At 65.9% G+C, this 54,576-nt stretch carries 59 protein-coding genes (2 of these 59 cut by a window edge); 24 read left to right on the top strand and 35 right to left on the bottom strand.

The genetic code is table 11. The annotated features are described in order from the left end of the window. The 3 genes in view from VGN62_RS03140 to VGN62_RS03130 are tightly spaced (at most 57 nt apart) and all read right to left on the bottom strand, a layout consistent with a single transcriptional unit that may run on beyond the window. Positions 1-332, bottom strand: the 5' portion of a protein-coding gene (locus tag VGN62_RS03140) for a F0F1 ATP synthase subunit gamma (protein ID WP_327451080.1). 544 nt of this gene lie to the left of the window's left edge; only the first 332 of its 876 coding nucleotides appear in the window; its start codon is at positions 330-332; its stop codon lies beyond the left edge, outside the window. Positions 333-389: 57 nt separating this feature from the next. Continuing rightward, positions 390-1,919 (bottom strand): F0F1 ATP synthase subunit alpha, encoded by a 1,530-nt coding sequence (gene atpA, locus VGN62_RS03135; protein WP_327451078.1) that lies wholly within the window; start codon positions 1,917-1,919, stop codon positions 390-392. Between the two features lie 3 nt (positions 1,920-1,922). Continuing rightward, on the bottom strand, positions 1,923-2,489 hold the full coding sequence (locus VGN62_RS03130) for a F0F1 ATP synthase subunit delta (protein WP_327451076.1): 567 nt from the start codon (positions 2,487-2,489) through the stop codon (positions 1,923-1,925). A gap of 283 nt (positions 2,490-2,772) precedes the next feature. On the opposite strand from VGN62_RS03130, the gene VGN62_RS03125 reads away from it, so the two are divergent. Continuing rightward, on the top strand, positions 2,773-3,450 hold the full coding sequence (locus tag VGN62_RS03125; protein WP_327451074.1) for a dienelactone hydrolase family protein: 678 nt from the start codon (positions 2,773-2,775) through the stop codon (positions 3,448-3,450). Continuing rightward, positions 3,447-4,250 (top strand): alpha/beta hydrolase, encoded by an 804-nt coding sequence (locus VGN62_RS03120; RefSeq protein ID WP_327451072.1) that lies wholly within the window; start codon positions 3,447-3,449, stop codon positions 4,248-4,250. Before VGN62_RS03125 ends, VGN62_RS03120 begins: the two co-directional genes overlap by 4 nt. A 30-nt stretch (positions 4,251-4,280) precedes the next feature. Here the strand turns inward: VGN62_RS03120 and VGN62_RS03115 are convergent, their stop codons facing one another. Beyond that, positions 4,281-5,834, bottom strand: coding sequence for a serine protease (locus tag VGN62_RS03115; protein WP_327451070.1), 1,554 nt, complete (start codon positions 5,832-5,834; stop codon positions 4,281-4,283). Positions 5,835-5,874: 40 nt separating this feature from the next. Next, positions 5,875-6,696, bottom strand: coding sequence for a DUF2306 domain-containing protein (locus VGN62_RS03110; RefSeq protein ID WP_327451068.1), 822 nt, complete (start codon positions 6,694-6,696; stop codon positions 5,875-5,877). A gap of 163 nt (positions 6,697-6,859) precedes the next feature. On the opposite strand from VGN62_RS03110, the gene VGN62_RS03105 reads away from it, so the two are divergent. Genes VGN62_RS03105 through VGN62_RS03095 form a run of 3 tightly spaced genes read left to right on the top strand, consistent with a single transcriptional unit; the run spans position 6,860 to position 9,119 of the window. After that, a complete protein-coding gene (locus VGN62_RS03105; RefSeq protein WP_327451066.1) occupies positions 6,860-7,330 on the top strand; it encodes a DUF1203 domain-containing protein in 471 nt (156 codons plus the stop codon). Continuing rightward, positions 7,327-8,361: a bifunctional DNA-binding transcriptional regulator/O6-methylguanine-DNA methyltransferase Ada gene (ada, locus tag VGN62_RS03100; protein ID WP_327451064.1), complete on the top strand. Its 1,035-nt coding sequence runs from the start codon at positions 7,327-7,329 to the stop codon at positions 8,359-8,361. Before VGN62_RS03105 ends, ada begins: the two co-directional genes overlap by 4 nt. After that, on the top strand, positions 8,361-9,119 hold the full coding sequence (locus VGN62_RS03095) for an isocitrate lyase/phosphoenolpyruvate mutase family protein (protein ID WP_327451062.1): 759 nt from the start codon (positions 8,361-8,363) through the stop codon (positions 9,117-9,119). Before ada ends, VGN62_RS03095 begins: the two co-directional genes overlap by 1 nt. Positions 9,120-9,125: 6 nt before the next feature. Here the strand turns inward: VGN62_RS03095 and VGN62_RS03090 are convergent, their stop codons facing one another. The 7 genes from VGN62_RS03090 to VGN62_RS03060 all read right to left on the bottom strand — a co-directional run bounded on the left by VGN62_RS03090 (position 9,126) and on the right by VGN62_RS03060 (position 17,780). Beyond that, positions 9,126-10,658 carry a hypothetical protein gene (locus VGN62_RS03090; protein ID WP_327451060.1) on the bottom strand — a complete coding sequence of 511 codons (1,533 nt, stop codon included), beginning with the start codon at positions 10,656-10,658 and terminating at the stop codon, positions 9,126-9,128. Positions 10,659-10,731: 73 nt separating this feature from the next. Then, positions 10,732-12,900: a primosomal protein N' gene (locus tag VGN62_RS03085; protein WP_327451058.1), complete on the bottom strand. Its 2,169-nt coding sequence runs from the start codon at positions 12,898-12,900 to the stop codon at positions 10,732-10,734. A gap of 63 nt (positions 12,901-12,963) precedes the next feature. Continuing rightward, positions 12,964-13,572 (bottom strand): DUF998 domain-containing protein, encoded by a 609-nt coding sequence (locus VGN62_RS03080; RefSeq protein ID WP_327451056.1) that lies wholly within the window; start codon positions 13,570-13,572, stop codon positions 12,964-12,966. A gap of 4 nt (positions 13,573-13,576) precedes the next feature. Beyond that, a complete protein-coding gene (locus VGN62_RS03075) occupies positions 13,577-14,056 on the bottom strand; it encodes an SRPBCC family protein (protein WP_327451054.1) in 480 nt (159 codons plus the stop codon). After that, complete coding sequence (locus VGN62_RS03070; RefSeq protein WP_327451052.1) at positions 14,053-14,421, bottom strand: metalloregulator ArsR/SmtB family transcription factor; 369 nt, start codon at positions 14,419-14,421, stop codon at positions 14,053-14,055. Before VGN62_RS03070 ends, VGN62_RS03075 begins: the two co-directional genes overlap by 4 nt. A gap of 111 nt (positions 14,422-14,532) precedes the next feature. Next, a complete protein-coding gene (locus VGN62_RS03065) occupies positions 14,533-15,615 on the bottom strand; it encodes a PepSY-associated TM helix domain-containing protein (RefSeq protein WP_327451352.1) in 1,083 nt (360 codons plus the stop codon). Positions 15,616-15,635: 20 nt separating this feature from the next. Next, positions 15,636-17,780: a TonB-dependent receptor gene (locus VGN62_RS03060; protein WP_327451050.1), complete on the bottom strand. Its 2,145-nt coding sequence runs from the start codon at positions 17,778-17,780 to the stop codon at positions 15,636-15,638. A 144-nt stretch (positions 17,781-17,924) separates the two neighbouring features. On the opposite strand from VGN62_RS03060, the gene VGN62_RS03055 reads away from it, so the two are divergent. Continuing rightward, positions 17,925-20,225 carry a patatin-like protein gene (locus VGN62_RS03055; RefSeq protein ID WP_327451048.1) on the top strand — a complete coding sequence of 767 codons (2,301 nt, stop codon included), beginning with the start codon at positions 17,925-17,927 and terminating at the stop codon, positions 20,223-20,225. Positions 20,226-20,334: 109 nt separating this feature from the next. On the opposite strand, the gene dnaJ is transcribed toward VGN62_RS03055, so the two are convergent. Continuing rightward, positions 20,335-21,465 carry a molecular chaperone DnaJ gene (dnaJ, locus tag VGN62_RS03050; protein ID WP_327451046.1) on the bottom strand — a complete coding sequence of 377 codons (1,131 nt, stop codon included), beginning with the start codon at positions 21,463-21,465 and terminating at the stop codon, positions 20,335-20,337. Between the two features lie 60 nt (positions 21,466-21,525). Then, on the bottom strand, positions 21,526-23,433 hold the full coding sequence (dnaK, locus tag VGN62_RS03045) for a molecular chaperone DnaK (protein ID WP_327451045.1): 1,908 nt from the start codon (positions 23,431-23,433) through the stop codon (positions 21,526-21,528). A gap of 154 nt (positions 23,434-23,587) precedes the next feature. Here dnaK and VGN62_RS03040 point away from each other — a divergent pair, with 154 nt between their 5' ends. The 4 genes from VGN62_RS03040 to VGN62_RS03025 are packed head-to-tail and all read left to right on the top strand — an operon-like array spanning position 23,588 to position 26,598. Beyond that, positions 23,588-24,130, top strand: coding sequence for a copper chaperone PCu(A)C (locus VGN62_RS03040; protein WP_327451043.1), 543 nt, complete (start codon positions 23,588-23,590; stop codon positions 24,128-24,130). A gap of 6 nt (positions 24,131-24,136) precedes the next feature. Further along, positions 24,137-24,613, top strand: coding sequence for a vgr related protein (locus VGN62_RS03035; protein WP_327451041.1), 477 nt, complete (start codon positions 24,137-24,139; stop codon positions 24,611-24,613). Then, the gene (locus tag VGN62_RS03030; RefSeq protein WP_327451039.1) at positions 24,614-25,186 is read left to right on the top strand and encodes a hypothetical protein; all 573 of its coding nucleotides are present in this window, start codon (positions 24,614-24,616) and stop codon (positions 25,184-25,186) included. A gap of 56 nt (positions 25,187-25,242) precedes the next feature. Next, positions 25,243-26,598, top strand: coding sequence for a DNA recombination protein RmuC (locus tag VGN62_RS03025; protein WP_327451037.1), 1,356 nt, complete (start codon positions 25,243-25,245; stop codon positions 26,596-26,598). Positions 26,599-26,607: 9 nt separating this feature from the next. Here the strand turns inward: VGN62_RS03025 and VGN62_RS03020 are convergent, their stop codons facing one another. The 8 genes from VGN62_RS03020 to VGN62_RS02985 are packed head-to-tail and all read right to left on the bottom strand — an operon-like array spanning position 26,608 to position 32,670. Beyond that, positions 26,608-27,324 carry an META domain-containing protein gene (locus VGN62_RS03020; RefSeq protein WP_327451035.1) on the bottom strand — a complete coding sequence of 239 codons (717 nt, stop codon included), beginning with the start codon at positions 27,322-27,324 and terminating at the stop codon, positions 26,608-26,610. A 52-nt stretch (positions 27,325-27,376) separates the two neighbouring features. Beyond that, positions 27,377-28,192: an RNA methyltransferase gene (locus VGN62_RS03015; protein ID WP_327451033.1), complete on the bottom strand. Its 816-nt coding sequence runs from the start codon at positions 28,190-28,192 to the stop codon at positions 27,377-27,379. Between the two features lie 4 nt (positions 28,193-28,196). Then, on the bottom strand, positions 28,197-28,475 hold the full coding sequence (locus tag VGN62_RS03010) for an HPr family phosphocarrier protein (RefSeq protein WP_327451031.1): 279 nt from the start codon (positions 28,473-28,475) through the stop codon (positions 28,197-28,199). Beyond that, on the bottom strand, positions 28,472-28,867 hold the full coding sequence (locus VGN62_RS03005) for a PTS sugar transporter subunit IIA (RefSeq protein ID WP_327451349.1): 396 nt from the start codon (positions 28,865-28,867) through the stop codon (positions 28,472-28,474). Before VGN62_RS03005 ends, VGN62_RS03010 begins: the two co-directional genes overlap by 4 nt. Positions 28,868-28,914: 47 nt before the next feature. Then, a complete protein-coding gene (gene rapZ / locus VGN62_RS03000; RefSeq protein WP_327451029.1) occupies positions 28,915-29,853 on the bottom strand; it encodes an RNase adapter RapZ in 939 nt (312 codons plus the stop codon). Further along, a complete protein-coding gene (locus VGN62_RS02995; protein WP_327451028.1) occupies positions 29,850-30,296 on the bottom strand; it encodes an HPr kinase/phosphatase C-terminal domain-containing protein in 447 nt (148 codons plus the stop codon). The genes rapZ and VGN62_RS02995 overlap by 4 nt, the downstream gene beginning before the upstream one ends. A 54-nt stretch (positions 30,297-30,350) precedes the next feature. After that, positions 30,351-31,970 (bottom strand): sensor histidine kinase, encoded by a 1,620-nt coding sequence (locus VGN62_RS02990; protein WP_327451027.1) that lies wholly within the window; start codon positions 31,968-31,970, stop codon positions 30,351-30,353. Continuing rightward, positions 31,960-32,670 (bottom strand): response regulator transcription factor, encoded by a 711-nt coding sequence (locus VGN62_RS02985; protein ID WP_327451025.1) that lies wholly within the window; start codon positions 32,668-32,670, stop codon positions 31,960-31,962. Before VGN62_RS02985 ends, VGN62_RS02990 begins: the two co-directional genes overlap by 11 nt. Before the next feature lie 276 nt (positions 32,671-32,946). Between VGN62_RS02985 and VGN62_RS02980 the strand changes: the two genes are divergently transcribed. Both VGN62_RS02980 and VGN62_RS02975 read left to right on the top strand, forming a co-directional pair. Then, positions 32,947-34,548 (top strand): phosphoenolpyruvate carboxykinase, encoded by a 1,602-nt coding sequence (locus VGN62_RS02980; protein WP_327451023.1) that lies wholly within the window; start codon positions 32,947-32,949, stop codon positions 34,546-34,548. A gap of 49 nt (positions 34,549-34,597) precedes the next feature. Continuing rightward, positions 34,598-35,062 carry a hypothetical protein gene (locus tag VGN62_RS02975; protein WP_327451021.1) on the top strand — a complete coding sequence of 155 codons (465 nt, stop codon included), beginning with the start codon at positions 34,598-34,600 and terminating at the stop codon, positions 35,060-35,062. On the opposite strand, the gene VGN62_RS02970 is transcribed toward VGN62_RS02975, so the two are convergent. The 3 genes from VGN62_RS02970 to VGN62_RS02960 all read right to left on the bottom strand — a co-directional run bounded on the left by VGN62_RS02970 (position 35,047) and on the right by VGN62_RS02960 (position 38,005). Then, entirely contained in the window at positions 35,047-35,547 is a 501-nt protein-coding gene (locus tag VGN62_RS02970) for a hypothetical protein (RefSeq protein WP_327451019.1), read from the bottom strand. The genes VGN62_RS02975 and VGN62_RS02970 overlap by 16 nt on opposite strands. A 91-nt stretch (positions 35,548-35,638) precedes the next feature. Next, positions 35,639-37,483 (bottom strand): DUF885 domain-containing protein, encoded by a 1,845-nt coding sequence (locus VGN62_RS02965; RefSeq protein WP_327451017.1) that lies wholly within the window; start codon positions 37,481-37,483, stop codon positions 35,639-35,641. 123 nt (positions 37,484-37,606) lie between these two features. Then, positions 37,607-38,005, bottom strand: coding sequence for a DUF3597 domain-containing protein (locus VGN62_RS02960; protein ID WP_327451015.1), 399 nt, complete (start codon positions 38,003-38,005; stop codon positions 37,607-37,609). A gap of 175 nt (positions 38,006-38,180) precedes the next feature. On the opposite strand from VGN62_RS02960, the gene VGN62_RS02955 reads away from it, so the two are divergent. Further along, a complete protein-coding gene (locus tag VGN62_RS02955) occupies positions 38,181-38,759 on the top strand; it encodes a DUF937 domain-containing protein (RefSeq protein ID WP_327451013.1) in 579 nt (192 codons plus the stop codon). Between the two features lie 33 nt (positions 38,760-38,792). Here VGN62_RS02955 and VGN62_RS02950 read toward each other — a convergent pair whose 3' ends face one another. The 3 genes from VGN62_RS02950 to rplU all read right to left on the bottom strand — a co-directional run bounded on the left by VGN62_RS02950 (position 38,793) and on the right by rplU (position 40,426). Next, entirely contained in the window at positions 38,793-39,389 is a 597-nt protein-coding gene (locus tag VGN62_RS02950) for a GNAT family N-acetyltransferase (RefSeq protein ID WP_327451012.1), read from the bottom strand. A 238-nt stretch (positions 39,390-39,627) separates the two neighbouring features. Further along, on the bottom strand, positions 39,628-39,897 hold the full coding sequence (gene rpmA / locus VGN62_RS02945; RefSeq protein WP_037513604.1) for a 50S ribosomal protein L27: 270 nt from the start codon (positions 39,895-39,897) through the stop codon (positions 39,628-39,630). Positions 39,898-39,949: 52 nt separating this feature from the next. Beyond that, positions 39,950-40,426 carry a 50S ribosomal protein L21 gene (rplU, locus tag VGN62_RS02940; protein WP_327451009.1) on the bottom strand — a complete coding sequence of 159 codons (477 nt, stop codon included), beginning with the start codon at positions 40,424-40,426 and terminating at the stop codon, positions 39,950-39,952. Between the two features lie 231 nt (positions 40,427-40,657). Here rplU and VGN62_RS02935 point away from each other — a divergent pair, with 231 nt between their 5' ends. Beyond that, complete coding sequence (locus tag VGN62_RS02935; RefSeq protein ID WP_327451007.1) at positions 40,658-41,164, top strand: hypothetical protein; 507 nt, start codon at positions 40,658-40,660, stop codon at positions 41,162-41,164. A gap of 103 nt (positions 41,165-41,267) precedes the next feature. On the opposite strand, the gene pspF is transcribed toward VGN62_RS02935, so the two are convergent. Further along, on the bottom strand, positions 41,268-42,293 hold the full coding sequence (gene pspF, locus VGN62_RS02930) for a phage shock protein operon transcriptional activator (protein ID WP_327451005.1): 1,026 nt from the start codon (positions 42,291-42,293) through the stop codon (positions 41,268-41,270). Positions 42,294-42,469: 176 nt separating this feature from the next. Between pspF and VGN62_RS02925 the strand changes: the two genes are divergently transcribed. The 10 genes from VGN62_RS02925 (at position 42,470) to VGN62_RS02880 (ending at position 46,123) form a co-directional block, all read left to right on the top strand. Then, positions 42,470-42,640: a hypothetical protein gene (locus VGN62_RS02925; protein ID WP_327451003.1), complete on the top strand. Its 171-nt coding sequence runs from the start codon at positions 42,470-42,472 to the stop codon at positions 42,638-42,640. 97 nt (positions 42,641-42,737) lie between these two features. Then, complete coding sequence (gene pspA / locus VGN62_RS02920; protein ID WP_327451001.1) at positions 42,738-43,400, top strand: phage shock protein PspA; 663 nt, start codon at positions 42,738-42,740, stop codon at positions 43,398-43,400. Between the two features lie 12 nt (positions 43,401-43,412). Continuing rightward, a complete protein-coding gene (gene pspB, locus VGN62_RS02915) occupies positions 43,413-43,691 on the top strand; it encodes an envelope stress response membrane protein PspB (RefSeq protein WP_327450999.1) in 279 nt (92 codons plus the stop codon). A 1-nt stretch (position 43,692) separates the two neighbouring features. Continuing rightward, positions 43,693-44,073 (top strand): envelope stress response membrane protein PspC, encoded by a 381-nt coding sequence (gene pspC / locus VGN62_RS02910; protein WP_294031779.1) that lies wholly within the window; start codon positions 43,693-43,695, stop codon positions 44,071-44,073. 38 nt (positions 44,074-44,111) lie between these two features. Continuing rightward, positions 44,112-44,411, top strand: a complete 300-nt coding sequence (locus tag VGN62_RS02905; RefSeq protein WP_327450994.1) for a hypothetical protein — start codon at positions 44,112-44,114, stop codon at positions 44,409-44,411. A gap of 14 nt (positions 44,412-44,425) precedes the next feature. Beyond that, complete coding sequence (locus tag VGN62_RS02900) at positions 44,426-44,743, top strand: hypothetical protein (protein WP_327450992.1); 318 nt, start codon at positions 44,426-44,428, stop codon at positions 44,741-44,743. Positions 44,744-44,753: 10 nt separating this feature from the next. Continuing rightward, a complete protein-coding gene (locus tag VGN62_RS02895) occupies positions 44,754-45,017 on the top strand; it encodes a hypothetical protein (protein ID WP_327450990.1) in 264 nt (87 codons plus the stop codon). 29 nt (positions 45,018-45,046) lie between these two features. Continuing rightward, positions 45,047-45,310 (top strand): hypothetical protein, encoded by a 264-nt coding sequence (locus VGN62_RS02890; protein WP_192647240.1) that lies wholly within the window; start codon positions 45,047-45,049, stop codon positions 45,308-45,310. A gap of 23 nt (positions 45,311-45,333) precedes the next feature. Continuing rightward, a complete protein-coding gene (locus tag VGN62_RS02885) occupies positions 45,334-45,579 on the top strand; it encodes a hypothetical protein (protein ID WP_327450987.1) in 246 nt (81 codons plus the stop codon). A gap of 133 nt (positions 45,580-45,712) precedes the next feature. Continuing rightward, positions 45,713-46,123, top strand: coding sequence for a SufE family protein (locus VGN62_RS02880; RefSeq protein ID WP_327450985.1), 411 nt, complete (start codon positions 45,713-45,715; stop codon positions 46,121-46,123). A 101-nt stretch (positions 46,124-46,224) separates the two neighbouring features. Here the strand turns inward: VGN62_RS02880 and VGN62_RS02875 are convergent, their stop codons facing one another. The 6 genes from VGN62_RS02875 to VGN62_RS02850 all read right to left on the bottom strand — a co-directional run. Continuing rightward, a complete protein-coding gene (locus VGN62_RS02875; RefSeq protein WP_327450983.1) occupies positions 46,225-48,891 on the bottom strand; it encodes a TonB-dependent receptor in 2,667 nt (888 codons plus the stop codon). Between the two features lie 269 nt (positions 48,892-49,160). Next, positions 49,161-50,432: an ATP-dependent Clp protease ATP-binding subunit ClpX gene (clpX, locus tag VGN62_RS02870; RefSeq protein WP_327450980.1), complete on the bottom strand. Its 1,272-nt coding sequence runs from the start codon at positions 50,430-50,432 to the stop codon at positions 49,161-49,163. Positions 50,433-50,615: 183 nt separating this feature from the next. Continuing rightward, positions 50,616-51,266 carry an ATP-dependent Clp endopeptidase proteolytic subunit ClpP gene (gene clpP / locus VGN62_RS02865; RefSeq protein ID WP_327450978.1) on the bottom strand — a complete coding sequence of 217 codons (651 nt, stop codon included), beginning with the start codon at positions 51,264-51,266 and terminating at the stop codon, positions 50,616-50,618. A gap of 153 nt (positions 51,267-51,419) precedes the next feature. Further along, positions 51,420-51,758, bottom strand: coding sequence for a ferredoxin FdxA (gene fdxA / locus VGN62_RS02860; protein WP_192647234.1), 339 nt, complete (start codon positions 51,756-51,758; stop codon positions 51,420-51,422). Between the two features lie 114 nt (positions 51,759-51,872). Further along, entirely contained in the window at positions 51,873-52,232 is a 360-nt protein-coding gene (locus tag VGN62_RS02855; protein ID WP_327450973.1) for an RNA-binding S4 domain-containing protein, read from the bottom strand. After that, positions 52,232-54,576, bottom strand: the 3' portion of a protein-coding gene (locus tag VGN62_RS02850; protein ID WP_327450971.1) for a helicase-related protein. The gene runs 430 nt beyond the window's last position; only the last 2,345 of its 2,775 coding nucleotides appear in the window; the start codon falls outside the window, past its right edge; the stop codon is at positions 52,232-52,234. The genes VGN62_RS02855 and VGN62_RS02850 overlap by 1 nt, the downstream gene beginning before the upstream one ends.

Genomic DNA, 54,576 nt, shown 5'->3' with positions numbered 1-54,576 from the left:
GCCTGCAGTTCGAGCGCCTTGTCGCGCGCCGCCTTGACGATGTTCGAGTTGAATGCGCCCGCAAGGCCGCGGTCGCTGTTGAGCACGACGAGCAGGTGCGTGTCGCTCTTGCCGGTTCCCGAAAGCAGCTTCGGTGCCGAATCCGATGCGCCGACCTTCGACGCGAGGCTCGCGACGACGCCTTCGAGACGTTCGGCATAGGGACGCGCGGCTTCGGCCGCGGCCTGCGCCTTGCGAAGCTTGGCGGCGGCGACCATTTTCTTGGCCTTGGTGATCTTCTGGGTCGATTTGACCGAGACGATGCGCCCTTTGAGTTCCTTAAGCGATGCCATTACGGCCCCTCTTGTTCGTCAGCCCGGCACAGGTGGCCGGGCTCACGGTAACTTGGCTTACGCGAAAATCTTGGCGAAGGCGTCGAGCGCCGCGACCAGACCCTTCTTGGCGTCGTCGCCAAGGTCCTTGGTGTCGCGGATCGTCTTCAGCACATCGCCATGGTCGCTGCGCAGATAGGCGAGCATCGCCTGTTCGTAGCGCGACACGTCGGTCGTGGCGACATTGTCGAGATAGCCGTTGGTACCGGCGAAGATCGACGCGGTCTGCTCTTCGAACGGCATCGGCTGGAACTGCGGCTGCTTCAGCAGCTGCGTCAGGCGCGCGCCGCGGTTCAGCAGCTTCTGCGTCGACGCGTCGAGGTCCGAACCGAACTGCGCGAAGGCTTCCATTTCGCGATACTGCGCGAGCTCGAGCTTGATCGAGCCCGACACCTTCTTCATCGCCTTGGTCTGCGCGGCCGAGCCGACGCGCGACACCGACAGACCCACGTTAATGGCAGGGCGGATACCGGCGTTGAACAGGTTGGTTTCGAGGAAGATCTGGCCGTCGGTGATCGAAATCACGTTGGTCGGGATGTACGCCGAAACGTCGCCCGCCTGCGTTTCGATGATCGGAAGCGCGGTGAGCGAGCCCGAACCATTGTCGCTGTTCATCTTCGCGGCGCGCTCGAGAAGGCGGCTGTGGAGATAGAAGACGTCGCCGGGGTAAGCTTCGCGGCCCGGCGGGCGGCGCAGCAGCAGCGACATCTGGCGGTAAGCGACGGCCTGCTTCGACAGATCGTCATAGACGATGACGGCGTGCATGCCGTTGTCGCGGAAATATTCGCCCATCGTCACGCCGGCATAGGGCGCGAGATACTGCAGCGGAGCGGGTTCCGACGCGGTCGCGGCGACGACGATCGAATATTCCATCGCGCCATTTTCTTCGAGCTGACGCACGATCTGCGCGACGGTCGAACGCTTCTGGCCGACGGCGACGTAGATGCAATAGAGCTTCTTCGATTCGTCGGTGCCGGCGTTCGCCTGCTTCTGGTTGATGAAGGTGTCGATCGCGACGGCGGTCTTGCCGGTCTGACGGTCACCGATGATCAGTTCGCGCTGGCCGCGGCCGACGGGGACGAGCGCGTCGAGCGCCTTGAGGCCGGTCTGGACGGGTTCATGCACCGAGGTGCGCGGGATGATGCCCGGCGCCTTCACTTCGACGCGCATGCGCTTGTCGGCCTTGATCGGGCCCTTGCCGTCGATCGGATTGCCGAGGCCATCGACGACGCGGCCGAGCAGGCCCTTGCCGACGGGGACGTCGACGATCGTGCCGGTGCGCTTGACGGTGTCGCCTTCCTTGATCTCGCTGTCCGAGCCGAAGATCACGATGCCGACGTTGTCGGCTTCGAGGTTGAGCGCCATGCCCTTCACGCCGTTGGCGAATTCGACCATTTCACCGGCCTGGACGTTGTCGAGGCCGTGGACGCGGGCGATGCCGTCGCCGACCGAGAGCACCGAACCGATTTCGCTGACCGTGGCGTCGGTCCCGAAATTGGCGATCTGGTCCTTGATGACCTTGCTGATTTCAGCGGCGCGGATTTCCATTGTTTAGCCTTTCATCGCCTGTGCGAAGCTATTGAGACGGGTACGGATGCTGCCATCGATCAGCTGGCTGCCCAGCTGGACGACGAGGCCGCCGAGGATGGCGGGATCGACGGTCGCCGCGACGGTGACGTCGCGCCCGACACGGGATTTGAGGTTCGCGGTCAGCTCCTTGAGCTGCGCGGCCGAAAGCGGGTGCGCGCTGGTGACCTTCGCGGTCACTTCGCCGCGGTGATCGGCGACGATCGCGTCGAAGGCGTCGATCATCTTGGGCAGATCGGCGAGGCGGCGGTTCTCGGCGAGCACGCCGAGGAACTTCGCGGTCAGCGAATCGAGCTTCAGCGCCTTGGCGACCGCAGCGATGGCGTTCGCGGCGTCGGTGCGGCCGACGACCGGGCTGGCGATCAGCGCCGACAGGTCGGCCGAATCGGCGAGACCCGTCCTGAGCGTCGCAAGGCTCTTGGCGACCGCGTCGATCGCGTTCGATTCGCGGGCCAGATCGAACAGCGCGACCGCATAACGGCCCGCGAGGCCCGCCGTGATGTTGCCCTGAATGCCGCCGGAATTCTCCACGCGTGAAAGTCCTTTTCTACGATCCCGTGGGGGATGGGTCGCGCTCTTTTCGGGGATATTCGACGAATGCCCCCCACGCGAAGTCGCGGCGCGCCTAGCAACGATTTTGCTGCAATGCAAGGCGGGGGTGGGAGTCTTCTGACCGCCTTCCCGAACCCGTTCGCCCCCCGCCTTCGCGGGGGCAGGCTCTGAGCTTGTCGAAGGGCCGTTCTTTCTTCAAAGGTCGCGGGAAAGAAGAACGGGACTTCGACAGGCTCAGTCCGAACGGAAGAGGGGTAAGTGCATGGGCGAGATGATCCGGATGACGATGGACGATGGCGCCGAAATCGCCGTCTATCACGCGCAGCCGGAAGGCGGCCGGCGCGGCGGCCTCGTCCTGATCCAGGAAATCTTCGGGGTCACCGACCATATCCGCGAGCTTTGCGACGAATATGCCGCCGACGGTTATGAGGTGCTGGCGCCCGCGCTGTTCGACCGCGAGCATCCGGGATTCGAAAGCGACTATTCGGGGCCGCAGTTCGAGCGCGCGGTCGAGCTGGCGCGCGAACTGCATCCTTTCGGGCAGAGCCTGAAGGATGCGCAGACGTGCATCGATGCGCTCAAGGCGAAGGGGCCCGTCTTCATCACCGGCTATTGCTATGGCGGTTCGGTCGCGTGGCGGATGGCGCAGATCAGCCCCGACCTTGCCGCATCCTCGGCCTATTACGGCAGCCTCGTTCCGACCCAGTTCGCCGATCAGGCGCCCGGGTGCGCCACGATCGCCCATTTCGGCCGCTATGACGCGGGCATCCCGATGGAGGGGGTCGAGGCGCTGATCGCCAAGGATCACCCAACCGCGCAGGTCTTCGTCTATGACGCGAACCACGGCTTCAACAGCGATCGGCGCAAGGACTATCACGAGGCGTCGAGCGAACTCGCGCGCGAACGCACGCTGATGCTGTTCAGGGCGTGCGGGGGGTGACGGTCGTTCGGGTGGTCCTGTTCGGACTGTTGGTCATTGCTGCCCTTGCCGCCGCCGCGGGCGCGGTGCTCTATTTCAACCAGCAGAATATCTTCTACCCGGCGCCGCGCGACTATCCTCGCGGATCGCTGCCCGGCTACCGGATCGTCCATACCGAAACCTCGGACGGGTTAAGGCTGAAGGCGCTTTACCGCGCCGCGCAGCCGGGCCGGCGCACGATCATCTTCTTTCATGGCAACGGCGATAGTCTGGCGGGCGCGGCCGAAGCGATGCGGGGCCTCGCCGCCGATGGCAACGGCGTGCTGCTCGTCGAATATCGCGGTTATGGCGGCAATCCGGGATCGCCCGGCGAGGCGGGTTTCTATCGCGATGGCGAGGCCGCGATACGCTGGCTGGCGAGCGAGGGAGTGGCGGCATCGCAGACGATCCTCGTCGGAAACTCGATCGGATCGGGCCCCGCGACCGAAATGGCGACGCGTCATCCTGTTGCGGCGCTGATCCTTGTATCGGGCTTTTCCAGCCTGCCCGATGTCGCCGGCGCCCATGTCCCCTGGCTGCCGGTTCGCTGGCTGGTGCGCGACCGGTTCGCGAATGCGAAAAAGATCGGAGCGGTCGACGGCGATGTGCTCATTCTGCACGGCGACCGCGACAATGTGGTTTCGCTCGCCAATGCGCGGCGGCTCCACGCCGCACGCCCCCGCTCGACGCTGACGATCGTACCCGGCGCCGGGCATGAACTGGCGTATAGCGATACGGCGCAGGGGCTGATCGCCGACTGGGCGGGTCGCCTGCCCGACTGACCGATCTTCAGGATCGTCCGGGCTACCCGCTCAGGGCGCGGCCGCCGGCTTGACCGCCGCGCCGCTCGCCGGCTGGCAGCGATAGACGAGGCGTTCGTTGGGGCTGGCGGGAAGCGCGCTGCGAATCGCGTCCTGCTGCGCCGCGAGGCCCGCGAGTTCGTCGGGGTTGGCGGTGCAGCTCTTGAGCGTGATCGCGGCGCGCGTCTCGCGCGCCTTGGTCATCGTTTCGGCATCGAGCAGATAGCGTTCGACGCGATAGTCGCGCCCGGTCGAATCGATCGAGGCGACAATGACAGTCGCTTCTTCATTGGGGACGAGGATGCGCTGCCAGCGGTCGTCGGCTGCGCGCGTATATTGCGTGCGGCCGTTGACGCAGCCGCCCTTGCCGATCGTGATCGGGACATCGGTCGTCGCCGACACGGTGATGCGGCTGCGGTCGGGGCGGATCGTGCAGAGGAAGCTGCCCTCGGCGAGTTTCGGCGCGTCGGTCGCGGGAACGGCAGCGGCCTCCTTGTCGACCTCGGCGTGCGCGTCGGGGCGGGTGACGAACAGCACCGCCGCTCCGAGCATCAGCACTGCGCCCGCGCCGCCCGCGATCTTCGCGTTGCGGAGGTTCTTCTGGTTGTAGAAAAGCAGCCCGGCCCCGGCCGCGAGCGCGCCGATCACGAAGAGCACCCCGGCGAGCGCGATGCGGTTTTCGCGTGAGGCGAGCGCCTCTTCCTCGGCGCGCGCCTGCTTCAACTCGCGGTCGAGCTTGGCGGCGGCTTCCTTCGCGGCATTGGCCTCGGCGCTCGCGCGCGCTTCGGCGTCGATCGCGGCGCGGTCGCGCGCATCGGCTTCGGCGAGCGACAGGCACGGGGTGCCGATGCTGCCATATTGCTGGTCGGCGTCGGCGAGGAAGCGCGTGAGCTCGCGCCCCGCGATCGCGAAGGCGAAAGGCGAATCGCCATCGTCGGCGCGGGTGATCGCGGTGTTGATGCCGACGATGCGCCCGCACTGGTCGACGAGCGGGCCGCCCGAATTGCCGCGCGAGATCTTGGCGGTGTGGATCAGCATCGCGACCCCGTCGACCGCCTGCATGTTCGACATATTGCCTTCGCTGCGTGTCGGCGTGCGCGGAGTGATATAGTCGTTGGCGCTGCGCGCGGTCGCAAGGTCGACGTTGCCGGGATAGCCCAGCGCGACGACGTCGGCGCCCGAATCGAGCGGGCCGGTGTAGACCGCCGCGGCGGGCAGCCGCCCCTCGGTGATCTCGATCAGCGCGAGGTCGCGCGCGGTGTCGATCGCGATCAGCTTGCCCGCGAAACTCTTTTTCCCTTCCGACGGGACGACGCCGAGCGCGACGTTGCCGGGGTACTGGACCGCCGATTCGACGACATGCGCGTTGGTGACGATCCGCGTCGGTGAAATCGCGATGCCGCTGCCATGGCCGAAGCCGACGACTTCGCCGTCGACCATCGCGACGGTGACGACGCGCACGACGCTGCGCGACGCGGCGCTGATGTCGTCGGCGGCGCGGGCGGGCGCCGTGGGCGTCAGGGTGAGGGTAAGGAGGGCGAGCAGCAGGGAGAGGAGGCGGGTCATGGCGCGCACACTAGCCAGCCGGGAAGCGAAGGCAAGCGGCCTAGATATAGGGGCCCCACATCACCATCCACGCGCCGGCGCTGCCCGCAAGGATGACGAGGCTGCTGGCGCCGAGCAGCGCCGCGGTGGCTTGCCGCGCGAGCGGGGTGCCGCGCGCGCCGGCGCGCAGATAGAGTTCGGCGACCGCGAGCGGGAGCAGCGAATTGGCGAAGGCGAGGAAGAGGTCGAACGGCCCGTCCATCGCCTTGCCGATCCCCGCGCCGCCGGTCGCGAGGCCCCACGCCATATAGCCGACGCGCATGAACCACACCGCGCTCGCCACCGCGAACAGGCGGATCGCCCAACGGCGGTGGTCGGCGAAGCGGTGGGAGCGCGCGGCGCGCCAGGCGAGGCCCGCGAAAAGGACGATCAGCAGGGCGTCGAGCGTGATACCGATCGCACCGACATAGTTCAGCCAGGTACCGCGACCCCACGTCATCCACAACCCGCCGAGCGCGAGGGTCAGCGCGCTGACCAGATAGAGCCGGCCGTTCCAGCGATGCGCCGCGGGCCAGCGGCTCCGGATCGCCGGGACGAGCTGGACGAGGCCGCCGAAGGTGATCACCGCCGCCATCAGCACATGCACCGCGAAGAAGAGATTGCCCGCGGTGTCGCCCGCGACGAAGCCGGTAATGATCGGCTTCCGGTTCCAGTCCGCGAAATTGCCGGTCAGCGTCGGGGGGTAATAATAGAGCAGGATGAAGGCGATGAAGAGCAATTGTCCCGCCGCGATCGCGAGATAGCAGAAGGTCGCGCTGCGCCCGAGCCAGTCGGTGCGGCGCGCGGGCCTCGCCGGTGCGATCGATGCGTCGATACTGGCCATGGCCCACCCTCCGTTTCCGGCCGGATCGTGCGCCTTTCGTGTTAGTGAGTCAATGATATAATACAGTAATACACCATGGGCCTGTGCTTTGAACGCAAGCATCGGGACGCGGTACGAATCGCGGCGTGGCAAAGAAGGTCGGACAGCCGAGAAAGGATGTTTTATGACCTATATGATTAGCGGGCTCAGCCCCGATCATTTCACCCCCTTGTTCGCGATGGGCGATGCCGAGCTGGCTACGGTCAACGCGCGGCGCGTGACTGCCACCGCCGATCGCGGCTTCCCATGCCGTATCAGCCTGGAAGATGCGAAGGCGGGCGAGGAGCTGATCCTGCTCCATCACACCAGCCACGATGTCGAAACGCCGTATCGCAGCGCCTATGCCATCTATGTGCGGCCCGGTGTCGCGGCGGCGCGCTATCGCGACGAATTGCCCCCGGTGTTCGAGGGCCGCGCACTTGCACTCCGCGCATTCGATGGCGACGCCATGCTGCGAACCGCGCGGCTCGCGGGGCCGGGCGAGGCCGATGGTGCCATCCGCGACCTGTTCGCTGACCCGGGCATTGCCTATATCGATGCCCACAACGCCGCCTATGGCTGTTTCGCCGCGCGGATCGAAAGGGATGAGCCATGAGCGCCGACCTGATGACCGACGACGATCGCTGGGCGGCGGTACTGCGCCGCGACCGCGCGCTCGACGGACGCTTCGTGACCGGGGTGCTCACCACCGGCATCTATTGCCGGCCGAGCTGCGCGGCGCGGCATCCGCATCGCGACAATGTGCGCTTCTTCGCCGACGGTGCCAGCGCGCGCGAAGCGGGCCTTCGTCCATGCAAGCGCTGCCTGCCCGACGATGTCGCGCGCGACGAGGGTGCGGTGCTTGCGGCGATCGCGGCGATCAAGGCGAGCGAGGAGCCGCTCGCGCTCGCCGACCTCGCCGCGCGCACCGGCTATTCGCCGACGCATTTCCAGCGCGTCTTCACCCGCCACACCGGCCTCTCGCCCGCCGCCTATGCCCGCGCCCTGCGCGAGGAGCGCGCGCGGCAGGCTTTGAGTGAAGGCGCAAGGGTGACCGACGCGATTTACGACGCGGGCTTTTCGGGGCCGTCGCGTTTCTATGAGAATATGGAGGGACGCATGGGTATGACGGCTTCGGCGTGGGTGAACGGCGGCAAGGGCGCGACGATCCATTGGGCGGTGGTGCCGACGAGCCTCGGCGACATGCTCGTCGCCGCGACGGCCAAGGGCGTGTGCCGTCTGTCGTTCGACGAGGGGCGCGAGGCGCTCGAAGAGCGGTTTCCGGCCGCCGATCTGGTCGAGGGCGGCGATGAATTTTCGGCGCTGCTCGAGCAGGTGGTCGCGGCGGTCGAGGCGCCGGTCGACGGCTTCGATCATATCCCGATCGATGTGAAGGGCACCGCCTTTCAGGAAGCTGTGTGGCGCGAGCTCCGGAAAATACCTGCAGGCGAAACGCGCAGCTATTCGGATATCGCCGCCGCGGTCGGACGGCCCAATGCGGTGCGTGCGGCAGGGAGCGCCAATGGCGCGAACAATGTCGCGGTACTCATTCCGTGCCATCGTGTGGTACGCAGCGACGGATCGCTCGGCGGCTATGCCTATGGCCTGCCGATCAAGGAAGAATTGCTCAAGCGGGAGAGTTTCTGATGTCCGACAAGGTTGCTGAATTTCGCGCGCTGCATGTCCCCGGCGACCCGCTGATCCTCGTCAATATCTGGGATGCGGGGAGCGCGAAGGCGGTCGCCGCGGCGGGCGCGAAGGCGATCGCGACGGGCAGCTTCGGCGTAGCCGGCGCGCAGGGGCGCGCCGATGGCGAGGATTTCCCGCTTGAGGATGTGTTCGAGAATCTGAGCCGCATCCTCTCGGTCACCGACCTGCCCGTGACGATCGACATGGAGTCGGGCTATGGCGCCGACCCGGCGGCGGTCGGGGTTTCGGTCGGCCGGGCCAGGGTAGCGGGTGCGGCGGGGATCAACATGGAGGACCGGCTGCCCGGTGAGGCCGACCTGCTGCCGGTTGCCGACGCCGTCGCGCGCTATCGCGCCGCAACCGATACGGGGATATTCGTCAACGTGCGCTGCGACACCTTCCGCGGCGCCGATGCGGCGAAGGACGGCGAAGCGCTCGTCGCCGCGACGCTCGAACGCGCGCGCGCCTATGCCGACGCGGGCGCGGGGTCGCTGTTCGTGCCCTTCCTGCTCGATCCCAAATGCATCGGCGCGATCTGCGACGCCTCGCCGCTGCCGGTCAACATCCTGCGCGGCAAGGGCGGTCCGACGCACAAGGAACTCGCCGCGCTCGGCGTTGCGCGGATCAGCCATGGCCACCAGCCGTGGGCGGCGGCGATGGCATGGCTCAGCGGGCAGGCAAGCCAGGTTCTGGGGGGCGAAGAGCCCGATTATTGAGCGCGATCAGTCGTCCGTCGCGGCTTCGGCGGCCGCCGCCCGTCCGTTGCTTCGCTCGCGCATCTTTTCGAGCTGCGCGAGCAATTGCTCGCCCTGTCCGCCGTCGTGCGGGTCGAAGGCGACCGCTTTCGCCAGTGTCAGCGCCTCGTCATATTTGCCGCCGTTGGCGAGCGCGAAGGCATAGCTGACACGGACGCCGATATTTTCGGGCGCCAGCAGGAAGGCGCGGCCGAGACCCTCGATCGCGATCGGCGGCGGAACCCGGCCCTGATCGAGGAAACTCTTGAAATAGGCGGCGAGCGGGACCGGGTCGTCGGGGTTGGTGCGGTTGGCGAGCGCGATCGGCTTGCGCACCGCGTTCCAGTCCTCTGCCTTCGGGTCGGCCTTCGCCTCGACCTCGGCGGTCATGATCCGGCCGAGCAGCACGTTCGCGCGGACATGTTTGGGGTCGATCGCCAGCGCCTTGTCGACCGCGGCGCGCGCCGCCGCGATATCGCGCTTGTCGTCGTCGAACCCCCATTCGGTGCTCGCCAGTTCGAACCACAGCCCGGCATCGCCGCCATGCACCGCGCTCAATGCCTTCAACTCGTCGCGAACCGCCGACAGCCGCGCATCGTCGCTTCCCGCGCTGATCCGCTCGAGGCGGAGTTGCAGAAGCGCATCATCGGCCGCCGACAGCGCGGTGACGCTGACCTTGCCCGGAACCGCGATCGGTTCGGCCGAGGTGCGGAAGGTCATCGGCTTGTTCATGTAGCGGTTGAGCTCCTTGTCGAGCTCGGCGAGGTCGCCGAACGCATCGGTCGCCGCCTTTTTCATATCCTCGCCGCGGTTGATCGCCTCGATATAGCGCGGAAGCTGCCCGGCGCGCGCCGGATCGTTGTAGAGCATGTGGGTGAGCAGCCACGAGCGGCCATAATAGACGTCGGTCTGGCCCGAATTGCGCATCTCGCCAGGCCGCTGGAGCAACAGCCTTTCGGCCGGAACCTTGGGCATGGTCAGGAGGCCGAAGGCGCGCGCATAGACCGGCTTGCCGATCTCCGCCCGGCCTTCCTTGGTGAAATCGACGGTCGAATAATATTCGGCGAACCCCTCGATGAACCAGGCGGGAAAGGCGGCGGCGGCGTACCGCTTCATGAAATGGTGGCTATATTCGTGGAACAGCGTTTGCTGCGACTGCGGTGTTCCCTTGATCACGACATTTTCGCGGTGCGAGATCGCGAAGCTGCCGTCGGGCGCGGGGCTGTACCAGCCGGCGATCGACGAACCGCTCTTGCCCGTCATCAGCCGCCCGGCATCCACCGCGCGCGGCACGAGGTAAATGACCAGTCGGTTCGGTTCCTGCGCTTCGGCGAGGCCGAACCGCACACGCAGTGTCGCGTCGAACCGCTGGAGATTTTCGGCGAAGGTGCGCAGCGATTTCTCGTTGCCCTCGCTGTAGATAATGAAACTTTCGGTGTCGGCGCGCAGCCATTTGGCCTCGGCCGGTGTCGCCAGCGCGGCGAGCGCCGCCGCGAATATCGTTACGCGAACCCCGTGCATCCCGCCGCTCCCCCCGGTTGGCATCTCCCGACTTGCTGCCAGCGCGCCGCGGGGCTGTAAAGCCCTCCATGTTCTAGACAAAGCTGTAGGGATCGATGTCGATCGCGAGGCGCGCCTTCGCGGGCCAGTCGATGCTGTTCACCCATTCGCGGATCGTCCCCTGCAGGTCGAAGCTGCGCGGCGCGTGGAGGAGGAGGCGGAAGCGGTGGCGTCCGCGGAGCATCGCGAGCGGCGCGGGGGCGGGGCCATAGACCGCGAGGCCTTCGGCGACCGGCGCCTTCTGCCCCAGCCGCTGTGCCTGTCCGCGCGCGACCTCGATATCCTCCGACGAGATGACGAGCGCGGCAAAGCGGCCATAGGGCGGGGCGCCCGCGAATTTGCGCGCCGCCGCTTCGGCCGAATAGAAGCCGTCGCGGTCGTTCGCGACGAGCGCGGCCATCACCGGCGCGTCGGGAACGCGCGTCTGGATCAGCACCTCGCCGGGCTTGACCCCGCGCCCCGCGCGCCCCGCGACCTGCGCGATCTGCTGGAAGGTGCGTTCGGATGCGCGCAGGTCGCCGCCGTCGAGCCCGAGGTCGGCATCGACGACCCCGACGAGCGTGAGGTTCGGGAAATGATAGCCCTTGGTGACGAGCTGCGTGCCGATGATGATATCGACCAGCCCGCCCTCGACATTGTCGACAAATTCGGCGGCCTTCGCGGGCGACCAGAGCGTGTCCGAGGTGACGATCGCGGTGCGGGCTTCGGGAAAGCGCAGCGCGACCTCGTCGGCGACGCGTTCGACCCCGGGGCCGCATGCGACGAGGCTGTCCTCATCCTCGCATTCGGGGCAGAGCCGCGGCGGCGGCATGACATGCCCGCAATGGTGGCAGGCGAGGCGGTGGACGAGGCGGTGCTCGACCATCCACGCGGTGCAGTTCGGGCACTGGATGCGGTGGCCGCAGGTGCGGCAGAGCGTCAGCGGTGCGAAACCGCGGCGGTTGAGGAAGAGCAGGCTCTGCTCGCCCTTCGCGAGGCGGTCGGCGAGTGCGTCGACGAGCGGCGGCGCGAGCCAGCGGCCGCGGTCGGGCGGGTCCTGCCGCATGTCGATCGCCGCAAGGTCGGGCAGCGTTGCGCCGCCGAATCGTGCGGGGAGCTGGATATGGCGGTAGCGCCCGGCTTCGACCATCGCGAGGCTTTCGAGCGCGGGGGTCGCGCTCGCGAGGATCACCGGCAGCCCCTCGAAATGGCCGCGCATCACCGCGACGTCGCGCGCATGATAATGGACGCCATCTTCCTGCTTGAAGCTCGTCTCGTGCGCCTCGTCGACGACGATCACGCCGAGATTGGCATAGGGGAGGAAGAGCGCCGAACGCGCGCCGATGACGATTTTCGCTTCGCCCGCGGCGATGCTGTGCCAGGCGCGGCGGCGTTCGGCCGAGCGCAATCCCGAGTGCCACGCCACGGGTTCGCAGCCGAAGCGCGCGGTAAAGCGCGTCAGCATCGGTTCGGTCAGCGCGATTTCGGGGAGCAGGACGAGCGCCTGCTTGCCCGCGTCGATCGCGGCGGCGATCGCCTCCATATAGACTTCGGTCTTGCCCGACCCGGTGACGCCGTCGAGCAGCAACGTATCGAATTTCGCGGCAAGCACCGCGTCTCTCAGCTGCGCGGCGGCGGCGGTCTGTTCGCCCGAGAGGTCGGGCGGGGCAAAGCCGCTGTCGGGCTCGGGATAGGGCTGATCAGCCGACACGGTGACGGCTTCGAGCGCGCCGGTATTCACGAGCCCGCGGATCACCGCCTCGCTGACTTCGGCGAGCGCGGCGAGTTCGCGCACCATGCCCTGCCGCTCGCCGATTGCCTCGAGCGCGACGATGCGCTGCGGCGTCATCCGCGCCGGGATTTCGCCGGTGGCGCGATATTCGACGATCGGGCGCCGTGCGTCGGCGAAGGCGACGCCCGGGAGCACCATGCGCAGCACCGCGCCGGGCGGCGCCAGATAATAGTCGCTGGTCCATTCGACGAGGCGGCGGAGCGGCGCGGAGATCGGAGGCACGGCGACGACTTCGTAGAGATTGCGCAGGCGATTGTCGCCCACCGCCTCGGGCGCACCGAAACTCGCATCCTCCCACACCACGCCGCCGAGCCGCCGCGGGCCGAGCGGCGCGACCACGACGCTTCCCAGCGGCGCGTCGCTTTCGCGCGGGACGCGATAGTCGAGCGGGCCGAGGGCGGCGGTGAGGAGGAGGACACGGGCGCGGGTCATGGGGGCGAGCAGGATATAGGGCTGCCCGCAAATTAGGAAAGTGCGATCCCGCCGCCTGCCGGGTCAGCGATGGCGCAATGCGATCCAGCCGAGCCAGATCCACGCGAGCATCGCTGCGATGTAGAAGGCGACCCCGGTCGCGATCGTTCCCGCCATGCCCATCTGGATGAGCACCGGCATCGCGATGCCCGCAAGCGCCGACAGCGTCGCGGCGCCGCGGTCCGCCCCGCGCCAGAGGCCGAAAGCGAAGACGAAGCAGGCGATGATGAGCGAACCGAACGCGAGCATGAAGGCGATGCTGTGGACGATCGCTTCGTTTGTCATCACCGGTTGCTGGTCGGCGGCGGTGCCGGGCGGGAAGCCGAGCCCCGGCGGGGCATCGAACAGTCCCGCGAGGACGAGCCCGGCCCCATAGAGCGCGACCAGCGCCGGTCCTGCAATCCGGCCGGCGCGGCGGCGCAGCCCGAGCGCGCAGGCGAGCACGAGCAGCCCCGAGACGATGAAAACCACCTTCATGACCCAGCCGCGCGGGCCGAGGCTGAGCATGCTGATCGCGTGGCGTTCGATATCGAAGCCCGGCCGTGCGAATATCTCGACGATGGTCACGGCGAAAAAGAATATCCCCGCCGCGACACCGGCCCGCAGCAGCTGCGCGTTGTCCGATCCGGCCATCGCGTCACATCGCCTTGATATAGTCGACCATCTGGCTGACGACTGTCCCCCAGCCGTCGTGGAAGCCCATTTCCTCATGCTTCTGGCGGGCGGCCGAATCGCCGTGGAGCGCGATCGCCTTGTAGCGCGTGCCGTTTCCATGCGGGGTCAGGAACAGCCCGGCAGTGAAGAAGGGCGCGGGCGCGGGACGAAAGCCGGGGAGCAGCGTATCGGTGAAGATCAGCCGTTCATGGGGTACGACCTCCAGATAGCAGCCGCTGTTCGGAAACTCCTCGCCTTCGGGCGAGCGCATCACCGTGTTGAACGCGCCGCCGGGGCGCAGGTCGATCGTGCAATCGGTGATCGTCCACGGCTTCGGGACGAACCAGTGCTGCAAATGCTCGGGGGTGGTCCACACCTTCCAGACGAGGTCGACGGGCACGTCGATCTCGCGGTCGAGCACCAGGTCGAGATCGGGATCGATTTGGGGGAGCGGGAACGTCATCGGTTTTCCTCCTTTTTGAGCCTGAGCAGATAGTCATCCATGCGGTCGAGCCGGCCTTCCCACAGGCGGCGCTGCGTCCCGAGCCAGTCTTCGGCGAGGCGCAACCGGTCGGGCGCGAGGCTGTAGGTGCGCACGCGGCCCACCTTGCGCGAACTGACGAGTCCGCAGCTTTCGAGAATTTTGAGGTGCTCGACGAACGACGGCAGCGCCATCGCATGTTTCGCCGCGAGTTCGCTGACCGAGGTCGGGCGTTCGCTCAGCCGTTCGAGCACGTCGCGCCGCGTCGGGTCGGCCAGCGCGCGGAAGATGCCGTCGATCATCGCGGGCTGCGCCGTGACGGGTGTGTCGGGCCGGACTTTCGACATGGCGGCAGCTCCTTTCGGCTTCGATCTAGAGTGCGGCAATACTTAGGTCAATACCTTAGTATTGCCGCATGGCAAATCGGTGCGTGAAGCGGCGATGCGAGGAAAAGGGGGTTAGCTGGTCGCGAGCGCGCGCGGTGCGGGGCGCTTCGCGGGCTTCGGGCGGCGGAACCAGAAGGTCCACACGGCAAAGCTGCCGAGCATCGTCATCGCGAGGCCCGAGAGCGTGAGCAATATACGCCAGGTCCAGCCGCCGACCTTCGACGCGTGGATCGGGAAGGCCATGTTGAACGCCTGCGCCCCGCTGGGCATTGCGAGCGCGTCGCGCGCGCCGAGAAGCTCGCCGGTCGCGGCGTCGAACCACAGGGTCGAGCGGCCGTTGGGAAGCCATTCGGCCTGTTGGCGCATCCTGAGGCTGATCGGGTCGCCGGGCTTGCGCGGCAGGCTGAGGATACGGAATTCGGCGTCGGGAAAGCGCCGCCGTCCTTCCGCCAGCATGGCGGTATAATCGGGCTTTCCGGTAAGCAGGCCGCCTTTATATTTCGGCGGTTCGATCGCCTTCGCCGCCTCGGCGGGCGAGCCGAAGGGCGCGATCATCACCATCGCGAAGGGGCGGAAAATCATCATCGTGCCGGTGACGATCGAGATCAGCAGCAGCGGTGCGGCGATGATGCCGAGGTCGCGGTGGTGCATGACGATCGACGGGCGGCTCATCCGTTTCGGCCAGAGGCGAAGCTGGAAGGTCTTGCGCGTCCGCCACCACAGGATCGCGCCCGAAATCACGAAGAACAGACCCGCGAGACCCGCGATCCCGATCACCCATTCGCCGCTGTCGCCCGCGAAGAGATGGTGATGGAAATCAAAGATCCACAGCTCGGGCCGCTCCCACTGGCTCGCCCAGCGCGTGACGAGGTCGCCCGACTGGCTGGCATAGGCGCCCGCCTCTTTGCCGAAGCGGAGCTGGTGCAGCCCGAAGCGTTCGTCGGCATAGGTGATGCCCTGCGCGCCCGGCATCGCCATCAGCTTTTCGGTGGTCGCGGCGACCGTGGCGAGATCGCCGCGCAGCGGATCGCCGGTCCCCGGCTGCCCGATCCACAGATAGTCGTAGAGCAGGATGGTGCCCGACAGCCCGAGCAGCGCGAGCACGAGGCCGAGAAGGCCGCCGGTCCAACGGTGGAGGGTGTCGAGCAATTTCATCATGCCGGAAGTACCAGATCCTAGAAGCGATAGTCCCAACCGAGCGTGACGGTCCGCCCGCGTCCGGTAAAGAAGCGGGCATTGTCGGTCAGCGGCACGGCCGAGCGGATCGTCTGGCTGTTATAGGTGACATAGTCGACATCGAACAGGTTCGACGCCGCGAGTGTGATCCCGCCGAGGCGCCGCAGGTCATAGCGCAGCACGGCATCCGTGAGCGTGTAGCCCGAAAAAGCGGTATTGGCGGGCGCGCCATCGAATTTACGGTCGAGATAGAGGCCCGCCTGTACGCGCGCCGACACCGGACCGCTGTTGTAGCTGGCCCAGAAGTTGACGCGATCGGGCGAAATATTCGCGCCGTCGAGGTCGATATCGACCTTGTCGTCCTTGTTGCTGTCGGTGCGGCCGGACAGATGGGCATAGCCGGTGCCAAGCTTCAACCCGTCGACCGGAAGCTCGACCGCAAGATTGATTTCGAAACCCTGGATTTCGATGCGCTGGCGCTGAACATCGTAGATGCCCGCGCTGTTCGCTACCAGCAGGCCGCCATTTTTCGACGTGGACCAGAAATAGGACGCGCTGGCGTCCAGTGGCCCGCGCTTGATTTCGATGCCAAGCTCGCGATTGTTGGAAATGACGGGGGTGACGTTGACATCCTCGATGCGGAAATTCGGCTGGAGGCTGCCGTTGACCGCCCGCAGGATGCGGCCGACGTCGGCAATCGAATAGCCTTCGGCATAGCTGGCATAGGCCCGGATGCCTTGCGCAGGCTCGACGATAACGCCGCCGTTGATCAGCAGATCGTCGAAATTGCGGGTGCCACCCGTGACCCGAGCCGAGTTGTACGAGGCCAGCGTCACATAATCGTCGACCTTGAGCTGACCATTTTCCCAGCGCGCGCCGCCGGCAAGGCGGACGGCGCCGTCGAACAGTTTCAGATTGGCCTGGCCGAAGGGGGCGAGCGTGCGGAAGGTGGTCGGCGGGACCCAATAGCGCGCCGTCGCGATCATCTCCTGCTGGGTCTTGTCCCACATCGAGTCGAAGCCGAGCGTGACGTTGAGCGCGTTGAAAAGCTGCCGTTCATAGCTGACGCGCGCGCCCAGTTTGCGCGAGCGGTTCGCCGACTGGTCGAACAAGGTGCCGATGGGCGCGATGCTGGCGTCCTGGAAGGTGGCGCTTACATCGCCGCCGAAAATATCGCGCGACCGGTTGAAAAAGGCCTGGAAGACCAGATTGCCGCCGCCGAGATCGGTATCGGTCAGCGTCAGGTTGACCGTTTCGACGCGGTTCGAGGCGGCTTCGCCCTGTATGTCACCGCGCCGCGAGCTGGTGGGAAGGCCGGTCGTCCGGTTGCCCGCAACCTGCACCCAGTCGCCATTGCCTTCTAGATTGAAACGTGTGGCGAACAGTTCGATGCGGGCGGTCGACGACAGGTCATAGCCCAGCCGCGCAAAGAAGCTGAGGCTCTTGCTGTCCTGCACATCGCCTTGCGTATTGTCGATGCCGACGCGGCGGCCCGCGCCGTCATAATAGAGGCCGCGCGTTTCATAGGCGACACCGCCGGTCACATCGAACGCGCCCTGACGATAGGAGAGCAGCCCGCCAAGCTTGCCGCCAAAGCTGTTGTTTTCGAAATTGCCCGTCGACCCCTGCACCAGCGCGCGGCCGGACAGGCCGTCTTCGCGCGGGGCCTGAACGACCACCTGATTGACCACGCCGCCGGTCGCGCCGATCCCCTGCAGCGCGTTCGATCCATAGATCAATTCGACGCGATCGAGGAAAAAGGGGTCGATCGTATAGCCATCGCGCGATCCGTCGCGGATCGGGGTCGATTGCGGGATGCCGTTGATCGCGTAGAGCGGCGAGCGGCCGCGCAGTGTCTCGCCCGATCCCGAGAGTTTCTGGCGTGTCGGCGAGAAGCTGGGGGTCAGGTTGGCGACCGCATCGATGACCGAGCCCGCGACCGCGACCTGTTGATCGAGGCTGTCCTTGGAAATGACGTCGATCGTCAGCGGCAGCGCGTTCGGCGGCAGGACCGTGCGGGCGGCGGTGACGACGATCGCCTCGCCGCTCGTGGTGCTTTCGTCGATAGGGGCGCTGTCCTGCGCGAAGGCAGGCGACGACAACATTGTGCCCAACAAGGCGGCGGCGGCAATTTTGCGAATCATTCTCAACTCCTGTTCGCAGGCGCCGCTAATGAGAGCAATTCGCATAAGCAAGGAAAAAGCCGCGTGGCAGCGCCCATTTGTTCATTTCGCCCGGGTCCGTGGAAAAATCGCCACAGTGCCGAAAAGCGCGCTATCAGCTTGCCCATGCGGGAAAAGGAACTGCGCTTCGCCCTGATTTGCTACGGCGGCATCAGCCTTGCCGTCTATATGCACGGGATCACGAAAGAGGTCTGGCGGCTCGCCGCGGCGTCGCGCGCGTTCCACGACGGCGCGCCGCTGACCGGTGCGGGTGCGGTCTATGGCGACCTGCTCGCGGAGATTGCGGCGCGCAGCAATGTGCGGCTGCGCGTGCTCGCCGACATCGTCGCGGGGGCGAGCGCGGGGGGCATCAACGGCATCTTCCTCGCGCGTGCGCTGGCGACCGGGCAGTCGCTCGACCCGCTCACCGACCTGTGGCTCGACAGCGCCGACGTCGATCGGCTGATCGATCCCGACGCGCGGCCGCTGTCGGCGGCGACCAAATTCTGGGCGGTGCCGATCGCCGGCTGGATGATGAAGAAGCGCGGTAACGCCATCGACCGCACCGTCGGCGAAGGCGCACAGGACGAGGTGCGTGCGAAGCTGTCGCGTTTCGTCCGCGCGCGCTGGTTCGAGCCGCCCTTCGGCGGCGAAACCTTCACCAACCTGTTGTTCGACGCCTTCGACGCGATGGATGCGGGGCCGCGCGGGCCGGTGCTGGTGCCGGAGGGGCAGCCCGTCGACCTGTTCGTGTCGGTTACCGATTTTGCGGGGCACAGCGTGCCGCTGGCGCTCAACAGCCCGGCGCGCGTGACCGAGGACGAGCACCGGCTGATGCTGCATTTTCGCGAGGACAGCCGGACGGGCGCGCGGCTCGACGACGTGCCGGGGCTGGTCGGTGCGGCGCGCGCGACGGCGAGCTTCCCCGGCGCTTTTCCTCCCTTCACGCTGCGCGAACTCGACCGCGTGCTGGACAAGCGGCGGATCGCATGGCCAGCGCGCGATACCTTTATCCGCACGCAGCTTCCCGCGGGCGGCGAAGGCGACCCCGCCGACCGCGTGCTGATCGACGGGTCGGTGCTCGCGAACGCACCCTTCCGCCCCGCGATCGCGGCGCTCAAGCAGCGCCCGGCGCGGCGCGAGATCGACCGCCGCTTTGTCTATATCGATCCCAAGCCCGATTACAGGTCGATCAGTTTCGGCAAGCCCGCGGCCGAAGAGGCGCAACTGCCGGGCTTCCTCCCGACCATTCTCGGCGCGCTGTCTGAAATCCCGCGCGAACAGCCGATCCGCGAGAATGTCGAGGCGATCGAGGGCATGTCGCGCCGTATCCGCCGGATGCAGCATATCGTCGACGCGATGAAGGTCGAGGTCGAGGAACAGGTCGCGGCGCTGTTCGGCACCACCTTCTTCCTCGACACCCCGACGGTCGCGCGGCTCGAAAAATGGCGCGCAAAGGCGCAGGACCAGGCGGCGGCGCGCGCGGGCTTCGCTTTTGCGCCCTATGGTCACCTCAAGCTGTCGGCGGTAATCGAGGAGATGGCGAGCCTGATCGACCGCCTGCTGCCGCCCGAGGGTGCGGTTCATCAGGCCAACCGGCGCCTCGCGCTGTGGGACGAAGCGCGCGCGCGCGGTCTCGACCGGATTTCGGGCAAGAGGGGTGCGGGCGCGAGCAGTGATGCGATCGTATTTTTCCGCACCCACGACCTTGGTTTTCGTATCCGCCGCCTGCGGTTCCTCGCACGCGAACTCGACACCGCGGTCGAGGCGACGCGCGATGGGCGCGATCCGGTGTGCGAGGATATGCGCGAGGCGATCTTCACCGCGCTTGGCCTCTATCTCGACCGGCAGGGCGACAGCTGGCTCGCCGACCTCGACCTGCCCGCCGATGCCGGGCCCGGCGACTGGATCGACGCGATCGCGGCGCGGCGCGACCTGCGCACGGTCGACAGCGAGGCCGATGCGCTGATCGCCGCGGGGCTGTCGGCGATGCCGAAGGACGACCGGCGGACGCTGCTGCTCGCCTATCTGGGCTATCCCTTTTACGACATTGCGACCTTGCCGCTGCTGCAGGGCGAGGGGTTCGACGAGTTCGACCCGATCAAGATCGACCGCATCTCGCCGTCGGACGCGACCGCGATCCGTTCCGGCGGCGCGGCGGCGATGCTGAAAGGCGTCGAGTTCAACAGCTTCGGCGCCTTCTTCAGCCGCGCGTACCGCGAGAACGACTATCTGTGGGGGCGGCTCCACGGCGCCGACCGGCTGATCGATATCGTCGCGAGCAGCGTGACGGGCGACGGTGCGCTGGCGGGCGCGGATCTGAAGGCGATCAAGCGCCGTGCGTTCCACGCAATCCTCGACGAGGAGGAAGCGCGGCTGCCCAAGGTGAAGGCGCTGATCGACGAGCTGAGGGGCGAGATCGGGTAGCCATCATTTGTCATCCCCGCGAAAGCGGCGATCCAGAGCGTCATCAGCTGACTCAGCATCTGGGTTCCCGCTTTCGCGGGAATGACAAAGAGAGGGTGGCGACGGGCCGCTAGTCGGTCAGATCGTCCCACATTTCCTTGATGCGGCCGAAAAAGCCCTGCGAAGCCGGGCATTCCTCGCCCGTCTCGGTCTCGCGGAATTCGCAGAGCAATTCCTTCTGGCGCGCGGTCAGCTTCGTCGGCGTCTCGACGTCGATCTGGACGACCAGGTCGCCGTGGCCGCGGCCGTTGAGCACCGGCATGCCCGCGCCGCGCTGGCGCAGCTGCTTGCCCGACTGGATTCCTGCGGGGATCGTGATGTCGTGCTTCTTGCCGTCGAGGCCGGGGATGGCGATTTCGCCGCCGAGCGCTGCGGTGGTGAAGCTGATCGGCGCGCGCGTGAACAGCGTCGTCCCCTCGCGCTCGAAGACCTTGTGCCGCGCCATGTGGAGGAAGATGTAGAGGTCGCCCGGCGCTGCGCCGCGCGCGCCGCTCTCGCCCTCGCCCGACAGGCGGATGCGCGTGCCCTCGTCGACCCCGGCGGGGATGTTGACGGTCAGCGTCTTGCGCCGGTCGACGCGGCCTTCGCCGTGGCAGGCGTTGCACGGGTCGGCGATGACCTCGCCCGCGCCCTGACAGGTCGGGCAGGTGCGCTCGACCATGAAGAAGCCCTGCTGCGCGCGCACCTTGCCGTGGCCGGCGCAGGTGGTGCAGCGGTTCGTCTGCGTGCCGGGCTTGGCGCCCGATCCGTCGCACGCATCGCAGCGCGCGGCGACGTCGACCTGGATTTCGCGCGTGACGCCGGCGAAGGCGTCCTCGAGCTTGATTTCCATGTCGTAGCGCAGATCGGCGCCGCGCGCAGGGCCGCGCTGCTGGCGCCCGCCGCCGAACGCCGAACCGAAGATCGATTCGAAAATATCGCCGATGTCGCCGAAATCGCCACCATTGCCGCCGCCGAAACCGCCCGCGCCGCCATTGACGCCCGCCTTGCCGAACCGGTCGTAGGCGGCACGCTTCTGCGGATCCTTCAGGCAGTCATAGGCTTCGCTGATCGCCTTGAAGCGCGCTTCGCTGTTATCGCACCCCGGATTCTTGTCGGGGTGATATTTCATCGCAAGCTTGCGGTAGCTCGCCTTCAGCGCGGCATCGTCGGCGGTGCGCTCGACTTCGAGCAGTTCGTAATAATCGATGTCGAGTGACATAGGTCAACGGCCCCCTCTGCCCCGCCGCACCCCGAGGGGGCGGCGGAGAGAGTTTCATTCTTACTTTTTGTCGTCTTCGACTTCGGAGAATTCGGCGTCGACGACGTCTTCGTCGGTCTTCGCCGCACCAGCCTCGTCGGCGCCGGGGGATGCGGCCGACTGCTGCTCCTTCTCGTAGATCGCCTGACCGAGCTTCATCGCGACCTGCGCGAGCGCTCCGGCCTTTTCGGTCATCGCGGCGGCATCGCCGCCTTCGACCGCGGTCTTGGCTTCGGCGACTGCTGCTTCGATTTCCGACTTGAGGCCCGCGTCGACCTTGTCGCCATGCTCGCGGAGCTGGCTTTCGGTCGAGTGGATCAGGCTTTCGGCGTTGTTCTTCGCCTCGGCCGCCTCACGGCGCGTCTTGTCCTCTTCGGCGAACTGCTCGGCGTCCTTGACCATCTGGTCGATGTCCGCGTCGCTGAGGCCGCCCGAGGCCTGGATCTTGATCTGCTGTTCCTTGCCGGTGCCCTTGTCCTTGGCATGGACCGACACGATGCCGTTGGCGTCGATGTCGAAGGTCACCTCGATCTGCGGCACGCCGCGCGGTGCGGGCGGGATGCCGACGAGGTCGAACTGGCCGAGGATCTTGTTGTCCTGCGCCATTTCGCGCTCGCCCTGGAACACGCGGATCGTCACCGCCGACTGATTGTCGTCGGCGGTCGAATAGACCTGCGACTTCTTCGTCGGGATCGTCGTGTTGCGGTCGATCATCTTGGTCATGATGCCGCCCAGCGTTTCGATGCCGAGCGAGAGCGGGGTCACGTCGAGCAGCAGCACGTCCTTGACGTCGCCTTGCAGCACGCCCGCCTGGATCGCGGCGCCGATCGCGACGACTTCATCGGGGTTCACGCCGGTGTGCGGTTCCTTGCCGAAGAAATCCTTCACGACTTCGCGGACGCGCGGCATGCGCGTCATGCCGCCGACGAGCACGACTTCGTCGATCTCGCTCGCCGAAATACCGGCGTCCTTGATCGCCTTCTTGCACGGTTCGAGCGTGCGCTTGACGAGATCTTCAACCAGCTTTTCGAGGTCCGAACGCGTGATCGTCTTCACAAGGTGCTTCGGCCCGTTGGCGTCGGCGGTGATGAAGGGCAGGTTGACCTCGGTCGTCGCGGCCGACGACAGCTCGATCTTTGCCTTTTCGGCGGCTTCCTTCAGGCGCTGGAGCGCGAGCTTGTCACCGCGGAGATCAATGCCTTCGTCCTTCTTGAAGCCGTCGGCCAGATATTCGACGATCTTGCTGTCGAAATCCTCGCCGCCGAGGAAGGTGTCGCCGTTGGTCGACTTCACTTCGAACACGCCATCGCCGACTTCGAGGATCGAGATGTCGAAGGTGCCGCCGCCAAGGTCATAGACCGCGATCGTCTTGTTCTCGGTCTTGTCGAGGCCATAGGCCAGCGCGGCCGCGGTCGGCTCGTTGATGATGCGCAGCACTTCGAGGCCCGCGATCTTGCCGGCATCCTTGGTCGCCTGACGCTGCGCGTCGTTGAAGTAAGCGGGGACGGTGATGACCGCCTGCTCGACCTTTTCGCCCAGATAGGCTTCGGCGGTTTCCTTCATCTTCTGAAGGATGAAAGCGCTGATCTGCGACGGCGAATAATCCTCACCGCCCGCCTTGACCCACGCGTCGCCGTTGGCGCCCTTGACGATCGTATAGGGGACGAGTTCCATGTCCTTCTTGGTCATGGGATCGTCGAAGCGGCGGCCGATCAGGCGCTTCACCGCAAAAACCGTATTTTCGGGGTTGGTGACGGCCTGGCGCTTCGCCGGCTGGCCGATCAGGCGCTCGCCATCCTTTGCAAAGGCGACGATTGACGGAGTCGTGCGCGTGCCTTCGACATTTTCGATAACCTTGGGTTTTCCGCCTTCCATCACCGCGACACAGCTGTTCGTGGTGCCGAGGTCGATCCCGATCACTTTAGCCATTTGTTACTCGTCCTTGTTGCTTCTCAGGCGCCCTGAAAAGGCACGCCATCCATGGGTTCTATGGGCGCGATATAGGTGCGCTAATCCTTGGCACAAGGGCTTTCAGGGCTTATCGAGGGCGGGAAATGACGCGCTTTTACGGAGTCCTCCCAAAATGAAACCTTTTGCGATCCTTGCACTTGCCGCCACCGCGCTGACCCTGACGGGCTGCGGCGAAAATCTGGCCGGTGCAAAGCCGCTCAATGTCGTCAGCGGGCATATCGTGATGGGCGCGACCCCCGACCGTCCCGCGGTGGGCTATTTCCGCGTCCAGGGCGGGCCGCAGCCGGTCGAGCTCGTCGCGGTGACCGCCGACCTCGCGCAGCGCGTCGAAATGCACGAAAGCGTCAAGGAAAATGGCGTCGTCACGATGAAGCCGCTGCTCCGCGCCGACGTCCCCGCCAAGGGCGAGCTGGTGTTCAAACAGGGCGGCAAGCATCTGATGATCTGGGGCATCAACGGCGCCGCGGTGCGCGCGGGCAAGCTGCCGATGGCGTTCGTCTTCACCAACAACAATAATGAACGCATCCTCTTCGACATGGTGATCAAGCCCGCCGAGGGCGCGGAAGCCGCCGGCGAAATGGACCATGGCGCGATGGACCATGGTTCGACGGAGAAGGGCGCCGAGGAGGCAGCCCCGGACGCGGCCAAGAAGTAGGCGCGGGTGCCGCGTCCGTCGCGACTCCTGACACATGGCGAAATCGCGCTCGCCCGAACGGTGTTCGGCGACGCGATCGCCTATGACCGCGTGCGCGTGAACCACCACAAGTGGATATTCTTCCAACCGCGGCATATCGTCATGGCGCCGATGGGCAGCCTGCATTTCAACCCGCACGGCGATCTTTATTGCGAGGATTTCAGCGTCGCGTCGCAGCGGCTGCAAGGCCTGTTCATCCACGAAATGACGCATGTCTGGCAGGCGCAGACGCGCGGGCGCTGGTATCTGGTGCTGATGCGCCATCCGTTCGCGACCTACAGCTACAGCCTCAAGCCCGGCTGGCTGCTCGAACGTTACGGGCTCGAACAGCAGGCGGAGATCGTCCGCCACTACTGGCTGCTCACGCAGGGCATGGTCGTCGGCGGCGCGCCGGGGGTCGATGCCTATCGCGCGATCCTGCCTTCCTCGTGGGATATCGGCTAGATGGATGATTTCGAATTCGTCTTCGCGCTCTACAGCCTGCTGCTCGGCCTCTCGATGGTCGAGCTGCTCGGCGGACTCGGCCGCGCGATCGAGACGCGTTTCGCGGCTCAGGACAGCCGCGAAGCCTTTGCGATCGGCTGGCTGACCCCCTTGCTCGCGATCTTCGTGATGCTCGACCTCCTCTCCTTCTGGAGCGCGGCGTGGGTCGCGCGCGGGGATATTGCGGTGTCGAGCACCGCGCTGCTCGCGGTCGCGGCGTTCGCGAGCATCTATTTCCTCGCTGCACGGCTCGTCTTCCCTTCGCATCCCGAAGGGTTTGCGAACCTCGACACGCATTATTTCCGCGTCCGGCGGATCATCCTCGGCCTGCTGCTCGTGCTGCTGGCGGCGCAGCTCGGCTATTATGCGTCGCAGCCCGACCTCGCCGCCGCGCTTGCGCGTCCGGTCGCGTGGGTCATGACGGTCGTGCTCGTCGCGCTGATGGTCGCGGCGATGTGGGTGAAGGATCGCCGCTGGAGCATCGCGATCCTCGCGGCGCTGATCCTGCGCTACGTCGTCATCTATCTGCTTTGAGCGCGGCGGCAATTTGCGGCTAGCCAGAGGGGCGTTGTTCGTCCTATGTTCCGTTCATGGATTCCACCTCGCTTATCGTCGCCCTTGTTGCCCTCGCTCTTGGCGGCTTGATCGGCTGGCTTTTCGCCGGGCGGCAGGCGGGCGTGCTCAAGGCCGAGCGTGACGGGCTTTCGGAGCGGTTCCGGACTGCGGTGACCGACCTTGCGGCCGAGGCCGAGGCGCGCAAGGCGGCCGACATCCAGCTTGCGGCCCTGCTCAGCGAGCAGCGTGCGCGCGACGAGGCGCATGACGCGCAGATTGCGCAATTGAAGGACGCGCAGGCGGCACTGACGGCGCAGTTCCGCGAGGTCGGGCAGGCGATGCTGGGCGAGGCGCAAAAGTCTTTCCTCGACCGTGCCGAGGCGCGCTTCAAGGAAAGCGAGGCGACTGCGGGGCAGAATCTGAAGGCGCTGCTCCATCCGGTCCACGACCGGCTCGAAAAATATGAGGCCGCGGTGGCGAAGGTCGAGGCCGAGCGCCGCGACGCCTTCGGGCTGTTGCATGGCCAGATCGCGGCGATGCGCGAGGGCACCGAACGCGTGTCGAGCGAGGCGGCGAAGCTCGTCAACGCGCTGCGCAATGCGCCGAAGGCGCGCGGGCGCTGGGGCGAACAGCAGCTCCGCAACGTGCTCGAAAGCTGCGGCCTTTCCGAGCATGCCGATTTCCAGACCGAGGTGAGCGTCAACGACGGCGACGGCGGGCGGTTGCGCCCCGATGTCGTCGTGCGCGTTCCGGGCGGGCAGAATCTCGTGATCGACGCCAAGGTGTCCTTGAACGCCTATCAGGACGCGTTCGGCGCGGTCGACGAACGCGAAAAGGCGGCGCATCTTGTCGCGCACGCCGCGGCGATGAAGGCGCATGTGAACACCCTCGGCGCCAAGGCCTATTGGAACCAGTTCGACGACACCCCCGATTTTGTCGTGATGTTCGTGCCGGGCGAACATTTCCTTGCCGCCGCGCTCGATCAGGATGCGGGCCTCTGGGACTATGCGTTCGAGCGCAAGGTGCTGCTGGCTACCCCAACCAACCTGATCGCGATCGCGCGCACCGTCGCGGCGGTGTGGCGGCAGGAGAAGCTTGCCAACCAAGCGCGCGAGATCGCGGCGCTGGGCAAGGAACTCTATGCGCGCATGTCCGTGATGGGCGCGCACATCGCCAAGGTCGGGCGCAATCTCGACCAAGCGACGGGCGCGTATAACGCCTTTGTGGGCAGCTTCGAATCGCAGGTGCTCACGCAGGCGAAGCGCTTCGAGGCGCTCGATATCGAAACCGGCGACAAGGAAATTCCGGTGCTGCCGGTCGCGGAGCAGGCGGCGCGGCCGCTCGCGAAACTCGCGTCGGCGCCCGCTGCGGTCAATGACGCGGGCGAATAGGGCGGCTGTTCAGATTATCTGCTTGAGCACGGCGGTCTGGCCGCCCGATCCGGTGAGGATCAGCGTGCCGTCGTCGGCAAAGGTCAGGGCGACCGGCGCGGCCATCAGTTTGAAGAAGGCGGCTTCCTGCGTCATGCTCGCCCCGGGGCACGCCATCTCGGTTGCCATCAGCGGCCCTGCCTTCAGCGTGGTGCCATCGACCGCATAGCGCCCCGAAAAGCGATTGCATCCCGCGCTGCCGGTCAACAGGTCGCCGTTGAACTGCAATACGGTCGGCCGGTCGGCGGCGACCGGAACTCCGCCGATCGACACGAAGGTCCAGTGCGTTCCCGCGACCCCCGCGGCGGGGGGCAATATCCTGCCGCCGCATCCCTTCACCGTCTTGCCGTCGGCGACGACCGTCACCGTGTCGGCGTAGCGCCGGTCGCTCATCCCGTCGCTGCATTCGCCGCGCGCGATATCGACGGTGAGCCGGTCGGTGGCATAGCGTTTGCCGCCCGCGCTCGGCTTCGCGCCGGGGTTCGGGGCCATGATCTTCGTCTCGCCATAGTCGCCGTCATAATTGAGGCGCGACGGCGTGATCTCGAGCGTCCAGTCGGGTTCGGTGCCGAGCGCCATATAGGCGGCAGCGGGCGTTTCGCCGGGAGTTTGCGGCGGCGTTTCGGCGGCGGGGACGCATGCGGCGAGCGCGAGGAGGGAGAGGGCGGGGAGGGTGAACCTGATCATGCGATATCTCCTAATCGACGCGGAGTGATCGGCTGATGAACGGTGCGGCCGTCTATCGGTTCCGCCGCTGGTTCAGCACCTCATACGCCATCACCGCGGTCGCGACCGCGGCGTTGAGGCTGTCGGCCTTGCCCATCATTGGCATCTTGACGCGCACATCGGCGGCGGCCGCATAATCGGCGGGCATGCCCTGCGATTCATTGCCGGTGAGGATGAAGGTCGGCGCGGCGTAGCGCACCGCCTGATAATCCTCGGTATCGTCGCCGAGCCAGGTCGCGACGAGCTGGCCGGGGCCCTGCCGCAGCCAGGGGAGGAAGTCTTCCCAGCGCGTCACGACCAGCTTTTGCGTGAAGATCGCCCCCATGCTCGCGCGCACCGCCTCGACCGCATAGGGATCGGTGCTCTCGTCCAGCAGGATCAGTCCGCCCGCGCCGACCGCGTCGCCGGTGCGCAGCATCGTGCCGAGATTGCCGGGATCGCGGAGCCGCTCGGCGACGAGCCAGATCGGCGCGGCATCGCGGTCGAGATCGGCGAGCGTGGTTTCGGGTTCGGCATAGATACCGACAACGGTCTGCGGATTGTCCTTGCCCGACAATTTCGACAGGATCGCGCCCGTGGTGTCGATCACTTCGCCGCCCGCCGCCATCGTATCGGCCGCGAGCGCCTTTGCCAGCGGATGCGCGTCGCCCTCGGGGCCAAGAAACAGCCATAGAGGGAGGATGCCCGCCTCGCGCGCCTCGGTCGCGATGCGCAGCCCTTCGGCGAGGAACAGGCGCTCCTCGCGGCGGTGGCGTTTCTCGCGCAGCAGGCGCATCCGCTTGATCAGCGGATTGGACAGGCTCTCGATTGTGGTGCGACCACCGGTCATCCAGTCAATCCTCGCCGAAGCTGTCCTTGACCAGCCCGACCAGCTTGAGGAGGGCCGCATCGGCGCCGTCGCCCCGCGTGTGGATCGTGATCGAATCGCCCTTCGCGGCGCCGAGCATCATCAATCCCATGATCGAGGTGCCGTTGACGCGCGATCCGCCCTTTTCGACCTCGACCGACACGCTTTCGGGCAGGCGGCTGACGAAGGTGACGAACTTAGCACTGGCGCGCGCATGAAGACCACGCTGGTTGGTGATTTCGACGGTTTCGGAAATTTCGGTCACGGTCCCACTCCCAGCATTTCCGATGCGACCGAAATATATTTCTGGCCGGCTTCCTTCGCCGCGATCACCGCGGCGCGAAGTTCCATCGTCTTGCGTGCACTTTCGAGGCGGATCAGCATCGGCAGGTTCACGCCGGCGATCACTTCGGTGCGTCCCGCTTCGAGCAGGCTGATCGCGAGGTTCGACGGCGTGCCGCCGAACAGGTCGGTCAGCATGACGACGCCGCGGCCTTCGTCGACGGCGCGAATCGCGTCGGCGATTTCCTTGCGGCGCATCTCCATATTGTCGTTGGGGCCGATGCACACGGTCGCGACCGCGCGCTGCGGTCCGACGACATGCTCCATCGCGCGCACCATTTCCTCGGCAAGGCGACCGTGGGTCACAAGGACCATTCCCAGAAGCGGCAAAGCCTTATCGTTCGGCATGCAGTCGTCGACCCTTATGTTTTGCCGCCGGGTGCGGGAGACGCGGGCGGGGGCCTGCCCTCAAGCCCATCTTGCGGGGCAGAGTCAAGGTTGCGGTGGGTCACCGTCGGCGCATGGCCCGCGCCGCGTAGCGTTTCGGCAACACGCGCGGCGACATGGACCGACCGGTGGCGGCCGCCCGTGCATCCGAAGGCGATGGTGACATAGCTTTTGCCCTCGGCGCGGTAACGCGGCAGCAGGGTCAGGATCAGCTTCTCGATCTGCGCGACGCTGTCCTCATAGGCGGGGTCGGCCTTGACATAGGCGGCGACGTCGGCGTCGAGTCCGGTGCCGGGCTTGAGCTTCGGGTCCCAGTGCGGGTTGCGCAAATAGCGCATGTCGAACACGAGGTCGGCGTTGCGCGGCAGGCCGCGCGCGAAACCGAAGCTCAATATGTTGAGCACCGGTTCGCCTTCGCCGGCATCGCCGAAGCGCTGGCGCACCTCCTGCTGCAGGTCGTTGCTGCTGTAATTGGTCGTGTCGACGACATGTTCGGCCCAGCGCCGCAGCGGCTCCATCACTTCGCGTTCGCGCGCGATACCGTCGGCGGCGGGGCGGTCCTCGGCCATCGGATGGCGCCGCCGCGTCTCGGAGAAGCGGCGTTCGAGTTCGGCGCCGGCGCAGTCGAGAAACAAGGTCTCGACATCGTGCGTGCCTTCCTCGCGCATTTCCTTGATCCGCTTGACCAGCAGCGCGGGCCGGAAGCCGCGGCTGCGGCTGTCGATCCCGACCGCGATCGGGCGACTCGCTTCGTTGCGCTTCACCGGAGCGTCGATCAGCGCGTCGAGCAGCGCGAGCGGCAGGTTGTCGACGACCTCCCATCCCAGATCCTCGAGCACCTTGAGCACGGTCGACTTGCCCGCCCCCGACAGGCCGGTGACGAGCAGCAGGCGCGGTTCGGCGGCGTCGGTCATGCGCCGGGCGCCAGCCGTTCGAGGGCGAGCATGATCTTGATCGGCGCCGACGCCTCGAACGCCGAAAGCAAAAGCGCGGGCAGCGGGTGGCCCGCGACCATTTCGACCTGGTTCACCGCGGGCATGCGGTCGTAGCGGTCGGTCAGCCGTACCGCGAGCGCGAGCGGCACACGCGCGGTCCACGGGCGCTCGATGATCCCGATCCCGCGCACTTCGAGCTTGCCCGCGAGCGTTTCGGGCGGGCTGCACCAGAGGCGGTCGCGTTCGAACCAGATATCGCAGCGGTCGTCGGCGACGAGCTTTGCGCCGCGATCGATCAGCCGCAGCGCCAGGTCCGACTTGCCCTGTCCCGAATTGCCGAGGATCAGCACGCCGCCGTTGCCCGCCGCGACGCAGCTGGCGTGGATATTGACGATTTCGGTTCTGGTCCGGCTGGGAAGCATGGCGCATGGCTTACCGGCGACGATGCGGTGCTGCAAGGCGATAGGATGAGTGCGTCAGCCCGTCTGGTGGCCACCTTCGCGCGCGGGGAGGGTGATCAGCAGGCTCGCGCCCGGCTTGCCGTCGTCGCGATCCTTGGCGCTGATCGTGCCGCTGTGCCCCTCGACGATCGTTCGCGCGATCGCGAGGCCGAGTCCGCTGTGCCGCCCGAAGGCGCCCGGGGGGCGTTCGCTGTGAAAGCGGCGGAAAATGGCGTCGCGCTGCGCGGGCTCGATGCCGGGGCCGTCGTCGTCGACCTTCACATGCACCTCGTCGCCGAGACGCGTCGCCGAAATGCAGACGAGACCGGTTTCGGGCGAAAAGCTGATCGCATTGTCGATGACATTGTCGATCGCGCGTTCCAGCCGGTGGCCGTCGCCCATCACGACCGTCGTTCCCTTGCGCGGGCGGGCGAAGGCGATGCGGGGGTGCGGCGCGTCGGCATCGATCCGTGCCGCGCGCGAGGCGAGCATCGATTCGATCATCATGCCGACGTCGATCGGTTCGAACAAAGTGCGCGACAACTGCGCATCGACGCGGCTCGCCTCGCTGATGTCGCTGACCAGCCGGTCGAGGCGGCGCACGTCCTCGTCGGCGATTGCGAGCAGTTGCGCGCGCTGCTCGTCGCTCTTGACGCGCCCCAGCCCCTCGATCGCCGAGCGAACCGAGGCGATCGGGTTCTTGAGCTCGTGCGTCACGTCGGCGGCGAAATGCTCGCCCGCATCGATGCGTTCGCGCAGCGCTTGCGTCATGTCGGACAGCGCGCGCGCCAGCGTGCCGATCTCGTCGCGGCGGCTCGGCAGGCGCGGGACGACGACCTCGCGCGCGCGGCCGAGGCGGACGCGCACCGCGGCGCGCGCCAGCCGCCGGAGCGGGCGGACGATCGTGCGCGCGAGAAAGAGCGAAAGGAGGACCGATGTCAGCAGCACCACAAAGAGAACGATCGCGATGCGAAAGCGTTCGGCGCGCACCGTGCGCGTGATATCGCGCGCGTTGAGCGTCATCAGCACCGTCTGCGGTGTTTCGAGGTCGACGACGCGTGCGGCGCTGAGCAGCGGGGTGCGTTCGGGGGCATAGCGGAAGCGGCTGGCCACGCGGTCGCTGGCCTGCGCCTCGACGACTTCGGGCCACGATTGCGCCCGATCGACGCGGGGTTCGTGGAAATCGGGATAGGAGGGCGCGCCGACGATCCAGTCGATGCCGCGATCCATCGCGCGCGCCGCATCGCGCTTCCACGGTTGCAGGTCGGGATCGCGCAGCGTGTAGGTCGCCGGGCCGGTCGCGAAGCTGTCGGAAAGGCGCCGCCCGTCGGCGGCATAGAAGCGCAGCCGCGATTCGGTTGTTTCGGCAAATTCGCTGATCAGCCGCTCGCGCTGGTCGGGGCGCGCGGCCTCGAGCGCGCTGTCGAGCATCGCGAGCTGGTCCTTCATCACCTCGATGCGCGTATCGACGAGGCGGCTGCGATAGGTGTCGAGATAATAAAAGCCACCCGCAAGCAGCGCGACGGCGAGGATGTTGACCGCAAGGATGCGCGTCGTCAGCGACCAGCGCGCCGACCAGACGAGCGGCGATTCCTCCTGCTCGGCGATGCTGGCGTCGGGTTTCAGCCGGTCGAGTTCTTGGGCATCAGCTGTCATCGGCAAAACGATACCCCGCGCCATAGAGGGTGGCGATCGCGTCGAATTCGGGATCGACTTCGCGGAACTTGCGGCGCAGGCGCTTGATATGGCTGTCGATCGTGCGGTCGTCGATATAGACATCGTCCTGATAGGCCGCGTCCATCAGCTGATTGCGGCTGCGCACGATGCCGGGCCGCGACGCCAGTGTTTCGAGGATCAGGAATTCGGTGACGGTCAGCGTGACGTCCTTGCCGTCCCAGCTGACCTTGTGGCGCGCCGGGTCCATCTGCAGCCGCCCGCGCGTGATCGGGTCGGCGACCGGTTCTTCGTCGCCTTCGGACGGGTTGCGGTTCAATTCGACGCGGCGCAGGATCGCGCGGATGCGCGCAATCACCAGGCGCTGGGAAAAGGGTTTGGCGATATAGTCGTCGGCGCCCATCGCGAGCCCGAGCGCCTCGTCGATCTCGTCGTCCTTGCTGGTCAGGAAGATGACGGGAAGCTGGCTCTTTTCGCGCAGCCGGCGCAGCAATTCGAGCCCGTCCATGCGCGGCATCTTGACGTCGAAGACCGCGAGATCGGGCGGATTGTCGATCAGCGGCTTCAGCGCGGCTTCGCCGTCCGAATAGACGCGCGTCACAAAGCCTTCGGCCTGCAGCGCAATCGACAGCGATTGCAATATGTTGCGGTCGTCGTCGACCAGCGCGATGGTTGCCGTCATGCTCTTTCCGTTGGCGGGCCTTGGGGAGCGATTAGCCTATCCGGCGCCCAGCGACAACAGCGCCGCAATGCTACCGGTTCCCGCGCCCCGCATTCGTCGCAGGCGCCGCCCGGCCGCGCCTTAATCTTTTGACCTCCCCTGCCAAGCGAGCTAACGCGGCCGGGATTTCGGAATCGGCGGTCACGTCGGCACCCATGTAAATGCGGGCCAGCCCATTAGCACGCTAAGCATTGCATAGGTATGCAACGACGCCGCCGGACAGGAGAGGCGAAGCAAATGACCAAGGTTGTGATCGGCACCAGCACCGTCGAGACGAAGGCGGATGTCGCCGAAAACTGGGGCACCGCGCAGCTTGTCGAGGATGCGGTGCGCCACAATGAGGGCGTGCTGGCGAAGGACGGCCCGCTCGTCGTCGCAACCGGCAAACACACGGGGCGCAGCGCCAAGGACAAGTTCATCGTCCAGGACGCCGAGACGGCGGACACGATCTGGTGGGGCAAGACCAATGTCCCGATGACGCCCGACCATTTCGCGGCGCTGAAGGCCGATTTCCTCGCGCATCTTGCGACACGTCCGCGCCTGTTCCGCCAGCAGCTGTTCGGCGGGTCGCAGCCCGAGCACCGCGTCGGGGTGCAGGTGCTCACCGAATTCGCGTGGCACAGCCAGTTCATCCGCACGCTTCTCTGCCGCCCGACGGCCGAGGAACTCGCGGGTTTCGACGCCGAATATACGATCATCGACCTGCCGAGCTTCCGCGCCGATCCGGCGAAGCATGGCTCGCGCACCGAAACCGTCGTGGCGGTGAATTTCTCCGAGAAGCTCGTGCTGATCGGCGGCACCGCCTATGCAGGCGAGATGAAGAAGTCGGTGTTCGGCATCCTCAACTATCTGCTCCCCGTAAAGGGCGTGATGCCGATGCACTGCTCGGCGAATATCGGCCCCAAGGGCGACACCGCGGTCTTCTTCGGCCTCAGCGGCACCGGCAAGACGACCTTGTCGGCCGACGCGTCGCGCACGCTGATCGGCGACGACGAACATGGCTGGTCGGACACGGCGGTCTTCAACTTCGAGGGCGGCTGCTACGCCAAGATGATCCGCCTCTCGCCCGAGGCCGAGCCCGAGATTTTCGCGACGACGAAGCGGTTCGGCACCGTGCTCGAAAATGTCGTGATCGACCCGGTCACGCGTGAACTCGATTTCGACGATGCGAGCCTTGCCGAGAACAGCCGCGGTTCGTACCCGATCGATTTCATTCCGAACACGTCGGACCATAATATGGGTCCGGTGCCGCAGAATATCATCATGCTCACCGCCGATGCCTATGGCGTGCTGCCCCCGATCGCGAAGCTGACGCCCGACCAGGCGATGTATCATTTCCTGTCGGGCTATACCGCGCGCGTCGCGGGGACCGAGATCGGCGTCACCGAGCCCGAGGCCACCTTCTCGACCTGCTTCGGTGCGCCCTTCATGCCGCGCCACCCGTCGGTCTATGGCAACCTGCTCAAGGAACGCATCGCCAAGGGCGGCGTCCAGTGCTGGCTCGTCAACACCGGCTGGACCGGCGGCATGGCGACGATGGACGGGATCAAGCGGATGCCGATCAAGGCGACGCGCGCTTTGCTCAACGCCGCGCTCGACGGCAGCCTCAACGACGCCGAATTCCGAAAGGATCCGAATTTCGGCTTCATGGTTCCCGTCGCGGTGCCGGGGGTCGACAGCGGTCTTCTCGATCCGCGCGAAGCCTGGGCCGACAAGGCGGCCTATGACCGTACCGCGCAAACGCTCGTCGGCCAATTCATCGACAATTTCGCGCAATTTGCGGAGCATGTCGACGAAGGCGTCCGTCAGGCCGCTCCGCAGGCAGCCGTCGCAGCATAATTGACCCGGATCGCTTCCGGGTGCTCATTCACCCGGAAGGACCGGAAAGATGACTACCGAATATTCACCGCGCCTGTTCGAGCGCGACGAAGATATAAGCGCGATCGGCACAGGCTTGCTGGCGTGCACGCTGCCGCGCGAGGCGTGGACGCACGAAGCGCATCTGGGCGCGTGCCTGTGGTTGCTCAGCGAGCGCCCCGACATCGATATCGACGCCGAGATCGCGACCATCATCAGCCGCTACAACGAAAGCGTCGGCGGGGTGAACGACAACCACAACGGCTATCACGACAGCATCACCCGCGCCTATGTCGCGGGGGTGCGGTGGTTCCTGTCGGAGACGGCCGAGATGGGGCTGGCGGCGCGCGTCAATGCGATGCTGTGCTCCGATGTCGGCCGCCGCGACTGGCCGCTGCGATTCTACAGCCGCGACTTGCTCTTTTCGATCCCGGCGCGGCGCGGCTTCGTCGAACCCGATCTGGCGCCGCTTCCGGCCGTTCAGATTCCGCGATAGGTGCAGTCGAGGAAGAGCGACCCCGGCGCGCTCTTCTTTGGCGCCAAGGCTGCCATATAGAGACCCCATTCGGGGACCAGCTTGCCAATTCTGTCGGCATTGAGGTCGTTCATGTCGACGGGTCGCCATGAACAAAGTGTATCGGTGCAGTCGACCTTGAACTTTTTCGACGCCGCATGGGCATTGAGGAACGCGTCCTGAAAATCGGCCAGCGTTCCGGGCAGCGTGAATTGCACGCGCCACAGATGGGTCTCCACGCCAAAGCGTCCGCTTGTGATCCGAAAAACTTCGGTCGCGGTCCCCCCAAGTACCGGGACCGCGACCGGCGCATATTTGCCCGCCTGTACGCTGTCGGCCGTCAGGCCATTGGCCTTCATGGCTTCGGGGAAGATCGCTTCGGCCACGGTGGCGTCGGCGGGACACCCCGCGGGCGCGCCGGTCGTTGCGGTGAGCATCAGCGCCGCAGCCTGCATCATTGAAAGCATGTGTCTTTATCCCCCTGCGGCTTTGAAGGATAGTCCTGGCCGGGTCGCCGCGTTCGATCAACTCCAAACAGCGGCGACCGGCGCGAAGCGATCAGCCCTTTGCACCCCTTACATATTCGTCGACATTCTGCGCGAGCACGTCGAGCGGGACGTTGCCGCCCTTGACCACGACATCGTCGAAATCGCGCAGGTCATATTTCGGACCGAGCGCCTTTTGCGCGAGCCCGCGCTGGCGGACGATCTCGCTGTGCCCGACCTTGTAGCCGCACGCCTGTCCGGCCCAGCTGCAATAGCGGTCGACTTCGCTCGAAACTTCAAGCGGGTTCGAGCCATTTTCCTTCACGAAAAATTCGACCCCCTGCTCGCGTGTCCAGCGCTTGGCGTGGAGGCCGGTGTCGACGACGAGGCGGCAGGCGCGGAACGCCAGCGACTGGAGATAGCCCAGCCGCCCGACCTCGAAATCGTCATAGAGGCCGAGCTCGTCGGCGAGCTGCTCGGCGTACAGGGCCCAACCTTCGCTATAGGCGTTGAAGGCCAGCATCGTGCGAATGAGCGGCATCGAATGTGCGTATTCGCCCTGCCATGCATGGCCCGGGATCGCCTCGTGCATGGTCAAGTCGGGGAGCGAATATTTGCTGTGCAGTTCGGTGGTGCGGAGGTTGATCCAGAAGCGCCCCGGGATGCTGCCGTCGATCGATCCCGCGCCGCCATAGGCCGCGGGTGCGCCGGGCTCTTCGGCGAGCGGCAGGCGTTTCACCTCGACATTGCCCTTCACGAGCGTGCGGAAGGCGCGCGGCAGCTCGGCGCGGATATTGCCGAGCCAGGTCTGGATATAGGCGACGATCTCGGCGCGCCCCGCATCATTGTCGGGGAATTTGTAGCGCGGGTCCTTCGCCAGCGCGTTCATGCGGTCGCCGACCGACCCCTGCGTATAGCCGAGTTTCTTCAGGATCGGGTCCATCCGGCCGTGCAGCTCGGCGAGTTCGGCGCGGCCCATCGCGTGGATTTCTTCGGGGGTCATGCGCGTTGTCGTCGAGGCGCGGAGGCCCCACGCATACCATTCGTCGCCGCCGGGCCGCGCCCACATGCCGGCGTCCATCGTCGCTTTCGGCTGCTGCGCCTTCAGTTCGGCGAGCTGGCGTTCGAGCGCCGCGGCAACCGGACCCTGCACGATCTTTGCCGAGCGCGCCGACCAGTCGCCCGCAATCTTTGCCGCGCCGGCGCGGCGGACGAGGCTTTCGACCATCGACCCGCCCGCCTTCGCATCGGCGATCGTCGCTTCCATCTGCTTGACCGCCTTGTCGATCAGGAAGGCGGGGGCGATCAGACCTTGTCCGCCCGCGGCCTTCAGCCGTTCGGTCTCGCCGTCGAGCACGCCGGGGAAGGCGTTGAGACGCGAGAGATAGGCTTCGGCATCGGCCGACGTCTTCACCGGATGATCACTGTCGAGGAATTTGGGCACGTCGAGATAGGCGCCGACATTCTGGATCACGACATAAGGCGTGTTGCGCCAGCCGCCGACCGCGACGTCGCCATAGGGCAGGGCAAAGCCCGCGAGCGCGACGTCATAGGCGCTCTCGACCACCGCAAGGCTGGTGCGTGTCGCATGGTCGAGTCCGGACTTGTCGAAGGCGCGGACGCGCGCGACGTCGGCTTTCAGCGTGTCGGCGAGCGCCGTCACCCCCGCAGCCGAGCGATCGCCGAGCTCTCCGCGCATCTTCGCACGCGCGCCGGTGTCGATGCCGAGCGAGGTCGCGCCTTCGGGCGACTGCGCGAGCAGATTGTCGGCGACCGAATCGAGGAGTTTCTGCGCGTCGCTCTTGGGCGCCGCCTGCAGCGCCGCGGCGGGGCCGGCAAAGGCGAGACCTGCGGTGCCCGCGCCAAGTGTGGCGAGCGTCTGGCGGCGGTTGAAGGGGGTGGAAAGCGGATTGGACACGGGCGGCTCCCTGCGACTTGTTTCTTGTGAAACCTGTCTAGGGGGCACGGCGCGCCGGTCAACGAAAAGGGGCCGGGAAAGCGCCTGCCTTCCCGACCCCTGTCGAAATTATCCGGCGCTTTGTCAGTCGGTGAGGTCAGCGGGTACCTTGCCGCCGTTCGCCGCGAGTTCGCGCATCACCGCCTTGTGCAGCCAGATGTTCATTTCGGCGCTGCCGTCGAGTTCGCCAGTATAGCCGAGTTCCTGCGCCAGCTCCTTGCGGTTGGCGAGGCTCGAATCGATCCCGAGCAGCTTCATCAGGTCGACGATCGACGTGCGCCAGTTGAGGTCCTGCCCGGCGTTTGCGGCCTCGGCGGTGAGGATCGCATCGACATCGACGGGCGTCGCGGCGGCGGTCGCCATCGCGCTCGTCGCGGCGTCGAGCGCGGCGCCGACGGGGTTGGGGGCTGCCGGGGCGGCGGGTTCCGCGGCCTGTGCCTTCTTGCCGAAAATGGCGTCCTTGATCTTGCCGAAAATGCTCATTTGCACTGCTCCCACTAGAAATGCGGCCAGCCCGTCAGGGCGAGTCGAATAGCCGCAGGCTAGGACTATGCATCTGGAAATGACAGCCAAATGAACGACTCGTCCTCCGCCCGCGCGCTGCTATAACAAACGCCGATCGGCGCGGTTCGATCCGTGCCCGAGAGGGAGAAGGCAAATGAATCTGACCGACATCCTGGCGCAGGCCGGCGGGATCGAATCGATGGCGAACCAGCTGGGCATTCCGCCCGCGATGGCCAAACAGGGCGCCGACGCGCTGCTTCCCGCGATCCTCGGCGGCTTCAAGAAACAGGCGCAATCGGGCGGCGGGGTCGAAGGCCTCGGCGGGTTGCTCGGCCAGCTCGGCGGCGGCGGGCTGCTCGATTCGGTGCTGGGATCGGCGCCAACCCCGGTCGAACAGGGCAATGACGTGCTTGGCCAGATTTTCGGGTCGAAGGACGTCAGCCGCACTGTGGCCGGGCAGGCGGCGGCGCAGACCGGGATCGATTCGGGCATCCTCAAACAGATGCTGCCGATCCTCGCGATGATGGCCGCGGGCTATATGGCGAAGCAGGGCGGCCAGTCGGGTGAGAGCGGCGGCCTTGGCGGAATGCTCGGCAATGTGCTTGGCGGCGCGATGGGCGGCGGCGCGTCCTCGGCTGGTGGCCTCGGCGGCCTTGGAAAGATGCTCGACATGGACGGCGACGGCAATCCGCTCGACGACATCATGGGCATGGTGAACAAGATGCGCGGATAGATACCGCCCCTCCCGCTTGCGGGAGGGGAAGCATCATGCGGCCATCAGGCGCAATTCCTCACGGAAATCCTCGTCCACCCCGATGCGGCTTCGCATCGGGGTGACGACAGCATCGGCATCGGCGTCGCCTTCTTCGAACAGGGCGCAGGCCGCTTCGCCGCCGCGTGCGAGGCTGAAGCGCTGTGCGACCTTGCCGGTCGGCCGGAACCCGAGCTTCCGCAGCACCGCGCCCGACGCCGGATTGTCGACGAAGTGGCCTGCCGACAGCTTCGGCATGTTCATCGCGCGTGCGATATTGACGAGCTGGCGTCCGGCCTCCGTCGCGAAGCCGAGACCCCAATAGGGCCGCGCGATCCAATAGCCCATTTCGAGGTCACCCTCAGGACTCGGTCCGATTCCGCAGCCGCCAACGAGGCGCGGCGCGCCGCCGGTGCGGGCGAAGATCAGGAAACGCGGCTGGTCGGGATCGAGCGGCTTGCTCAAAAATTCCTGTGCCTGCGCTTCACCATAGGGCCAGGGGGCGGTCGCGAGATTGCGGACCACCGCTTCCTCGCCGATCGCCCTTGCGAGCGCGGGGGCGTCTTCCAGCCAGCCGGGCCGCAGCAACAGTCTTTCGGTACGCGCGAACATGTCTTCTAACTCCCAATTCCTGTCGCCTTGGCGCCAGATGGTGACGCTTTGACGACATTCGATATGGAGGGAGATGGACGGCCCCGTTTTCGCGCCCGATCGTCACAAGTGACGGATTCTGGACAAGAAAAAAGGGAGACAAGGGGTGACCCGTCTCCCTCTTTTCGAACTTTGTTCCCGCTTGGTGCGGAAAGGACCGTTCCGGGTCATCCCTGTGGACGACCCTGGAAGATCGTCCTTATTCGGCGGCTTCCGCCATGGCGTCGACCGACACATATTTGCGGCCAAGCTTGCCATCGTGGAATCGGACCTGGCCGTCCGCGGTCGCGAACAGGGTGTGGTCCTTGCCCATGCCAACGTTGACACCCGGGTAAACCTTGGTGCCGCGCTGGCGCACGATAATGTTGCCGCCGATCACTTCCTGACCGCCGAACTTCTTCACGCCAAGGCGGCGGCCGGCTGAGTCGCGACCGTTGCGCGAAGAACCGCCTGCTTTCTTATGTGCCATGACTGATGCTCCTTAATTCGTTCGAGAGAGAGGCCGAGCCGCGTTGCCGCGCTCAGGCTTCCTTCTTGGGGGCTGCCTTCTTGGCAGCGGGCTTCTTTTCGGCGGCGGCTTCGGCCTTCGGGGCAGCAGCCTTCTTCGGCGCGGCTTCCTTGGCGGGAGCAGCCTTGGCTTCGGCAGCCGGGGCGGCTTCGGCCTTCGGAGCGGCTTCCTTCTTCGGCGCGGCCTTCTTGGCATCGCCGACGGCGAGGATGCGCAGCAGCGTCAGCGACTGGCGGTGGCCGTTGCGGCGACGATAATTGTGCCGGCGGCGCTTCTTGAAGACGATGACCTTTTCGCCGCGCGTCTGGGCGATGATCTCGGCCGAAACGACGAGGCCTTCGGCGCTCTTCACTTCGCCGCCGTCACCGGCCAGCAGGATGTCGCCCAGCGACACGGTGTCGCCAGCTTCACCGTCGATCTTTTCAACGGCGATCTTGTCTCCAGCGGCGACGCGATACTGCTTGCCGCCCGTGCGCACGATTGCGAACATGGTCTTCCATCCAATCAGAAACTAAAACACCCGCGCTGCCAGTCACCCGCCAAAGCAGGCGATTTTTCCGGCAAGCGGGAAAGTCAGCGCCACTAGCGAGCCGGGGCCGTGCTGTCAACCGCATATTTCCGCGCTTTTTGTCCGAAAGTGCGGCGCGGGGTCGATTATCGGTCGCGCCGCCGATTCGGCACTTGCTGCGCCGTCGGTGCGACCATATCAGGGGCGGTGATGATGCGCGCCATTCTTTTCGTTCCGCTGCTGCTGTCGCTGCCCGCCTGCGCGACGACGCAGGTCAGCGATGGACCCTCGCTGGCGAAGCGCGCGGTCGAGGGGCGATTCGATGTCGCGCCGCCCGCGGTCGTTGTGGCGCCTCCAGGGCCGCTGCCCGCCGATCTGGCGGGCCGCCTCGCGCGCTGGGAATCGGACGCTGCCGCCGGCCAACAGGGCTTTGCCGCCGAACGCGGCACGGCCGCATCGCTCGTGTCGGCTGCGGCAGGCGCGCCCGTTGCCAGCGAGCGCTGGGTCGTCGCGCAACAGGCGATCTCGCGGCTGAGCGCGGCCCGCGCGCCGCTCACCGCCGCGCTCGCCGACATCGACCGCCTCTATCTCGAACGCAGCATCGACGAGCAGGTCGACGGCCTGCCCGACATTTATGCGCTCCGCGACCGGCTCGCCGACCTCGCGTCGACGCAGGATGCGGTGATCGAGGCGCTGAACAGCCAGCTGCCGGGGCAATAAGTTCCATTTAATCGTCATGCCGGACTTGATCCGGCATCCACGACCGCGCGTGCCGCATGGACCCCGGATCAAGTCCGGGGTGACGATGATGGATTGGATCGGCCTACTGGTTCAGCCCATGCTTTTTCAGCGCATGACGTATCTGGTCATAGCTTAGCCCCAGCGCTTCGGCCGCGACCTTCTGGTTGAAGCGGCAGCGCGCCATCGTGTCGGCAAGGATCGCCTTCTCATATCCGTCAACCGCGGCGCGCAGGTCGCTCACCGGGCCAGGGGGCGGCGCGAGCGCCGGTGCGGCATCGGTTGCGGGCGCTCCCGGTGCTTCGGCCTTCGCGGCGGGCTTGCGCGTCACCGGTTGCCAGGGGCTGGCGAAGGGATCGAAGCTCAGCGCGTCGACGGGCTTCGACGGATCGGCCCAGCGATAGATTGCGCGTTCGATCACATTGCGCAGTTCGCGGACATTACCCGGCCAGTCGTGCCCCTCCATCGCCGCGAGCGCGCGCGGGCCGAAACCGGGCCATTCGTCCCAGCCGAGCACCGCGGCCATGCGCTGCCCGAAATAGGTCGCGAGCACCTCGATGTCGCCTTCGCGGGCGCGCAACGGGGGCAGGGTGATGACTTCGAACGACAGCCGGTCGAGCAGGTCGGCGCGGAAGCGGTTGTCGTCGACGAGTGCGGGCAGATGCTCGTTCGTCGCGGCGACGATGCGGACGTCGACGCGGATCGGGCGCGACGAGCCGACGCGCGTGACCTCGCCATATTCGACCGCGCGCAGCAGCCGCTCCTGCGCGCCCATCGACATCGTCGCGAGCTCGTCGAGGAACAATGTGCCGCCATCGGCCTCCTCGAACCGCCCTGCACGCGTGCGCGTTGCGCCGGTGAAGGCGCCCGCTTCGTGTCCGAACAATTCGGATTCGATCAGCGTTTCGGGCATCGCGGCGCAGTTCATGATGACATAGGGGCGGTCCCAGCGCGTCGACAGGCGGTGGAGGCGCTCGGCGATGAGCTCCTTGCCGGTGCCGCGCTCGCCGATCACCAGCACCGGGCGGTCGAGCGACGCCGCAAGGCTCGCGCGTTCGACCGCATCCTGGAAGGCCGCCGACTGGCCGATGAATTGCGTTTCGCGCTCCATTCCCAATCATTGGCAAATTTTCCCGCTGATTGGCAAGGAGAATCGATCTCGTCAGTGGTTTCTGCATGAAGTTGCCCAGTTTTCCGTCTGTTCCGCCAATTGGCACGCCTCCTGCAAAGATTTCATCGAACCGGCGCATCACGCTCCGGTGCAGCGAAAAACAGGAAGGTTGACCCATGAAGACGATGTTTGCCCAGGCCGCTACGTTCGCGCTCAGCGCGGTGGGTGCACTGGCGATTTTCGTCGGTGCAATCGACCAGCCTGCGATTGCCGCCAGCCTTGCCGGTTCCCCGGCCGGCCCGCTGACGGTCGCTGCTTCCACCCCGGCGGTCAGCGCTCTGGCCTGACCGGCACTGGTGCCGGGGCACTCTCCCCCCTTGCCCCGCCCCGGCACCAGCCTTTCTTAAAAAGACAATGGTCTCAAGTTTTCGACAGGAGTTTCAAATGGGTATTTTCTCACGAACCCGCGACATCATCGCCGCCAACGTCACCGACCTGCTCGACCGGGCCGAAGACCCGGAAAAGATGATCCGCCAGATCATCTTCGAGATGAACGAAACGCTCGTCGAAGTTCGCGCCTCCGCCGCCCGCACGATCGCGGACCAGAAGGAAATGCGCCGCCACATCGCCAAGCTCGAAAGCCTGCAGGACAGCTGGAAGGAAAAGGCCGAACTCGCACTGTCGAAGGACCGCGAAGACCTCGCCACCGCCGCGCTCGTCGAAAAGCAGAAGGCCGGCGACATGGCCGACCGCCTGAAGGCCGAGATCGCCGTTCTCGACGACGCGCTGACCGGTTATGAAGCCGATATCGCGAAGCTGCAGAAGAAGCTTTCGGAAGCGCGTGCGCGCCAGTCGAGCGTCGTCAACCGCCTCGAAAGCGCCGAGAACCGGTACAAGCTGCGCGAAATGACCAACGGCGACCGCGTCGAGGATGCCTTCTCGCGCTTCGAAGTGCTCGAACGCCGCGTCGACGAAGCCGAAGGCCGCGCCGATGCGCTCAGCCTCGGCTACAAGAAGTCGCTCGACGAAGAGATCGCCGAGCTTCAGGCCGCCGACAAGATCGCCGACGAGCTCGCCGCGCTGAAAGCCGCGCAGGCCAAGAAATAAGGAGCCGGACCGATGGAAGAGATCATCATTGTCCCGATCGTCATCGGAACGCTCTTCCTCGGTCTGCCCTGGCTGATCCTCCACTACATCACGAAGTGGAAGCAGGCCAAGACGCTGACCGGAGAAGATGAACAGCTGCTCGACGAACTTTACGATACCGCACGGCGCCTCGAAAACCGCCTGCACACCGTCGAACGCATCATCAGCGCCGACCATCCCGACTTCCGCCCCGCGGTACGTAGCGATGAAGAACTGGCGCAAATCGAAAACTATAAGACCAGGAGGAACTGAGATGTCTGCCAGCCGCACGAAATTCTATCTCGACAAGCAGAACGCGAAATGGAGCGGTGTGTGCTCGGGGATCGCGGACTATAGCGGGATTGACGTCCTCTGGGTCCGTGTCGGGGCAGTGCTCCTCACCCTGATGGGCGGTTTTCCCTGGACACTGATCGCTTATTGGATGGTCGCCTGGATGGGCACGCCGAAACCCTTCGCGCTCTATGGCTCGAACGAGGAAGCGAAATTCTGGCAGGGCGTCCGGTCGAACCCCAGCGCGTCGACCCGCGACATCCGCTCGCGCTTCCGCGACATCGATCGCCGGCTTGCCGACATCGAGCAATATTACACCAGCCACAACCGCCGTCTCGCCGACGAGATCGACGCACTCCGCTGATCGGGCCTCAAGCGGAAACGGCAACAGGGAGACAAGGAATGAATTTCGGTGGCACCACTTTCGTCCTCGCCATCATCGCACTGTCGATCGGCGGCTGGATGTTCACCACCTGGATCCGCGCTAAGCACGGCTATCCCGTCGAGAATGAATGGGGCGGCACGGTTCATCGAACCGACCCCGACGCTGATCGAAAAATCGCGCTGCTGACTGATGACAACGCCAAGCTGGCGGGGCAGGTCAGCCGGCTGGAAGAACGGATTTCGGTGCTCGAACGCATCGCGACCGAAAATAATGGTCAGGCGGCGGAGCTCGCCAACCAGATCGACCGCCTGCGCTGAGAGGATAGAAGACAATGAATCTGGATGTCCTGAACACCATCGCCCCCGTCGCCGCGATCGTCGGCCTGGCCGGGGTCGCCGGATGGGTCTTCACGACCTGGATCCGCGTCAAGAACGGTTATCCGCTCGAAAATAGCTGGGGCAAGGCGATCTATCCGAAAACCAGCGATGAGGCGATGGAACGCGTCAAGCTTATCAGCCAGGAAAATGCCCAGCTGCGCGCCGAACTCGGCTCTGTGAAGGATCGCCTCGCGGTGATCGAGCGCATCGTCACCGATGAGGGTCACCGGCTGAGCCACGAGATCGAGGCGCTGCGGCGCCCCTCGAACTGAAGGAACGAACATGGAAGCCATTGTCATCCTCATGATCGTCGTCGGGCTGCCCGTCACGCTCGGCATCGGTTATGCCGCGTACGAGCGTCACCTGAAGTTCAAGGAGCGGCAGTTCAAGGCGATCACCAACGAGACCGCCGAAAAGGCCGCGCAATATGCGGCGCAGACCGAACGGCTGGAGGCGCGCGTTCGCGTTCTCGAGCGCATCGTTACCGACAAGGGAATTGATGTCGCCGACGAGATCGAAAAGCTGCGCGACGCCCCGCTGAACTAAAACAAAGATATACGGAAAGGAACCTCCCCATGGGCCCGTTTGAAATGGTTGTCGGCATCGTCCTGATCGTGACCATCGGCAGCATCGTTCGCGCCAAGCACGGCATCCGTCGCGATCACAAGGGCGGCGACTATTTCGTCGCCACCGACAATAGCGAGACCAAGGCGCTGCAGGCCGAAATCCGCGCACTCAAGGATCGCATCCAGGTGCTCGAACGCATCGCCACCGACAACAACCGCGCCGTCACCCTCGACCAGGAAATCGAGAAGCTGCGCGACAGCAGCAAAATCTGAACGCTGGCAAAGGAGCAACGCTCATGGCCTTCATCACTCCTGACTTCACCGCCGCCGCTATCGCGCTCACCGCGCTGAGCATCGTCAGCCTGGTTGCGTTGCGTGGCTGGCGCGACTGGATCCAGCTCAAGCGCGATGAACTCGCGGCGGGTCACGCGCCGCTGGCGCAGGATCCGGGCGTACCGCATGCCGGGTCGCGGATCGAAATCGCCGACCTCAAGGAACGGCTGCGCAAGCTCGAAGCGATCGCGGCCGGGGTCGACCTCTAACCGACCCTTTCCCTTCCACGGCACCGGCCCGCTCCCCTGTCAGTCGCCATCCGTCCGGTGGCTGACAGGGGAGCGGGCCGGTGTCGTTTCAGGCCCCTTCCAACTTGACGGCTTCTGTGCGAGGGGCGCGGCCATGCGCAGCCTCACCGACATCTTCGACGAATATGACTTCCTCGACGGCGACGATCGCTATCGCCTGCTGATCGAGCTGGGCCGCACGCTCGAACCGATGCCCGACGCGCTCAAGACCGACGCGACGCTCGTGCGCGGTTGCTCGGCGAGCGTCTGGGTCTATCCGGTGCCGCGCGAAGACGGGCAGCTCCATTTCCTCGCCGACAGCAATGCCGCGATCACCAAGGGCATCGTCGCGCTCGTCCTCGCCGCAGTGCAGGACAAGCCCGCCGCCGAGGTGGCCGCGATGGACGTTGCGGCCGCGCTCGCCCCCTTTGACCTCACGCGCCAGCTTTCGTCGAACCGCACGCAGGGCGTGCCCAACATGATCGCTCTCGTCCAGGACACCGCGCGGCGTATCGCCGCGGGCTGATCGCCGCACCGGCACCGCCTCGCGGGGCGGCTACCTTACCCCCCAAAGAAAAAGGGCGCGGAAGTTGCCTCCCGCGCCCCGTTTCGTGTCTGCCGTCAGGCTTAGAAGGCCACAACCATCGAACCGATGAAGGTCCGCGGGGCGCCGATCTGGGTGAACGGAACCGTGTTGTCCGCCAGCTGGCCATCGAAACCGCCGACATAGAGCTTGTCGAACACGTTGGTGATGTTGAGCTGGAGGTAGACCTTGTCGCCAAGACCGGCCCAATCGAGCTTCAGGCGGGCGTCGAGGTCGACCAGCGTGTAGCCCGGTGCCTTCGCACCATAGACCGGCGTGTTGGGACGGCCATCGACGGTCTGCAGCAGCGGCAGGTTCTGGTCGTTCACATAACGCGGGCCGGTGTACTTGGCCTGCGCACCCAGCGAGATCGGACCGATATCGCCCTGGACGCGACCGCCGAGGGTGAAGGTCGGCGAACCCGATTCGCGCTTACCCTTGGTGAGGGCGAACGCGGGAGCACCGACAGTCGTGCAAAGGAACTGGCCGGCTGCAACCTGCGCCGCGTTACAGATGCCGTTCTGGACATTGTCCTTGATCTTCGACTTCAGGTACGAACCGAACGCATAGACCGAGAATTCGGGGATCGGGCGGACCGAAACGCTGGCGTCGATACCATATTTGTCGACGCGGCCGAGGTTGCGATAAACGTTACGCTCGGTTTCCGGGTCGAACGACGAGGCGAGACGATCGTTGAAGATCGTGTACCACACGCCGGCCTGTGCCTGGATCTGGCTGGTGCGGTAGCGCAGGCCAAGGTCGAAGTTGTCGGTCGTTTCCGGAACCGGGTTCGCCGATTCGGTGTCGTTCGGGAAGAAGAACGCGTTGTATAGGTTGTCCGTACCCGGGACCTGCACGCCCTTCGAATAGTTCGCGAAGACGCTCATGTCGTCGGTCACGTTATAGGTCAGGCCGACGTTCGGCGTGAACTTGTTGTACTTGCGGATACGCTGCTGCGGACCCTGGACCGGCGAGGTGACGCCCGGACCCGTCGTGACCGTCGGGTTGGCCGCGAGCCAGGCGGCGAGGCCGGCGGTGTTGGTGCCGAAGCATTCGACAAAACCGGTCACGCTCGACGTGGCGCAATAGTTGGTCAGGTCGCGCTTGAACATCTTGTACGAACCGCCTGCCTGCACGGTCAGCGCACCGAATTCGCCGCGATATTCGCCGCCGAACAGGTTCAGCGTCGCGATCGACTTGCGGTCACGCTTTTGCAGGACGTTGCCATCGACATCCTTCAGCGGATCGTTGACCGCGAACGGGTCGGTCGGCTGGCCGTCGAGGCGCAGCATGTTGGTTTCGCCGGTCTGGCGGTGGCGCGCGCGTTCATAGCTGTAGAAGACGCGGAACGTGTGGTCGCCCATTTCATAGCGCAGGCCGGTGATCAGGCCGTAGCGGTTGGTCTGCGTCTGGCTGGGCGCGAGAACGCGAACCGTGTCGAGCAGGTCGCCGTCACCGTTGAGGTCGCGGCCGAAATAGGGCGTGCCGCCGATATAGCCGGTCTGGCAGCTGACGAACGGGCCGTTGGGCGTCGTGTTGCAGTTCGAGTTGGTCGGCGTGGTGCCCACGAACGGGTTGGGGTTGACGTCGCGGCGCGCTTCCTGCGCGACGACGGTGCCGCCGCCATTCGCCTTGGTGTACTGGAAGCTCGGGTCGACCGTCAGGACGAGACCTTCGGCGAGCGTGAAGCGCGAGTTGACGCGGACGTTGCCGGTGTTCGACGGGTTCATGCGCTCGTCGAAAGTCGAGCCGCAGCTGTTCGCGACGTCGGCCTGGCCGGCGCGGGCGACCGTGTTGATCTGGCAACGCGCGATGCCATAGTCGCGGTCGTCCTTGTCCTGCGGGAAGATGTTGGGGACGAAGTTCGTCGCGTTATTGTTAAAATTGCGCAGCGGAACCGAGCCGAAGAAATTGTTGCGGTTCTCGTTGTAATGGCCCGACACCGCGACGAAGTCGCCGTCTTCGCCGATCGGCTGATAGATCTTGCCGTTGAACTGCTTCTTGTTGATGCGGCCGCGGTGCGCTTTCAGGACGGGACCGTCGACATTGCCGAACACGGTGTCGTTGGTCGCCGAGCTGCCCGAGATGAAGGCGCGCGTGCCCCACGGGGTCAGCACGCCGGTGTCGACCATGCCGAAGATGCGGAAGAAGTTGAAGTCACCGGCCGAACCGACGACCTTCACGCCGAACTCTTCGCTCGGGGTGCGCGTGCGATAGTTGACGGTCGAACCCGAAGCGGCGGCGGTCGGGCTGTCGACGTCGGTCGAGCCGAGGTTGACGTTGACCTGATCGATCAGTTCAGGGTCGAGCTGCTGGTTCGAATAGAGCGCATAGTTGCCCGAATCGTTGAGCGGCACGCCGTCGAACGTCTGGCTGATGCGCGTGTTGTCGAAACCGCGGATCGACATCTTGCCGCCGGCCGAACCGAACGGATCGTTGTTCTGGAAGCTGACGCCCGGAAGCTGGTTGATCAGGTCGTTGACGGTCTGGCCGGGCGTCTGGCGCTCGATGAATTCCTGGGTCAGGACGGCCTTGGCCTTCGTCGTGTCGGGCGTGATCACGCCGGCGACGCCCTGGTTCGTGCGCGAACCGGTGACGATGATCTCGTTTTCGAAGTCCTGCGAGCCCGTCGACTGGGCGAAAGCGGGCGTGGACAGCAGCGCGACCGGGATCAGCGCAACGCTGGCGGCAAGCGTGTGACGGAATTTCATTTCAGGATTTCCCCTTTGGTGGTGCATTTGGCAGGCGCACAAATGGGGCGCGCCAAACCTGCGAGCGCCCCTGAAGCCCGCATGTGGCACGATTGTGACAGCAATTGTGACAGTGCAACCCGCGAGCGGCGCGGCTGCTGGCGAACCGCTAAAAAAGCGCGAATTTGCGTAAGGCTTGCGGATTTATCCACAGGCGTGGATGCGTTTTTTCCGGCAACTGTTGCTGCAATGCAACATAAAGGGCGCCCCGAGGGGCGCCCCCTTGCGACTCAGGCGGCGTCGCCAGCCGCTTCTTTCGTCTTGTCGGCATAGACGCGTACCGGGTCCTTGCGGCCCTCGACGACATCCTTGTCGACGACGATCTCGACGACATCGGCAAGGTCGGGCAGGTCGAACATCGTGTCGAGCAGGATAGCCTCGACAATCGAGCGCAGCCCGCGCGCGCCGGTCTTGCGTTCGATCGCCTTTTTGGCGACCGCAACCAGCGCATCGTCGGTGAAGGTCAGCGCGACCTCTTCGAGGTCGAATAGCTTCTTATACTGTTTGACCAGCGCATTCTTGGGCTCGCCGAGGATCTTGACCAGCGCATCGACGTCGAGATCCTCGAGCGTCGCGATCACGGGCAGGCGGCCGACGAATTCGGGGATCAGGCCGAACTTCAGCAGATCCTCGGGCTCGATTTGCTTGAGCACTTCGCCGCTGCGCCGCTCGTCGGGGCCGGCGACATGCGCGCCGAAACCGATCGACTTGCCCTGCAGGCGGTCGCCGATGATCTTTTCGAGTCCGCTGAACGCGCCGCCCGCGATGAACAGGATATTCGTCGTGTCGACCTGCAGGAATTCCTGCTGCGGATGCTTGCGGCCGCCCTGCGGCGGAACGCTCGCGGTCGTGCCTTCCATCAGCTTGAGCAGCGCCTGCTGCACGCCTTCGCCCGACACGTCGCGCGTGATCGACGGATTTTCGGCCTTGCGGCTGATCTTGTCGATCTCGTCGATGTAAACGATGCCGCGCTGCGCCTTTTCGACATTATAGTCGCTGGCCTGGAGCAGCTTCAGGATGATGTTCTCGACATCCTCGCCGACATAGCCGGCTTCGGTGAGCGTCGTCGCATCGGCCATGGTGAAGGGCACGTCGAGGAAACGCGCGAGCGTCTGTGCGAGCAAGGTCTTGCCGCTGCCAGTCGGGCCGACGAGCAGAATGTTCGACTTCGCGAGTTCGACGTCGTCGCCGCGGCCGCTGTTCGCGAGGCGCTTGTAATGATTGTGCACCGCGACCGACAGCACGCGCTTGGCGGTGTTCTGGCCGATCACATAGGCGTCGAGATGCTGGCAGATTTCCAGCGGGGTCGGCACCGCGCCATCCTTGCGCGCGGCGACGCCGCCCTTGATCTCTTCGCGGATGATGTCGTTGCACAGCTCGACGCATTCGTCGCAGATGAACACGGTCGGTCCGGCAATCAGCTTGCGGACTTCGTGCTGCGACTTGCCGCAGAAGGAGCAGTAAAGGGTGCTCTTGCTGTCCGAGCCACTCAATTTCGTCATAAAACTTCCTATGGCATGCCCAAAAGGGGCAACGCCGCCTTTATCCTAGTCCCCGGTCACCCAATTACAATATGGCAATTGGGTGACACGGGTACAATGTCCCGCGTAGCGCCGGAGGGCGAAGCGGTCGTCAAGAAACGCGGTTAAGGAGCCTTTTCGGGGCCCGCGCCGCGCCTTGTCGAATCAGGGCGTCGGGCCTTCGCTCACATCCTTCGGCGCTTCGTCGCCGGGAAGGCCGGGACGACGGTCATAGACATGGTCGACGAGGCCGAATGCCTTGGCTTCGTCGGCTTCGAGGAAGGTGTCGCGGTCCATCGCCTTTTCGATCTCTTTCAGCGACTTGCCGGTATATTTCACATAGAGGTCGTTCATCCGCTTGCGGATGCGCAGGATTTCCTTGGCCTGGATCTCGATGTCCGAAGCCATGCCGCGCGCGCCGCCCGACGGCTGGTGGACCATCACACGAGCGTTGGTCAGCGCGACGCGCATCCCGGGTTCGCCCGCGGCGAGCAGGAAGCTGCCCATCGATGCCGCCTGGCCGATGCACACCGTGCCGACGCGCGGGCGGATGTACTGCATCGTGTCGTGGATCGCCATGCCCGCCGTGACGACGCCGCCCGGCGAGTTGATGTACATATAGATGTCCTTCTTCGGATTCTCCGATTCGAGGAACAGCAATTGGGCGACGATCAGCGAGGCCATATTGTCCTCGACCTCGCCGGTGACGAAGACGATCCGTTCGCGCAGCAGGCGGGAGAAAATGTCGAAGCTGCGTTCGCCGCGGCTCGTCTGTTCGACGACGACGGGAACCAGGGCTGCGAGCGGGTCGATCATTGGAATTTCGTCCTTATGTTTCCGGGATGCCGTGCCGAGAACCGGCGGGCTGGCCCCTCCGACGTTCTACATCGTCGCCAAGCGGAGCTCTTTCAAGGGGGCAAAAAGAAAGGGCGGGAAAGTCCCGCCCCGTTCCGTTTGTCCATTTTCGGGTCAGTCACCCTCGCCGGGCTCGGGCGAGAAGAGCGTCTCGAACTTGTTCTCGACGCCCTTGAACTCGTCGGCGTCCGCCGGCGTTTCCTTCTTGACCGTGATGTTCGGCCATTCGGCGCTGAACTTGGCGTTCACCTCGAGCCACTTTTCGAGGCCGCTCTCGGTGTCGGGCAGGATCGCTTCGGCGGGGCATTCGGGCTCGCACACGCCGCAGTCGATGCACTCGTTCGGATTGATGACGAGCATATTCTCGCCCTCATAGAAACAGTCGACGGGACACACCTCGACACAGTCCATATATTTGCACCGGACGCAGGCATCGGTGACGACATAGGTCATGGGTTTTCGGCTCCCTCACATGACGGCGAACGGGCCGTCAGACTCTCATACCGGCTCGCCTCTATGCCGCGTGACGGCGGTGCGTCAACGCTAAGCGACAGTTGCGAATCACTCTCATTGATTAGTGCGATCGGGCTGTTCGGGGTGCAAAGCATTTCCATCGGCGTCGATAGCGGGCGGCGCGGGATCGGCGGGGGCGGGGCCGAGCCGCTCGTAGCAGGCCTGTGCCTCGGTTGCCGGGCCGCGGCGCGGCGGCAACGAAAGCAGGCGGATGACCTCGATCCGCTCGCCGACCGGCAGCACCAGCGTCGCACCGGCGTGGACCGCGCACGATGACCGGGTGATGCGCCGCCCGTCGAGCCTTATATGCCCCGCCGCGACCATCGCCTGCGCGATGCTGCGCGAGCGCGCGAAGCGCAGATACCAAAGCAGCTTGTCCAGCCGGATGCTGCCCGCGGCGCCGGGGCTCGTCATCAGTCCTTGCGCGCGTCCGCGAGCAGCGCGGCAAGGCCCGCGAAGGGGCTGTTGGGGGACGGGCCGCGCCGCTCCGGTCGATCGGGACGCGGCGGGCGGGGGGTGTCGACGCGCGGCTTGTCGGCCTTGCCGCGCTTGCCCTTCGCCTGATGCGCGGGCGCGCGCCGCGCTTCGCCATTCGCAGCGGCGCGGGGCGGTCCACCGGTATTTTTGCGATGCGGCTTGCGGCGCGGGCGTTTGTCGGGCTTGCGCAGCCCCGACCAGCGCCAGCGCTGGAGCGCGGGTTCGCCGACGCCGCGAAAGCCGAAGCTGCCGAGCAGCGCGCGGCGCGTCTCCTCGTCGAGCCCGAGCGAGGTCGCGAGTGCGGGGTCGATGACGAAGCCGGGGGGCGGCGCGGCGGCCACCCCTTCATGCTCATCGGTGGCGCCGGCATCATCGTGATGTTCTTCGGCGGCGCTCACGATCGGTGCGGTCGGCGGCGCGGCCGCCTGCATCCGCGCGGCATGCGCCTGCCGCGCCAGCTTTTCGGCCATGTCGATGCGCAGCCAGCCCGAAGCGCAGCGGCGGAACCCCGCGATCGTCAGCCCGGCGTGGTTGCCGGTCTTTTGCAGCACCGCGCCGTGCGGCGGCAGCGCCGGCACCGGCGTTCCCTGCTGCGCCGCGACCAGCGCCGCGCGCCAGCGCACCGCCTCGGGCTTGAGCAAGAGCGGGTGGAAGATGTCGAGCGAGCCGATGGTGAAGCCGAGCTTGCGCAGCTGCGGCCGCTCCTCGGGCGTCAGCGCATTGAGCTGATCCTCGACCGCCGCGCGGCCGATCGTGCCGCTGTTGTCGGTGAGCGCGGCGAGCAGCGCGCGGACGCGGGGCGGGGTGAACAGGTCGCCCGCCGCCTCGCCCATCGCGGCGAGCGGCCCGGCGTGGCGCGCAAGTTGCGTCGCGACAAACCGCTGAAGGCGCTCGGAAATAGCCTGCACCTGTCCGGGTTCGAGCCGCCGCAGCGACGGATCGATCTGGATCGCCGGCTGGACGAGCGTTGGCCCGCGCGCGAGGCTGGCGATGGCGTGGCCGTGCCAGGCGAGGCGCGGCGCGGTTCCCGGTTCGGCGATCAGCGACAGCGCGCTGTCGTCGCCCTCCGCCAGCGCGGTTGCCCGGCGGGCGAGTTCGGCGCGCAGATGCTTTTCGGCGGCTGCGAGCAGCATGCGGTGATCGCTCGCCTTGGCGACCGGATCGACCTTGAACTGAAAGCCCTTGAGGGTGCCGATCGGTTCGCCGTCGACCGCGACGGTGCCGTCGGCGCCGACCGCGACGGGCAGCGCGGCGTTGCGCTGCCCCGCGTCGCGGAGCAGCAGCGCGAGCCGCCGGTCGACGAAACGCTGCGCGAGCGCGGCATGCAATGCGTCGGACAGGCGCGATTCGAGCGCCTGCGTCTGTTCGGTCCACCCTGCCGCGCCCGCGATCCAGTCGCCGCGCTGCGCGATGAAGCAGAGCGTGCGCACCGCGGCGATGCGGCTCGCGAGCTGGTCGATATCGCCCTCGACATCGTTCAGCCGCGCGAGGCGGCGCGCAAACCAGTCGGGGTCGATCATCCCGTCGCCGGTCGTGCGCCACTGCCATAGCTTGAACACGGTGCGGCTGTGATGTTCGGCACCCAATTGTTCGAAATCGGGGAGGCCGCACACGTCCCAAAGGCGCTGGACCGCATCGAAATCGCCGCCGCGCGCGCGCACCTCCATATCGCCCGCGAGATGCTTGAGAACCGCGATATCGACCGCCTCGGGCGCGGCGCGCAGCATCGGTTGCGTGGGCGGTTGCGCAAGATCGGACAAAAGCTGGTCGAGCGACCCGAAACCCGGCGTCGGATTGCGCCAGAACAGGCTCGCGAGTGGCGAGAAATGATGTCCCTCGATCGCGGCGATTTCCTCGGGGGTGAAGCCGCCCTGCGGCAGGCCGACGGTGCCGAAGCTGCCGTCCTGCTGGTGGCGTCCGGCGCGGCCGGCGATCTGCGCCATCTCCGAAATCGTCAGGCGGCGGAGGCGCCGCCCGTCGAATTTTTGTAAGGAGCCGAAGGCGACATGCTGGACATTGAGGTTCAGCCCCATGCCGATCGCATCGGTCGCGACGAGATAGTCGACCTCGCCCGCCTCGAACATCGCGACCTGGGCATTGCGGGTTCGTGGGCTGAGCGCGCCCATCACCACCGCGGCGCCGCCCGAAAAGCGGCGCAGCATTTCGGCGATGGCGTACACCTCCTCGGCCGAGAAGGCGACGATCGCCGATCGTTTGGGCAGGCGCGACAGTTTCGACGATCCGGCATAACTCAATGTCGAAAAGCGCGGCCGCGTGATGA

Source organism: Sphingopyxis sp. (assembly GCF_035998905.1).
Lineage (GTDB): Bacteria > Pseudomonadota > Alphaproteobacteria > Sphingomonadales > Sphingomonadaceae > Sphingopyxis.
This window is presented reverse-complemented; position numbering and strand designations above follow the sequence as displayed.

Excerpts from the sequence above, each read along its gene's own strand:
- VGN62_RS03095 (WP_327451062.1), top strand. The coding sequence starts at position 8,361 with ATGTCCGACAAGGTTGCTGAATTTCGCGCGCTGCATGTCCCCGGCGAC.
- VGN62_RS03070 (WP_327451052.1), bottom strand. The coding sequence starts at position 14,421 with ATGTCGAAAGTCCGGCCCGACACACCCGTCACGGCGCAGCCCGCGATG.
- VGN62_RS02905 (WP_327450994.1), top strand. The coding sequence starts at position 44,112 with ATGAATTTCGGTGGCACCACTTTCGTCCTCGCCATCATCGCACTGTCG.
- VGN62_RS02960 (WP_327451015.1), bottom strand. The coding sequence starts at position 38,005 with ATGAGCATTTTCGGCAAGATCAAGGACGCCATTTTCGGCAAGAAGGCA.
- VGN62_RS02955 (WP_327451013.1), top strand. The coding sequence starts at position 38,181 with ATGAATCTGACCGACATCCTGGCGCAGGCCGGCGGGATCGAATCGATG.
- VGN62_RS02895 (WP_327450990.1), top strand. The coding sequence starts at position 44,754 with ATGGAAGCCATTGTCATCCTCATGATCGTCGTCGGGCTGCCCGTCACG.
- VGN62_RS03015 (WP_327451033.1), bottom strand. The coding sequence starts at position 28,192 with ATGACCGGTGGTCGCACCACAATCGAGAGCCTGTCCAATCCGCTGATC.
- VGN62_RS03105 (WP_327451066.1), top strand. The coding sequence starts at position 6,860 with ATGACCTATATGATTAGCGGGCTCAGCCCCGATCATTTCACCCCCTTG.
- pspA (WP_327451001.1), top strand. The coding sequence starts at position 42,738 with ATGGGTATTTTCTCACGAACCCGCGACATCATCGCCGCCAACGTCACC.
- VGN62_RS02875 (WP_327450983.1), bottom strand. The coding sequence starts at position 48,891 with ATGAAATTCCGTCACACGCTTGCCGCCAGCGTTGCGCTGATCCCGGTC.
- fdxA (WP_192647234.1), bottom strand. The coding sequence starts at position 51,758 with ATGACCTATGTCGTCACCGATGCCTGCGTCCGGTGCAAATATATGGAC.
- VGN62_RS03020 (WP_327451035.1), bottom strand. The coding sequence starts at position 27,324 with ATGATCAGGTTCACCCTCCCCGCCCTCTCCCTCCTCGCGCTCGCCGCA.
- clpX (WP_327450980.1), bottom strand. The coding sequence starts at position 50,432 with ATGACGAAATTGAGTGGCTCGGACAGCAAGAGCACCCTTTACTGCTCC.
- clpP (WP_327450978.1), bottom strand. The coding sequence starts at position 51,266 with ATGATCGACCCGCTCGCAGCCCTGGTTCCCGTCGTCGTCGAACAGACG.
- VGN62_RS03085 (WP_327451058.1), bottom strand. The coding sequence starts at position 12,900 with ATGACCCGCGCCCGTGTCCTCCTCCTCACCGCCGCCCTCGGCCCGCTC.
- pspC (WP_294031779.1), top strand. The coding sequence starts at position 43,693 with ATGTCTGCCAGCCGCACGAAATTCTATCTCGACAAGCAGAACGCGAAA.
- VGN62_RS02880 (WP_327450985.1), top strand. The coding sequence starts at position 45,713 with ATGCGCAGCCTCACCGACATCTTCGACGAATATGACTTCCTCGACGGC.
- VGN62_RS03005 (WP_327451349.1), bottom strand. The coding sequence starts at position 28,867 with ATGGTCCTTGTGACCCACGGTCGCCTTGCCGAGGAAATGGTGCGCGCG.
- rapZ (WP_327451029.1), bottom strand. The coding sequence starts at position 29,853 with ATGACCGACGCCGCCGAACCGCGCCTGCTGCTCGTCACCGGCCTGTCG.
- dnaJ (WP_327451046.1), bottom strand. The coding sequence starts at position 21,465 with ATGTCACTCGACATCGATTATTACGAACTGCTCGAAGTCGAGCGCACC.
- VGN62_RS02935 (WP_327451007.1), top strand. The coding sequence starts at position 40,658 with ATGCGCGCCATTCTTTTCGTTCCGCTGCTGCTGTCGCTGCCCGCCTGC.
- VGN62_RS02885 (WP_327450987.1), top strand. The coding sequence starts at position 45,334 with ATGGCCTTCATCACTCCTGACTTCACCGCCGCCGCTATCGCGCTCACC.
- VGN62_RS03030 (WP_327451039.1), top strand. The coding sequence starts at position 24,614 with ATGGATGATTTCGAATTCGTCTTCGCGCTCTACAGCCTGCTGCTCGGC.
- atpA (WP_327451078.1), bottom strand. The coding sequence starts at position 1,919 with ATGGAAATCCGCGCCGCTGAAATCAGCAAGGTCATCAAGGACCAGATC.
- VGN62_RS02950 (WP_327451012.1), bottom strand. The coding sequence starts at position 39,389 with ATGTTCGCGCGTACCGAAAGACTGTTGCTGCGGCCCGGCTGGCTGGAA.
- VGN62_RS03040 (WP_327451043.1), top strand. The coding sequence starts at position 23,588 with ATGAAACCTTTTGCGATCCTTGCACTTGCCGCCACCGCGCTGACCCTG.
- pspB (WP_327450999.1), top strand. The coding sequence starts at position 43,413 with ATGGAAGAGATCATCATTGTCCCGATCGTCATCGGAACGCTCTTCCTC.
- rplU (WP_327451009.1), bottom strand. The coding sequence starts at position 40,426 with ATGTTCGCAATCGTGCGCACGGGCGGCAAGCAGTATCGCGTCGCCGCT.
- dnaK (WP_327451045.1), bottom strand. The coding sequence starts at position 23,433 with ATGGCTAAAGTGATCGGGATCGACCTCGGCACCACGAACAGCTGTGTC.
- VGN62_RS03110 (WP_327451068.1), bottom strand. The coding sequence starts at position 6,696 with ATGGCCAGTATCGACGCATCGATCGCACCGGCGAGGCCCGCGCGCCGC.
- VGN62_RS02975 (WP_327451021.1), top strand. The coding sequence starts at position 34,598 with ATGACTACCGAATATTCACCGCGCCTGTTCGAGCGCGACGAAGATATA.
- ada (WP_327451064.1), top strand. The coding sequence starts at position 7,327 with ATGAGCGCCGACCTGATGACCGACGACGATCGCTGGGCGGCGGTACTG.
- rpmA (WP_037513604.1), bottom strand. The coding sequence starts at position 39,897 with ATGGCACATAAGAAAGCAGGCGGTTCTTCGCGCAACGGTCGCGACTCA.
- VGN62_RS03055 (WP_327451048.1), top strand. The coding sequence starts at position 17,925 with ATGCGGGAAAAGGAACTGCGCTTCGCCCTGATTTGCTACGGCGGCATC.
- VGN62_RS03075 (WP_327451054.1), bottom strand. The coding sequence starts at position 14,056 with ATGACGTTCCCGCTCCCCCAAATCGATCCCGATCTCGACCTGGTGCTC.
- VGN62_RS03080 (WP_327451056.1), bottom strand. The coding sequence starts at position 13,572 with ATGGCCGGATCGGACAACGCGCAGCTGCTGCGGGCCGGTGTCGCGGCG.
- VGN62_RS03065 (WP_327451352.1), bottom strand. The coding sequence starts at position 15,615 with ATGAAATTGCTCGACACCCTCCACCGTTGGACCGGCGGCCTTCTCGGC.
- VGN62_RS02890 (WP_192647240.1), top strand. The coding sequence starts at position 45,047 with ATGGGCCCGTTTGAAATGGTTGTCGGCATCGTCCTGATCGTGACCATC.
- VGN62_RS03025 (WP_327451037.1), top strand. The coding sequence starts at position 25,243 with ATGGATTCCACCTCGCTTATCGTCGCCCTTGTTGCCCTCGCTCTTGGC.
- VGN62_RS02995 (WP_327451028.1), bottom strand. The coding sequence starts at position 30,296 with ATGCTTCCCAGCCGGACCAGAACCGAAATCGTCAATATCCACGCCAGC.
- VGN62_RS02990 (WP_327451027.1), bottom strand. The coding sequence starts at position 31,970 with ATGACAGCTGATGCCCAAGAACTCGACCGGCTGAAACCCGACGCCAGC.
- VGN62_RS02985 (WP_327451025.1), bottom strand. The coding sequence starts at position 32,670 with ATGACGGCAACCATCGCGCTGGTCGACGACGACCGCAACATATTGCAA.
- VGN62_RS02925 (WP_327451003.1), top strand. The coding sequence starts at position 42,470 with ATGAAGACGATGTTTGCCCAGGCCGCTACGTTCGCGCTCAGCGCGGTG.
- VGN62_RS02970 (WP_327451019.1), bottom strand. The coding sequence starts at position 35,547 with ATGCTTTCAATGATGCAGGCTGCGGCGCTGATGCTCACCGCAACGACC.
- VGN62_RS03060 (WP_327451050.1), bottom strand. The coding sequence starts at position 17,780 with ATGATTCGCAAAATTGCCGCCGCCGCCTTGTTGGGCACAATGTTGTCG.
- pspF (WP_327451005.1), bottom strand. The coding sequence starts at position 42,293 with ATGGAGCGCGAAACGCAATTCATCGGCCAGTCGGCGGCCTTCCAGGAT.
- VGN62_RS02900 (WP_327450992.1), top strand. The coding sequence starts at position 44,426 with ATGAATCTGGATGTCCTGAACACCATCGCCCCCGTCGCCGCGATCGTC.
- VGN62_RS02980 (WP_327451023.1), top strand. The coding sequence starts at position 32,947 with ATGACCAAGGTTGTGATCGGCACCAGCACCGTCGAGACGAAGGCGGAT.
- VGN62_RS02855 (WP_327450973.1), bottom strand. The coding sequence starts at position 52,232 with ATGACGAGCCCCGGCGCCGCGGGCAGCATCCGGCTGGACAAGCTGCTT.
- VGN62_RS03115 (WP_327451070.1), bottom strand. The coding sequence starts at position 5,834 with ATGACCCGCCTCCTCTCCCTGCTGCTCGCCCTCCTTACCCTCACCCTG.
- VGN62_RS03125 (WP_327451074.1), top strand. The coding sequence starts at position 2,773 with ATGGGCGAGATGATCCGGATGACGATGGACGATGGCGCCGAAATCGCC.
- VGN62_RS03090 (WP_327451060.1), bottom strand. The coding sequence starts at position 10,658 with ATGCACGGGGTTCGCGTAACGATATTCGCGGCGGCGCTCGCCGCGCTG.